Annotated in this window: 58 protein-coding genes, 1 pseudogene and 1 riboswitch; of the genes and pseudogenes, 44 read left to right on the plus strand and 15 right to left on the minus strand. The window is 32.1% G+C overall.

Features of this window, described 5'->3' with window-relative positions; all coding sequences use genetic code 11:
- Positions 1–281: 281 nt before the first annotated feature.
- Together AC1Q7N_RS00005 and AC1Q7N_RS00010 are read right to left on the minus strand one after the other, a co-directional pair.
- Complete coding sequence (locus AC1Q7N_RS00005) at positions 282–677, minus strand: ribonuclease HI family protein (RefSeq protein ID WP_001831152.1); 396 nt, start codon at positions 675–677, stop codon at positions 282–284.
- A gap of 324 nt (positions 678–1,001) precedes the next feature.
- Complete coding sequence (locus tag AC1Q7N_RS00010) at positions 1,002–1,706, minus strand: queuosine precursor transporter (RefSeq protein WP_001831106.1); 705 nt, start codon at positions 1,704–1,706, stop codon at positions 1,002–1,004.
- 250 nt (positions 1,707–1,956) lie between these two features.
- On the opposite strand from AC1Q7N_RS00010, the gene AC1Q7N_RS00015 reads away from it, so the two are divergent.
- From AC1Q7N_RS00015 to sucB, 27 genes are all read left to right on the plus strand, one after another.
- The gene (locus AC1Q7N_RS00015) at positions 1,957–2,151 is read left to right on the plus strand and encodes a zinc-finger domain-containing protein (RefSeq protein ID WP_001831026.1); all 195 of its coding nucleotides are present in this window, start codon (positions 1,957–1,959) and stop codon (positions 2,149–2,151) included.
- 11 nt (positions 2,152–2,162) lie between these two features.
- Positions 2,163–2,423, plus strand: a complete 261-nt coding sequence (locus AC1Q7N_RS00020) for a NifU N-terminal domain-containing protein (protein ID WP_001831110.1) — start codon at positions 2,163–2,165, stop codon at positions 2,421–2,423.
- Positions 2,424–2,474: 51 nt separating this feature from the next.
- The gene (gene brxA, locus AC1Q7N_RS00025; protein WP_002457670.1) at positions 2,475–2,912 is read left to right on the plus strand and encodes a bacilliredoxin BrxA; all 438 of its coding nucleotides are present in this window, start codon (positions 2,475–2,477) and stop codon (positions 2,910–2,912) included.
- Between the two features lie 211 nt (positions 2,913–3,123).
- Positions 3,124–4,173 (plus strand): ABC transporter permease, encoded by a 1,050-nt coding sequence (locus tag AC1Q7N_RS00030; RefSeq protein WP_001831083.1) that lies wholly within the window; start codon positions 3,124–3,126, stop codon positions 4,171–4,173.
- Between the two features lie 15 nt (positions 4,174–4,188).
- A complete protein-coding gene (locus tag AC1Q7N_RS00035) occupies positions 4,189–4,851 on the plus strand; it encodes an ABC transporter ATP-binding protein (RefSeq protein WP_001832777.1) in 663 nt (220 codons plus the stop codon).
- Between the two features lie 313 nt (positions 4,852–5,164).
- Complete coding sequence (locus AC1Q7N_RS00040) at positions 5,165–6,121, plus strand: thymidylate synthase (RefSeq protein ID WP_000282655.1); 957 nt, start codon at positions 5,165–5,167, stop codon at positions 6,119–6,121.
- Positions 6,122–6,162: 41 nt separating this feature from the next.
- Entirely contained in the window at positions 6,163–6,648 is a 486-nt protein-coding gene (gene dfrC / locus AC1Q7N_RS00045) for a trimethoprim-sensitive dihydrofolate reductase DfrC (RefSeq protein WP_001830952.1), read from the plus strand.
- Positions 6,649–6,657: 9 nt separating this feature from the next.
- The gene (gene fakB2, locus AC1Q7N_RS00050; RefSeq protein ID WP_001831247.1) at positions 6,658–7,506 is read left to right on the plus strand and encodes a fatty acid kinase binding subunit FakB2; all 849 of its coding nucleotides are present in this window, start codon (positions 6,658–6,660) and stop codon (positions 7,504–7,506) included.
- A 102-nt stretch (positions 7,507–7,608) separates the two neighbouring features.
- Complete coding sequence (gene msrA / locus AC1Q7N_RS00055) at positions 7,609–8,133, plus strand: peptide-methionine (S)-S-oxide reductase MsrA (RefSeq protein ID WP_001831118.1); 525 nt, start codon at positions 7,609–7,611, stop codon at positions 8,131–8,133.
- Positions 8,130–8,558, plus strand: coding sequence for a peptide-methionine (R)-S-oxide reductase MsrB (msrB, locus tag AC1Q7N_RS00060; protein WP_002439748.1), 429 nt, complete (start codon positions 8,130–8,132; stop codon positions 8,556–8,558). The genes msrA and msrB overlap by 4 nt, the downstream gene beginning before the upstream one ends.
- 12 nt (positions 8,559–8,570) lie before the next feature.
- Positions 8,571–9,071: a PTS sugar transporter subunit IIA gene (locus AC1Q7N_RS00065; RefSeq protein WP_001831133.1), complete on the plus strand. Its 501-nt coding sequence runs from the start codon at positions 8,571–8,573 to the stop codon at positions 9,069–9,071.
- Positions 9,071–9,295 (plus strand): YozE family protein, encoded by a 225-nt coding sequence (locus AC1Q7N_RS00070; protein ID WP_001831241.1) that lies wholly within the window; start codon positions 9,071–9,073, stop codon positions 9,293–9,295. Before AC1Q7N_RS00065 ends, AC1Q7N_RS00070 begins: the two co-directional genes overlap by 1 nt.
- Positions 9,296–9,639: 344 nt before the next feature.
- The gene (locus tag AC1Q7N_RS00075; protein WP_001831212.1) at positions 9,640–11,115 is read left to right on the plus strand and encodes a S41 family peptidase; all 1,476 of its coding nucleotides are present in this window, start codon (positions 9,640–9,642) and stop codon (positions 11,113–11,115) included.
- Positions 11,116–11,450: 335 nt separating this feature from the next.
- Positions 11,451–11,954: a GNAT family N-acetyltransferase gene (locus AC1Q7N_RS00080; protein WP_001831293.1), complete on the plus strand. Its 504-nt coding sequence runs from the start codon at positions 11,451–11,453 to the stop codon at positions 11,952–11,954.
- Positions 11,955–11,971: 17 nt separating this feature from the next.
- Positions 11,972–13,045, plus strand: coding sequence for an undecaprenyldiphospho-muramoylpentapeptide beta-N-acetylglucosaminyltransferase (gene murG, locus AC1Q7N_RS00085; RefSeq protein ID WP_001831309.1), 1,074 nt, complete (start codon positions 11,972–11,974; stop codon positions 13,043–13,045).
- A 12-nt stretch (positions 13,046–13,057) separates the two neighbouring features.
- A complete protein-coding gene (locus AC1Q7N_RS00090) occupies positions 13,058–13,672 on the plus strand; it encodes a phosphatase PAP2 family protein (protein WP_001831017.1) in 615 nt (204 codons plus the stop codon).
- Positions 13,673–14,022: 350 nt separating this feature from the next.
- Positions 14,023–15,114, plus strand: a complete 1,092-nt coding sequence (locus AC1Q7N_RS00095; protein WP_002456515.1) for an ABC transporter ATP-binding protein — start codon at positions 14,023–14,025, stop codon at positions 15,112–15,114.
- Complete coding sequence (locus AC1Q7N_RS00100; protein ID WP_001831280.1) at positions 15,111–16,067, plus strand: ABC transporter permease; 957 nt, start codon at positions 15,111–15,113, stop codon at positions 16,065–16,067. Before AC1Q7N_RS00095 ends, AC1Q7N_RS00100 begins: the two co-directional genes overlap by 4 nt.
- A gap of 11 nt (positions 16,068–16,078) precedes the next feature.
- Positions 16,079–17,767: an extracellular solute-binding protein gene (locus AC1Q7N_RS00105; RefSeq protein ID WP_001831225.1), complete on the plus strand. Its 1,689-nt coding sequence runs from the start codon at positions 16,079–16,081 to the stop codon at positions 17,765–17,767.
- A 15-nt stretch (positions 17,768–17,782) separates the two neighbouring features.
- Positions 17,783–18,679 (plus strand): carbohydrate ABC transporter permease, encoded by an 897-nt coding sequence (locus AC1Q7N_RS00110; protein WP_001830948.1) that lies wholly within the window; start codon positions 17,783–17,785, stop codon positions 18,677–18,679.
- A gap of 13 nt (positions 18,680–18,692) precedes the next feature.
- Complete coding sequence (locus AC1Q7N_RS00115; RefSeq protein ID WP_049387410.1) at positions 18,693–19,535, plus strand: metallophosphoesterase family protein; 843 nt, start codon at positions 18,693–18,695, stop codon at positions 19,533–19,535.
- Complete coding sequence (locus AC1Q7N_RS00120; protein ID WP_001832781.1) at positions 19,522–20,847, plus strand: MATE family efflux transporter; 1,326 nt, start codon at positions 19,522–19,524, stop codon at positions 20,845–20,847. Before AC1Q7N_RS00115 ends, AC1Q7N_RS00120 begins: the two co-directional genes overlap by 14 nt.
- 6 nt (positions 20,848–20,853) lie before the next feature.
- The gene (locus AC1Q7N_RS00125) at positions 20,854–21,621 is read left to right on the plus strand and encodes a DeoR/GlpR family DNA-binding transcription regulator (protein ID WP_001831263.1); all 768 of its coding nucleotides are present in this window, start codon (positions 20,854–20,856) and stop codon (positions 21,619–21,621) included.
- 558 nt (positions 21,622–22,179) lie between these two features.
- The gene (locus AC1Q7N_RS00130) at positions 22,180–22,839 is read left to right on the plus strand and encodes a response regulator transcription factor (RefSeq protein ID WP_001830971.1); all 660 of its coding nucleotides are present in this window, start codon (positions 22,180–22,182) and stop codon (positions 22,837–22,839) included.
- Complete coding sequence (locus AC1Q7N_RS00135; protein WP_049387411.1) at positions 22,836–24,206, plus strand: HAMP domain-containing sensor histidine kinase; 1,371 nt, start codon at positions 22,836–22,838, stop codon at positions 24,204–24,206. Before AC1Q7N_RS00130 ends, AC1Q7N_RS00135 begins: the two co-directional genes overlap by 4 nt.
- 414 nt (positions 24,207–24,620) lie before the next feature.
- Positions 24,621–27,425 (plus strand): 2-oxoglutarate dehydrogenase E1 component, encoded by a 2,805-nt coding sequence (locus AC1Q7N_RS00140; protein ID WP_002456517.1) that lies wholly within the window; start codon positions 24,621–24,623, stop codon positions 27,423–27,425.
- 18 nt (positions 27,426–27,443) lie between these two features.
- A complete protein-coding gene (gene sucB, locus AC1Q7N_RS00145) occupies positions 27,444–28,706 on the plus strand; it encodes a dihydrolipoyllysine-residue succinyltransferase (RefSeq protein ID WP_001832759.1) in 1,263 nt (420 codons plus the stop codon).
- A gap of 156 nt (positions 28,707–28,862) precedes the next feature.
- Here sucB and AC1Q7N_RS00150 read toward each other — a convergent pair whose 3' ends face one another.
- On the minus strand, positions 28,863–29,036 hold the full coding sequence (locus tag AC1Q7N_RS00150; protein ID WP_001831077.1) for a hypothetical protein: 174 nt from the start codon (positions 29,034–29,036) through the stop codon (positions 28,863–28,865).
- Positions 29,037–29,236: 200 nt separating this feature from the next.
- Between AC1Q7N_RS00150 and AC1Q7N_RS00155 the strand changes: the two genes are divergently transcribed.
- The 5 genes from AC1Q7N_RS00155 to brnQ3 all read left to right on the plus strand — a co-directional run bounded on the left by AC1Q7N_RS00155 (position 29,237) and on the right by brnQ3 (position 34,675).
- On the plus strand, positions 29,237–30,046 hold the full coding sequence (locus AC1Q7N_RS00155; RefSeq protein WP_002456519.1) for a VOC family protein: 810 nt from the start codon (positions 29,237–29,239) through the stop codon (positions 30,044–30,046).
- A 24-nt stretch (positions 30,047–30,070) separates the two neighbouring features.
- Positions 30,071–30,274 (plus strand): DUF6501 family protein, encoded by a 204-nt coding sequence (locus tag AC1Q7N_RS00160; protein WP_001831030.1) that lies wholly within the window; start codon positions 30,071–30,073, stop codon positions 30,272–30,274.
- Between the two features lie 177 nt (positions 30,275–30,451).
- Positions 30,452–31,243, plus strand: a complete 792-nt coding sequence (locus AC1Q7N_RS00165; RefSeq protein ID WP_049388440.1) for an ATP-binding protein — start codon at positions 30,452–30,454, stop codon at positions 31,241–31,243.
- Between the two features lie 12 nt (positions 31,244–31,255).
- On the plus strand, positions 31,256–33,145 hold the full coding sequence (locus tag AC1Q7N_RS00170; protein WP_001831071.1) for a vWA domain-containing protein: 1,890 nt from the start codon (positions 31,256–31,258) through the stop codon (positions 33,143–33,145).
- Positions 33,146–33,331: 186 nt separating this feature from the next.
- Positions 33,332–34,675: a branched-chain amino acid-like transporter carrier protein BrnQ3 gene (brnQ3, locus tag AC1Q7N_RS00175; RefSeq protein ID WP_001830938.1), complete on the plus strand. Its 1,344-nt coding sequence runs from the start codon at positions 33,332–33,334 to the stop codon at positions 34,673–34,675.
- Positions 34,676–34,750: 75 nt separating this feature from the next.
- Here the strand turns inward: brnQ3 and AC1Q7N_RS00180 are convergent, their stop codons facing one another.
- Genes AC1Q7N_RS00180 through AC1Q7N_RS00190 form a run of 3 tightly spaced genes read right to left on the minus strand, consistent with a single transcriptional unit; the run spans position 34,751 to position 36,839 of the window.
- The gene (locus tag AC1Q7N_RS00180; protein WP_001831251.1) at positions 34,751–35,881 is read right to left on the minus strand and encodes a toxic anion resistance protein; all 1,131 of its coding nucleotides are present in this window, start codon (positions 35,879–35,881) and stop codon (positions 34,751–34,753) included.
- A 22-nt stretch (positions 35,882–35,903) separates the two neighbouring features.
- Positions 35,904–36,530 (minus strand): 5-bromo-4-chloroindolyl phosphate hydrolysis family protein, encoded by a 627-nt coding sequence (locus tag AC1Q7N_RS00185; protein WP_002476740.1) that lies wholly within the window; start codon positions 36,528–36,530, stop codon positions 35,904–35,906.
- Between the two features lie 39 nt (positions 36,531–36,569).
- Positions 36,570–36,839 carry an acylphosphatase gene (locus tag AC1Q7N_RS00190; protein WP_001831190.1) on the minus strand — a complete coding sequence of 90 codons (270 nt, stop codon included), beginning with the start codon at positions 36,837–36,839 and terminating at the stop codon, positions 36,570–36,572.
- A 158-nt stretch (positions 36,840–36,997) separates the two neighbouring features.
- Between AC1Q7N_RS00190 and msaA the strand changes: the two genes are divergently transcribed.
- The 6 genes and pseudogenes from msaA to AC1Q7N_RS00220 all read left to right on the plus strand — a co-directional run bounded on the left by msaA (position 36,998) and on the right by AC1Q7N_RS00220 (position 40,650).
- Positions 36,998–37,306: a regulatory protein MsaA gene (msaA, locus tag AC1Q7N_RS00195; protein WP_002439708.1), complete on the plus strand. Its 309-nt coding sequence runs from the start codon at positions 36,998–37,000 to the stop codon at positions 37,304–37,306.
- Between the two features lie 180 nt (positions 37,307–37,486).
- Entirely contained in the window at positions 37,487–37,687 is a 201-nt protein-coding gene (gene cspA / locus AC1Q7N_RS00200; RefSeq protein WP_001831260.1) for a cold shock protein CspA, read from the plus strand.
- A 358-nt stretch (positions 37,688–38,045) separates the two neighbouring features.
- A pseudogene (locus tag AC1Q7N_RS00205) lies at positions 38,046–38,626 on the plus strand (CPBP family intramembrane glutamic endopeptidase).
- A gap of 5 nt (positions 38,627–38,631) precedes the next feature.
- Positions 38,632–39,042 carry an Msa family membrane protein gene (locus tag AC1Q7N_RS00210; protein ID WP_001830954.1) on the plus strand — a complete coding sequence of 137 codons (411 nt, stop codon included), beginning with the start codon at positions 38,632–38,634 and terminating at the stop codon, positions 39,040–39,042.
- Entirely contained in the window at positions 39,029–39,892 is an 864-nt protein-coding gene (locus AC1Q7N_RS00215; RefSeq protein ID WP_002456525.1) for an ABC transporter ATP-binding protein, read from the plus strand. Before AC1Q7N_RS00210 ends, AC1Q7N_RS00215 begins: the two co-directional genes overlap by 14 nt.
- A gap of 8 nt (positions 39,893–39,900) precedes the next feature.
- A complete protein-coding gene (locus AC1Q7N_RS00220; protein ID WP_145376274.1) occupies positions 39,901–40,650 on the plus strand; it encodes a hypothetical protein in 750 nt (249 codons plus the stop codon).
- Between the two features lie 131 nt (positions 40,651–40,781).
- Here AC1Q7N_RS00220 and lysA read toward each other — a convergent pair whose 3' ends face one another.
- From lysA to AC1Q7N_RS00265, 9 genes are all read right to left on the minus strand, one after another.
- Complete coding sequence (gene lysA, locus AC1Q7N_RS00225) at positions 40,782–42,047, minus strand: diaminopimelate decarboxylase (RefSeq protein WP_001831198.1); 1,266 nt, start codon at positions 42,045–42,047, stop codon at positions 40,782–40,784.
- A complete protein-coding gene (locus AC1Q7N_RS00230) occupies positions 42,048–43,121 on the minus strand; it encodes an alanine racemase (RefSeq protein ID WP_492712636.1) in 1,074 nt (357 codons plus the stop codon). It lies immediately after the preceding gene.
- A gap of 5 nt (positions 43,122–43,126) precedes the next feature.
- Positions 43,127–44,278 carry an amidohydrolase gene (locus tag AC1Q7N_RS00235; RefSeq protein ID WP_001832789.1) on the minus strand — a complete coding sequence of 384 codons (1,152 nt, stop codon included), beginning with the start codon at positions 44,276–44,278 and terminating at the stop codon, positions 43,127–43,129.
- Positions 44,279–44,435: 157 nt separating this feature from the next.
- Positions 44,436–45,158, minus strand: coding sequence for a 2,3,4,5-tetrahydropyridine-2,6-dicarboxylate N-acetyltransferase (gene dapD, locus AC1Q7N_RS00240; protein WP_001830955.1), 723 nt, complete (start codon positions 45,156–45,158; stop codon positions 44,436–44,438).
- Between the two features lie 21 nt (positions 45,159–45,179).
- The gene (dapB, locus tag AC1Q7N_RS00245) at positions 45,180–45,902 is read right to left on the minus strand and encodes a 4-hydroxy-tetrahydrodipicolinate reductase (protein ID WP_001830951.1); all 723 of its coding nucleotides are present in this window, start codon (positions 45,900–45,902) and stop codon (positions 45,180–45,182) included.
- Positions 45,902–46,786: a 4-hydroxy-tetrahydrodipicolinate synthase gene (dapA, locus tag AC1Q7N_RS00250; protein ID WP_001831141.1), complete on the minus strand. Its 885-nt coding sequence runs from the start codon at positions 46,784–46,786 to the stop codon at positions 45,902–45,904. Before dapA ends, dapB begins: the two co-directional genes overlap by 1 nt.
- Before the next feature lies 1 nt (position 46,787).
- Positions 46,788–47,777: an aspartate-semialdehyde dehydrogenase gene (locus AC1Q7N_RS00255; protein WP_001831123.1), complete on the minus strand. Its 990-nt coding sequence runs from the start codon at positions 47,775–47,777 to the stop codon at positions 46,788–46,790.
- A 70-nt stretch (positions 47,778–47,847) separates the two neighbouring features.
- On the minus strand, positions 47,848–49,080 hold the full coding sequence (locus AC1Q7N_RS00260; protein WP_002456528.1) for an aspartate kinase: 1,233 nt from the start codon (positions 49,078–49,080) through the stop codon (positions 47,848–47,850).
- 53 nt (positions 49,081–49,133) lie between these two features.
- A riboswitch (Lysine riboswitch) is annotated at positions 49,134–49,313 on the minus strand.
- A 343-nt stretch (positions 49,314–49,656) separates the two neighbouring features.
- A complete protein-coding gene (locus AC1Q7N_RS00265) occupies positions 49,657–51,264 on the minus strand; it encodes an ABC-F family ATP-binding cassette domain-containing protein (RefSeq protein ID WP_001830940.1) in 1,608 nt (535 codons plus the stop codon).
- Positions 51,265–51,478: 214 nt separating this feature from the next.
- Here AC1Q7N_RS00265 and cvfB point away from each other — a divergent pair, with 214 nt between their 5' ends.
- From cvfB to phoU, 6 genes are all read left to right on the plus strand, one after another.
- Positions 51,479–52,375 carry an RNA-binding virulence regulatory protein CvfB gene (cvfB, locus tag AC1Q7N_RS00270; protein WP_001831239.1) on the plus strand — a complete coding sequence of 299 codons (897 nt, stop codon included), beginning with the start codon at positions 51,479–51,481 and terminating at the stop codon, positions 52,373–52,375.
- Positions 52,376–52,978: 603 nt separating this feature from the next.
- Positions 52,979–53,956, plus strand: coding sequence for a PstS family phosphate ABC transporter substrate-binding protein (locus AC1Q7N_RS00275; protein ID WP_001831206.1), 978 nt, complete (start codon positions 52,979–52,981; stop codon positions 53,954–53,956).
- Between the two features lie 207 nt (positions 53,957–54,163).
- Positions 54,164–55,090, plus strand: a complete 927-nt coding sequence (gene pstC, locus AC1Q7N_RS00280; protein WP_001830936.1) for a phosphate ABC transporter permease subunit PstC — start codon at positions 54,164–54,166, stop codon at positions 55,088–55,090.
- A gap of 1 nt (position 55,091) precedes the next feature.
- Entirely contained in the window at positions 55,092–55,997 is a 906-nt protein-coding gene (gene pstA / locus AC1Q7N_RS00285; protein WP_001831209.1) for a phosphate ABC transporter permease PstA, read from the plus strand.
- Positions 55,998–56,089: 92 nt separating this feature from the next.
- Positions 56,090–56,965 (plus strand): phosphate ABC transporter ATP-binding protein PstB, encoded by an 876-nt coding sequence (gene pstB, locus AC1Q7N_RS00290; RefSeq protein ID WP_001831097.1) that lies wholly within the window; start codon positions 56,090–56,092, stop codon positions 56,963–56,965.
- A gap of 6 nt (positions 56,966–56,971) precedes the next feature.
- Positions 56,972–57,619 (plus strand): phosphate signaling complex protein PhoU, encoded by a 648-nt coding sequence (phoU, locus tag AC1Q7N_RS00295; protein WP_001830968.1) that lies wholly within the window; start codon positions 56,972–56,974, stop codon positions 57,617–57,619.
- Positions 57,620–57,671 lie beyond the last annotated feature (52 nt).

Here is a 57,671-nt window from a genome sequence, read left to right on the forward strand (position 1 = left end):
GAGAACTAGGATTTGTGCTAATGGCACTTAATATAAGAAAAGTAACAGCTCAACGAGCTGAAAATAATCAAAAAAATTATAAAAAAGACAATTTCTATATTATTTCAATAGAAATTGTCTTTTTTCACTTATCCAGATACTTTATGTCCCGAACTCTTGTTTTTTGTTAACCATCGATAATTCAGTACAAACATATTATAATAAGCTTTTCAAAGCCGAAATCTTATTGGTAAGGTTGAACAAACAATTAAATACGTAACATATCATATTAACACTTTAGATTATTGTGATGTAAGTTTGTATAGTGTTTGTTGAGCAAGTTGATTCGCTTCTTTATTTTGCTTTCGTGGAATCCATCTCACAAACATCAAATCAAAACTTTGCTCTAAGATTTCTATGTTTTCAAAATAAACTTTAAACTTAGCATTTTTAACTTTACCTTGCATCATACTATCTTCAATTAATTTTGAATCAGTATAAAGTAACGCGTTAGATACTTTTAATTCGCGTGCATGTTCCAAAGCGTGTAACATTGCTGCCCATTCTGCACTATGATTATCCATTTTACCTAAATCATGGGTAAATGTATATCTTTGTGAATTTTCTTTAATAATAATCGCACAAGCACTTCGGCCGGGATTTCCTTTAGTCGCAGCATCAAAATATATTTTAGCCATTACTTTTACTCCTCTTCAGAATTGTCTACTCACTAAAATGTATCTATTCTATTGTATCAAACTAAAAAGACAAAGCACTAAAAATTAAATCAAAAACAAACAGAACCTAAGATAACATATATACTTCAGGTTCTGCTAACAAATAGGGCATTGATGTCTAAATTTAGCCCTTTTATTAAGATTTATTTAACTTTGGTCGTAGGTCCTATCATTGAGAATTTCGCTCGAAAATTCTACGGACAAACCAAATTGAATTTCGAAGCTAGTTCAGCACATGGAACTCTGATTCGCTTTTGTATAACTATATTTCTGATACAATAAATATCAATACCCATTATCTAGTTGTTCTATCTTTCCTTTTCGATATAGTGACTTAGCGATATATCCAAATGGTACATTAAAAATAGTTGACACTAGTTTTAACAAGTAAGTGGTAATAAATATTTCAAAAACAGCAGTACCAGGCATAGTACCAATAAAAGCAATTGAAACAAATAAACCGGTATCAATGATAGAACTTAAAATGGTACTACCATATGCTCTAATAAAAAAGGTCTTATCAGAGCTAAATATCTTTTTAATCATACTGAATATAAATACATCAATATGTTGGCCTATGATATAAGCAATAATGGAACCTATAGCAATTCTAGGAACTAAATCAAAAATCATTTTTAATGAGTTTTGCGCATTGTCTACTGGAGCAGGAATAAAATGCAATGACATTTGCATGACTATAATCATTACTAAGGTAGAAGAGAAACCAAGCCACACCGCTCTTTTAGCAACTTTACGACCATAGATGTCATTTAATATATCAGTAGCTAAATATATAGAAGCAAACATGACATTTCCAAGTGTAGCCGTAATACCAAAAATATGAACCGCTTTTATGACCTGTATATTAGCGATAATCGTTCCTATTGCTACCCAAGCAATTAGTCCTTGTTTACCAAAACAGCGATACATCAGTACCATTAAAGCGAATGTAACAATAAATGACGCAATACCAAATATTTCATTATACATATAACTTTCCTCCTAAATTTTGTTAAAGCGGGTGTTTAGAAACCGCCAAAATTAACTATACTATTTTACTTAAAATTCATCTTTAATGCAATGCTAAAAAAGAAGAGTAAATAAATAATAACTTAAACCAACGTCTAAGTTATCAGTTTTCTCAAAACTAAAATTGATTATTTCAAATTCCCAACTTATAAATGCTATAATACAAACATGTGAAATGGGGATAAATATAAATAGTCTATAGCTAAGGGAAGTGAAAGCTATACTCACTAATACAGAACAACAAGCAATTCAACACATCGACCAATTGATGAATATTTATTGTCACCAATGTCCATTAAAAAAGCACAATAGAAAAACTCACGGTAAAACACAAGCACATCATTTTTGTATAAATGAATGTACGGTCGGTAAACAAATTAAACAAATTGGTAATGAGTTACAATAGGAGGATGTCACATGGAGATTATAGCAATTTCAGAAACACCTAATCATAATACAATGAAAGTTTCGTTGAGTGAACCACGTCAAGATAACTCATCTACAACATATACTGCCGCTCAAGAAGGTCAACCTGAATTTATTAATCGATTATTTGAAATAGAAGGTGTTAAATCAATATTCTATGTTTTGGATTTTATATCAATTGATAAAGAAGATAACGCTAACTGGAATGAATTATTACCACAAATTGAAAACACGTTCGCTAAAAGCAATTAATTTTCTATATAGTACAATTAGAAACAATTATTAGTAGAGGAGCATTTTATGATGAATGGATACGAAGCTTATATGAAAGAACTTGCACAACAAATGAGAGCTGAATTAACAGACAATGGATTCACAAGTCTTGAAACGAGTGATGACGTCAATCAGTATATGCAAAATATAGATAATGATGATACAACATTTGTTGTAATCAACTCAACATGCGGTTGTGCTGCAGGATTAGCACGTCCAGCAGCTGTTGCAGTTGCAGAGCAAAATGAAGTAAAACCAGATCATAAAGTAACTGTATTTGCTGGTCAAGATAAAGAAGCAACACAAACAATGAGAGATTACATCCAACAAGTTCCTTCAAGTCCCTCATACGCATTATTTAAAGGTCAACATTTAGTTCATTTTATACCTCGCGAACATATTGAAGGGCGCGACATCAATGATATAGCTATGGATTTAAAAGATGCTTTTGATGATAATTGTCAATAAACTTAATATTGTCTAATAAGATAGCTATGTCAAAGAATCACTAAAAGTAATATCATTCACAAGAGTGGGACAGTCGATTCAACATGAATCCTGTCCTATTTTTTATTTTCAATTACAATCATACTTATATTAAATATAGTTGTTCTTTAACTAATTCTATTTGATTATTTTCTCTACCAACGATTACGTAAAAAATTGAGGTGCATCATTCATGTTTTTAGCTTGGAATGAAATAAAAAGAAATAAAATTAAATTCAGTTTAGTCATTGGCATATTAGTACTTATAAGTTATTTATTATTCCTACTGTCAGGACTTGCAAACGGCCTTATTAAAATGAATACTGAAGGTATAGAAAAGTGGAATGCAGACGCTATCATATTAAAAAAAGAAGCTAATCAAACCGTAGAGCAATCCTTATTCAATATATCCAAAGTACAAAATACTTATGAAAAATCAACCACATTAAAACAACAAGGAGTTATTATCTCAAACCATCATCGGGAAGAAAACGCGTTACTTTTTGGCGTTACACACAAATCATTTTTAATTCCGCCTATAATTAAAGGTCATCAAGTTGAAAGTTCAAATGAAATAGTCATTGATCAAACATTAGCTGATAAGGGGTTCAAAATAGGTGACATCTTATCTTTATCTCAATCAGACGAAAAGCTAAAAGTGGTAGGTATTGTAGAAAGTGCTAAATATAATGCTTCACCCGTGCTATTCTCTAATAATCAAACCATTGAGAAACTTAATCCCAAATTATCAAAAGATAAAACAAATGCTATAGTAATCAAAGACTCAAATTGGAAAAATCATAAACTTAACAAAGATTTAGAAAGCATTTCAATATCGCAGTTTATTAAAAATCTTCCTGGCTATAAAGCTCAAAATTTAACTTTGAACTTTATGATCGTTTTCTTATTTATAATTTCAGCAACAGTAATTGGCGTATTCTTATATGTTATAACACTCCAAAAAACACACTTATTTGGTGTACTTAAAGCACAAGGCTTTACCAACTGCTATTTAGCAAAAATGGTTTTTGCTCAAACTTTCATATTATCTTTAATTGGAACAATCATAGGATTTCTCTTAACACTATTAACAGGTACATTTTTACCGCCTGTCGTTCCAATTCATTTTAATTTATTAACGATGTTGATATATGGAATTGTTCTTATCATTATTTCTTTATTAGGCAGTCTATTTTCTGTGTTGTCTATAATAAAAATAAATCCACTTAAAGCAATTGGATAGAAAGGAATCATAAACATGTTAGAGTTCAAACAAGTGAGCAAATCTTTCAGAGATGGCAATCAAATGATTCAGGCAGTAAAACCTACCGATTTAAAAATAATTCAGGGGGAACTGATTGCTATCGTGGGACCCTCAGGTTCAGGGAAAAGTACATTTTTAACTATGGCTGGCGCCTTACAAAGACCTACGTCAGGAAATATTTACATCAATAACAAAAATATATCAATATTATCTGAAAAACAGTTATCTCAAATAAGAATTAACGAAATAGGTTTTATATTACAATCGACGAATCTCGTGCCTTTTTTAACAATCGAACAACAATTCAAACTTCTTGGTAAATATAAAAAAGATACATTAAGTGAAGATGAATACCAAAAGTTGGTTAAACAGCTAAATTTATCGGATATTACCAATCAATTACCAAATCAAATATCTGGCGGTCAAAAACAGCGCGTGGCAATAGCTAAAGCTATTTACACAAATCCATCAATCATACTAGCAGATGAACCTACCGCTTCACTAGATACGAATAATGCAATGGCTGTAATGAAAATACTTCAAAAACAAACGAAAGAAAGAAATAAAACATGTGTGATTGTTACTCATGATGAACGTTTAACTCATTTTTGTGATAAAACATATTTCATGGAGGATGGAGTTCTTTCACTCCAATAGAAATAAAACATTCACAATTACTTGCATTTCATATTTGAAAATCCCGAGTCAACATTTGTTGTGACTCGGTTTTTTTATAAAACAACAGTCCATTGAATCTTTAAAAATATTATGTAAGAAAAACTCAAATTCATATTGTCAAGATTGAACAATCAATTCAACACCTTCCTGTTTATTAACTTGTTTTATATGAGATATTTTACATAAAAGGTTTAAAATTTTATAAACTCAAAACCCTCTCTCTTCTATCGATACATCTTTTCTAGTATAATGTTTATTAATATAATACATATTTTTATAAGGAGTTGTACGCATGTATAATCCATTCGACGAAGCTTATCATGGCTTATGCGAAGAGATATTAGAAATAGGGAATAGACGCGATGATCGCACACATACCGGGACAATTTCCAAATTTGGGCATCAATTGCGTTTCGATTTAACCAAAGGGTTTCCTTTACTTACAACCAAAAAGGTTTCTTTTAAATTAGTAGCAACTGAATTATTATGGTTTATTAAAGGAGATACAAACATTCAATACCTACTTAAATATAATAACAATATATGGAATGAATGGGCATTTGAAAATTATGTTCAGTCTGATGATTATCATGGACCAGACATGACAGATTTTGGACATCGTTCCCAGCAAGACCCTGAATTTAACGAGCAGTATAAAGAAGAAATGAAAAAATTTAAAGAACGTATTCTAAACGATGATGCATTTGCTAAAAAATATGGCAACTTAGGGAATGTTTATGGTAAACAATGGAGAGATTGGGAAGATAAAAATGGGAATCATTACGATCAATTAAAATCAGTTATACAACAAATTAAAACCAATCCAAACTCTCGACGTCACATTGTTTCAGCATGGAATCCTACTGAAATCGATTCAATGGCATTACCACCTTGCCACACAATGTTTCAATTTTACGTACAAGAGGGTAAATTAAATTGTCAATTATATCAAAGAAGTGCTGATATATTTTTAGGTGTTCCTTTCAATATTGCAAGTTATGCTTTACTGACACATCTTGTTGCAAAAGAATGTGGACTTGAGGTGGGTGAATTCATTCATACATTTGGAGATGCACATATTTATTCCAATCATATGGATGCAATACATACACAATTATCAAGAGATAGTTATCTACCACCTCAATTAAAAATTAATACAGATAAATCAATTTTTGATATTAATTATGAAGATTTAGAATTGATAAATTATGAATCACACCCTGCTATTAAAGCACCTATTGCGGTATAAAAAGATGCATTAATATTTCGCATACAGAAAGGAGGTATACCATGACATTATCAATAATTGTCGCTCACGATAAACAAAGAGTCATTGGGTACCAAAATCAATTACCTTGGCACTTACCAAATGATTTAAAGCATGTTAAACAACTGACCACTGGGAATACACTTGTAATGGGACGGAAAACTTTTAATTCTATAGGGAAACCATTGCCAAATAGACGTAACGTCGTACTCACTAACCAAGCTTCATTTCACCATGAAGGGGTAGATGTTATAAACTCTCTTGATGAAATTAAAGAGTTATCTGGTCATGTTTTTATATTTGGAGGACAAACGTTATTCGAGGCAATGATTGACCAGGTAGATGATATGTATATCACAGTAATAGATGGAAAGTTTCAAGGAGACACATTCTTTCCACCATACACATTCGAAAACTGGGAAGTCGAATCTTCAGTAGAAGGTCAACTAGATGAAAAAAATACTATACCGCATACATTCTTACATTTAGTGCGTAGAAAAGGGAAATAGGAGGCAATTATGGCTAAACAAATTATCGTCACAGATTCAACCTCTGATTTATCACATGAATATTTAAAACAACATAACATTCATGTTATACCATTAAGCCTGACAATCGACGGGAAATCTTACACTGATCAAGTTGATATCTCTTCAAGTGAGTATATCGATCATATTGAAAATGATGCAGACGTCAAAACAAGTCAACCACCTATTGGTCGATTTATTGAAACATATGAGCAATTAGCTCAAGATGACGTTGAAATTATAAGTATTCATCTTTCGTCAGGCTTAAGTGGTACTTATAATACTGCTGTTCAAGCGAGCCATATGGTAGATGGCAATATCACAGTGATTGATTCTAAATCTATTTCGTTTGGGTTAGGTTATCAAATTAAGCAAATTGTTGAATTAATAAGTCAAGGTACATCAACAGAAGAAATAGTGAAGGAAATGACACAGTTACGTGATAACTTGCAACTGTTTGTGGTTATCGGTCAGCTTAATCAACTCATTAAAGGTGGAAGGATAAGTAAAACAAAAGGTTTAATTGGAAACATTATGAAAATTAAGCCAATCGGAACTTTAAGAGATGGTAAACTTGAACTAGTGCATAATTCTAGAACTCAAAACTCTAGTGTGCAATATTTAAAAAAAGAAATTACAGATTTTGTTAAAGATCATAAAATTAAATCAATAGGTATTGCTCACGCCAACGTTAAAGATTTCGTTGATAAAATCATAAAATCATTTACAGAGTCATTTGATTTTAGCCAATTTGATATTAATGTAACAACTCCAGTGATTTCTACACACACTGGACAAGGTGCAATTGGACTTGTGGTATTGAGAGATACGTTGAACTAAGTTGTCACAAAATCACATGAATGATTCTGAGTTAAATACTTTAAATTCCCGACAATATAGCGTAAATTTAAACAAACAGATAACTTAAGGAGGGAATATAACATGGCATATGCGACACTAGCTGGAGGTTGTTTTTGGTGCATGGTTAAACCCTTCACCTCATATCCTGGAATAAAATCAGTCGTTTCCGGATATAGTGGAGGACATGTAGAAAATCCAACATACGAACAGGTATGCACAAATCAAACAGGACATGTGGAAGCTGTACAAATTGAATATGACCCTAATATTACAACATTTGAAAATATCTTAGACGTTTACTTTAAAACATTTGACCCAACTGATGACGGAGGGCAGTTCTTTGATAGAGGTGAAAGCTATCAACCTGTCATTTTTTATCATGATGAGAATCAACTCAAAGCTGCCGAGTTAAAGAAACAACAAATTGACGAAGAGGGTATCTTTAAAAAACCTGTTATCACACCGATAAAACCATATAAAAATTTCTATCCTGCAGAAGAATATCATCAAGATTACTACAAAAAGAATCCTACGCATTATGAACAATACCAACGTGGATCTGGTAGAAAAGCATTTATCGAATCACACTGGGGAGGCTCAAAATGATTAAAAAAAACAAAGAAGAACTGAATGACATGGAGTATCTAGTCACTCAAGAAAATGGTACTGAACCTCCGTTTCAAAACGAGTATTGGAATCACTTTGAAAAAGGAATTTACGTTGATAAATTGTCCGGCAAACCATTATTTACTTCAGAGGATAAATTTGAATCTAATTGCGGTTGGCCAAGTTTCTCCAAAGCATTAAATGATGATGAAATCGTAGAACTTGTTGATAAATCATTTGGTATGATTAGAACTGAAGTTCGATCAGAAAAAGCAAATAGTCACTTGGGGCATGTTTTTAATGACGGACCTAAAGAAAAAGGTGGTTTAAGATACTGTATTAACTCTGCTGCGATTCAGTTTATACCTTATGATAAACTAGAAGAGTTAGGATATGGAGATTTAATTAAACATTTTAAAAAATAGGAGTGCATTTACATGTTTAAAAAGTTATTTGGAAAAGCTAAAGAAGTTGACAAAAACATTAAAATCTACGCACCTTTGACAGGTGAGTATGTCAAAATTGAAGATATTCCTGATCCAGTGTTTGCGCAAAAAATGATGGGAGAAGGCTTTGGTATTAATCCTACAGAGGGTGAAGTTGTTTCACCGATTGAAGGCAAAGTCGATAATGTTTTTCCAACGAAACATGCCGTAGGGTTAAAAGCCGAAAATGGATTAGAGTTATTAGTTCATATCGGATTAGATACCGTTCAATTGGATGGAAAAGGGTTTGAAGTACTTGTTGAAAGTGGAGATGACATTAAAATAGGTGACCCACTTATACGTTTTGACTTAGAATATATTAATAATAATGCAAAATCTATTATTTCTCCTATTATTATTACAAACTCTGATCAAACTGAATCAATTCATATTGAAGACGTACAAGCAGTAGTTAAAGGGGAAACACAAGTTATTGATGTGACAGTAAGCTAATGGTTAAGAATTATTCATTTTATCAATTTATTATGACCGTGCGCGGAAGAAAAGACGATAAAGGTGTTTTTGCTGAGCAAATTTTTGAAGACCTTGCCTTTCCAAAACACGAAGATGATTTTAATACATTATCTGAATATATTGAGACACATAGCGAATTCACCCTACCAATGTCTGTATTTGATGACTTATATGATGACTATACAGAATGGTTGAAGTTTTAAATTCTTTTCATTAATAAATATTGATAGAGCCTGGGACACGACTCAATGTCTCAGGTGTTTTAATGTAAAGGGATTCAAACTGTACACTTTTTAATTATAACTTCTGCTAGATGCACACAAAATAATTACGCTGTTTTCTCAATGAAACATTCGTTTAATATATTAATTTTTTGCATGTACTACTCAAGCCTCATGCGATTTTCACTTACATACATCATAATTAAAAATACTCGAATACATACAGAATGAACATTCCTAAATAACTTGTTAATGATTAAGTTTGAATATAATCTATGAATTTATATTTTGTATAACTCAATATGAACGTATAAGGATGTGATACCATGAATGATCATCAAAAAAATCATGCAACATCTCAAGATGATAACACAAAGTCAACACCATCTAAGAATAGCAAGCATATAAAAATTAAATTATGGCATTTCATACTCGTTATTTTGGGTATTATTCTTTTAACATCCATCATTACTGTAGTATCAACAATTTTAATTAGCCATCAAAAAAGTGGTTTAAATAAAGAACAACGTGCAAATTTAAAAAAAATTGAATATGTCTATCAAACACTTAATAAAGATTATTACAAAAAGCAAAGTTCTGATAAATTAACTCAATCTGCCATAGATGGTATGGTTAAAGAACTTAAAGATCCATATTCAGAATATATGACTGCTGAAGAAACAAAACAATTTAATGAAGGTGTATCAGGTGATTTCGTTGGCATAGGTGCTGAAATGCAAAAGAAAAATGAACAGATAAGTGTTACTAGTCCAATGAAGGATTCACCAGCAGAAAAAGCTGGTATTCAACCTAAAGATATCGTCACACAAGTGAATCATCATTCGGTAGTCGGTAAACCACTTGATCAAGTTGTTAAAATGGTCCGCGGTAAAAAAGGAACATATGTTACTTTAACTATAAAACGTGGTTCGCAAGAAAAGGATATTAAGATTAAACGCGATACCATTCACGTTAAGAGTGTAGAGTATGAGAAGAAAGGCAATGTAGGCGTACTAACAATCAATAAATTCCAAAGCAATACTTCTGGTGAACTCAAATCTGCAATCATCAAAGCGCATAAGCAAGGCATCCGTCATATCATTTTAGATTTGAGAAATAATCCGGGGGGGTTATTAGATGAGGCAGTCAAGATGGCTAACATCTTTATTGATAAGGGAAATACTGTCGTTCAATTAGAAAAAGGTAAGGATAAGGAAGAATTAAAAACTTCTAATCAAGCACTAAAACAAGCAAAAGATATGAAAGTATCCATCTTAGTTAATGAGGGATCAGCTAGTGCTTCAGAAGTGTTTACAGGTGCTATGAAAGACTATCATAAAGCTAAAGTTTACGGTTCTAAAACATTTGGTAAAGGTATCGTTCAGACCACTCGTGAATTTAGTGATGGTTCATTAATTAAATATACAGAGATGAAATGGCTAACGCCTGATGGCCATTATATTCATGGTAAAGGAATTAGACCAGATGTTAGTATCTCAACACCAAAATACCAATCACTCAATGTCATTCCAGATAACAAAACTTATCATCAAGGTGAAAAAGATAAAAATGTTAAAACGATGAAAATAGGTCTAAAAGCTTTAGGTTATCCAATTGATAACGAAACAAACATATTTGACGAACAATTAGAATCTGCTATTAAAACATTTCAACAAGACAATAATTTAAAAGTTAATGGCAATTTTGATAAAAAAACAAATGATAAATTTACTGAAAAACTAGTTGAAAAAGCGAATAAAAAAGATACTGTTTTAAACGATTTACTAAACAAACTAAAATAAACTTGCGAGTAAATCGTTAAACAAAAATAATGTATTCAACCCTTTAAGTGTAATTTCATACTTAAAGGGTTGGATTCCTTAAATTTAATAACCATTCACGTTTGAATTAAGAGCCTGAGACATATAGTATATGTACAGGCTCTTAATCATATCTGATAATTCTGATTAGTTAGAAATACAACTTTAATAAAAAGTTATTCCTATTAAGGTATAATCCCAATCATTTCTTAACTTTTTCAGATTTTCGTTAATTGATTGAGTCTTAAAAGTATCAATATGATTTAAATTTATTGTTACCACTCGTTAAAATTCTAAAAAAGAGGTGTTTTAGTAAGATGATTAGATTAGCAACTAAAAATGATTTACTTAGTATTACTCAATTAGTCAAAGAGGCTAAACAGATTATGGAAGAATTCAACAACAACCAATGGGATGATGAATATCCCGCGAAAGAGCATTTTGAAGAAGACATCGAAAATAAAACACTATATGTTTTAGACGTTGATCATACAATTTATGGTTTTATTGTTATCGACCAAAATCAATCGGAGTGGTATGATGACATTGATTGGCCTGTTAATCGAAATGGGGCATACGTTATTCACAGATTAGCTGGATCAAAACAATATAAAGGTGCTGCGACTGAACTTTTCCAATTTGCCATTGACTTAGCAAATGAACATGATATTCATGTCATTTTAACAGATACATTTGCCCTCAATAAACCTGCTCAAGGATTATTTGAAAAGTTTGGTTTTACTAAAGTTGATGAGATAGAGATAGATTATCATCCTTTTGATAGAGGGGCACCTTTTTATGCATATTATAAAAACATATAAGAATAGAGGTTGTAATTATGACAAAAATTGCATATACAGGTGGAGGAACAGTAGGACACGTTTCAGTGAATTTAAGTTTAATTCCTACTTCGATTGAAAAAGGACACGAAGCATTTTATATTGGTTCAAAACATGGTATTGAAAGGGAAATGATAGAGTCACAACTCCCTGATATTCAATATTATCCAATATCAAGCGGTAAATTACGTCGTTATCTATCTTTTGAAAATGCAAAAGATGTCTTTAAAGTTTTGAAAGGAATTTTAGATGCACGTAAAATACTTAAAAAACAAAAACCAGACTTACTTTTTTCAAAAGGTGGTTTTGTTAGTGTTCCGGTAGTTATAGCCGCACGTTCTTTAAAAATTCCAACTATCATACACGAATCAGATTTAACTCCTGGATTAGCTAATAAAATTTCTTTAAAATTTGCTAAGAAAATATACACAACCTTTGAAGATACACTTACATATCTTCCAAAAGATAAAGCTGATTTTGTTGGGGCTACTGTACGTGAGGACTTAAAACAAGGGAATAAAGAAAGAGGATATCAACTCACTGATTTTGATAAAAATAAAAAAGTGTTATTAGTCATGGGAGGAAGTTTAGGTAGTAAAAAACTTAATAATATCATTCGTCAAAATATTGAGGCACTTCTCCATGATTATCAAATTATACACTTAACTGGAAAAGGACTTGTTGATGACTCAATCAATAAAAAAGGGTATGTTCAATTTGAATTTGTTAAAGACGACTTAACTGATTTATTAGCAATCACTGATACTGTTGTAAGTCGTGCAGGTTCTAACGCAATTTATGAATTTTTATCGCTACGTATACCGATGTTACTCATCCCCTTAGGACTTGATCAATCAAGAGGAGATCAAATTGATAATGCTAAAAACTTTGAATCTAAGGGTTATGGTCGTCATATTCCTGAAGATCAACTTACAGAAGTTAACTTATTGCAAGAATTAAATGATATTGAATTACATCGTGAATCTATTATTAAACAAATGGAAACATATCAAGAGAGTTACACGAAAGAAGATTTATTTGATAAAATTATTCATGATGCATTAAACAAGTAGGGGGCACCTATAATGAATCGATGGAAACGCATTTCATTGCTTATTGTTTTTACACTTATTTTTGGTATAATAGCTTTTTTTCATGAATCAAGGCTTGGAAAATGGATAGATAACGAAGTATATGAATTTATTTATTCATCTGAAAGTTTCATTACCACATCTATTATGTTAGGTGTAACAAAAATTGGTGAAGTTTGGGCAATGGTTGCGCTATCCTTATTATTAGTTGCTTACCTTATGCTAAAACGTTTCAAGATTGAGACATTATTCTTTGTAATAGTAATGAGCTTATCTAGTACACTCAATCCACTATTAAAGAATATCTTTGATAGGGAACGTCCAACATTATTGCGTTTAATTGACATTTCAGGCTTTAGTTTTCCAAGCGGTCATGCTATGGGCTCAACTTCATTCTTTGGAAGCGCTATATATGTAATAAACCGTCATGATTCGGGTATCTCTAAAGGCGTGTTAATCGGTTTATGCGCACTTTTCATTTTATTAATATCAACTTCTAGAGTGTATCTAGGCGTTCATTACCCTACAGATATTATTGCCGGCATTATTGGTGGTGTATTCTGCATTGTTTTATCAACGTTAATATTGAAAAAACAACTCGCTGTATAAAGAAGCGCGGTTGGAATTTTAAATTAAATAGGTATTGACCAAACCACTGAAATGATTGTGAGTAAACAATGATTTTAGTGGTTTATTTAGTATATTCAAATCGGCGTTTTTAAATAAATATTGTTTGTAAGCTCAATGTTAATAATATTTATCTTATATTAATTTCTTTGTTTTCATTTTTGTTAATAAAAGACTTAAAATGTTGTCTTATAAATGTTTTAAGTCTTTTGTTTTTTGAAAAATTACAAACAAAAAATTTTGATTTACGAAAACTTAAATTTGAAAAAAGTTTACTTTAATAGCGATTACTTATACTGAACTTGTGATTAAATCTTCAAAGGAGCAAAGACATGATACAAATCAAGGATTTAAACAAAGTTTACGACAATGGTAGTTACGCAGTTAAAGATTTCAATTTAGATATTGAGGACAATGAATTTGTAGTATTTGTAGGACCTTCGGGATGTGGGAAATCAACAACGTTACGTATGATTGCAGGACTTGAAGATGTGAGCAAAGGGACAATTAGTATCAACGATAAAGTAATCAACGATTTACAACCTAAAGATCGTAAGATTGCTATGGTCTTTCAAAACTATGCATTATATCCACATATGACAGTTTATAAAAATTTAGCTTTCGGCTTAAAAATGCGAGGAATCAAGAAGAAAATTTATGACGAAAAAATTCAACATGCAGCTCAAATATTAGAAATTGAAAACCTCCTCGACCGTAAACCTAAAGCCTTATCTGGAGGACAACGTCAACGTGTGGCACTTGGTCGAGCTATCGTTAGAGAAGCTCAAATCTTTCTCATGGATGAACCACTTTCTAATTTAGATGCTAAATTACGAAGTAACATGAGAAGCGAAATTATAAAAATACATAAACAAATGAAAGCAACAACGATTTACGTGACACACGACCAAACTGAAGCTATGACAATGGCATCACGTATCGTCATATTAAAACAAGGCGAAATACAACAAATTGGTACGCCTGAAGAAATTTATCGTCATCCTGTCAATGAATTTGTTGCCACTTTCATTGGTAGCCCATCAATGAATATGGTTCCAATGACCTACAACATGGATGCTTGGTACTTCGATGGACAAAAAGTGGCTGATGCTACATTACTTCAACTTGCATCGCATGCACAATACAGACTTGGTATACGACCTGAAGACTTACATCTTGTTAATGATAACGAAATAAGTAATTATCCAATCCAACTTTCTCAATTCACTGTAGACTTAGTTGAGTTAACTGGTTCATACAAATTACTTCACTGTCATCACAATGAGCATAAAATCATAGCAGCTGTAGATAGTAATTTGGATTTTGAATTAGGACAAACAGTTTCCTTCGGTATAAAAACGGAAGATGCACACTTTTTCGATTCTGATTCAGGCGAAAGAGTACAAGAGGAGGTTTTATCATGAGTAAAAACAAAAAACAAAGCCTTCAATCCGCTCATCAAAAACCTTTGTTAAAAAGAATGTGGGAACACAAAGTACTTTACTTAATGATTTTACCTTGTTTACTCTTTTTCTTGATTTTCAACTATATTCCAATGACAAGTCTTGTTCTGGCATTCAAAGATTTCCGCTTCGATACTGGTATCATCGGCGGTGATTGGAAAGGGCTATACTATTTTAAACGCTTTTTCTCTGACCCTCGATGTATTCAAATTATTATGAATACGCTAATTATAAGTGGCATGAAATTGATTTTAGCTCTACCATTTCCAATTATTTTAGCCATTATGTTTAACGAAATTAAAGATTCTAAATTAGGTAAGATCAGAGGTTTATTTCAAGGCGTACTTTACATCCCTCATTTTTTATCTTGGGTTGTAGTTATCAGTATTTTCAAGAAATTACTCGCTCCAGATGATGGACTTATGAATCAACTGATCCATCAATTTGGTGGCGACGGGTCGACTTACTTTATGATGAACCCTGAGTATTTCCACACCATCATGTTTTCTAGTTATATATGGAAGAATGTAGGGTGGGATTCCATTATTTATTTTGCAGCAATTATGAGTATTAATCCTGAAATTTATGAATCAGCTGCGATTGATGGCGCGAATCGTTTCAAACAAATTATACATATTACCTTACCTATGTTAACACCAACAATTGTTATTTTATTCATCATTTCTCTAGGCGATATTTTAAAAGCAGGGTTCGATCAAATTTACCTACTCAAAACACCAGGTAACGCTAACGTTTCAGAAATACTGGATACATTTGTGATTCGTACTGGTATTGAGCAAGGCGATTTCAGTTACGCAATTGCGATTAGTCTATTACAGGGTGTGATAGGACTTATCGCTGTCGTCATTATTAATAAATTCGCAGATAAGAAACTGGATACATCACTATATTAAGGAGAATGTACATGTTTAGAAAGTCTATGCTCATCTTAATGATTGCTGTCATTTTGTTCGTAACAGCATGTAGCAAAGATAAAACGCAAGATGAAGCGAAAAGAAAAGCAGATGCTAAAGGTAAACCAGATACATGGATTGCAGATAGAAAGCTTAAAGGACTTGTGTTTCAAAGTGATAACGATGCCTCCCCTAAAATGAATAAAGAAGTCGCTCAAGAACTTAAGAAAAAGACTGGCATCACGTTAGAACTTCAAACCGTTTCTAATGAAGATTCCACAGAAGCATTAACTTCAGGACTCGCTTCAGGAGATTTACCCGACTTCATCGTTTATTACTTAGACGATAGTGGAAGACCTGAAATGAAAGTACTAAATAAAGCAGCGAAACAAGGTCGACTCACAGACTTAACGAAAATGCTTAAAAACACAAAAATTTATAGTAAGTATTTCAAAAAAGGATATTTACCAAAAGATACGAAAGATAACATCATGTTTAATAAAGAACAAGATGGAACGTACCTTGTACATATGGGGATTAACCGTCATCCAGGACAAGAAGAACGTCGCACTGTAGGTGGTCCTTACGTCAGAAAAGATATCATGGATAAACTTCATATCGACCCTACTTCTATCAAGACGTCCAAAGATGTAGAAAAACTTGCTGAAAAGATGAAAGAACACCACTTCAAAGATGATAATGGTAAAGAAATCACACCTATTGGCCCAACAGCGTGGGGCGGTGACGATCGTACTAAATTCTATAATGACCTTGTGTGGACTGGTCAGTCTGATGAGAAATTTTTAAATAAAGGTAAGAAAATTATACATGAATCACAAACCGAATATCCACTTAAACGTGTACATTACGTTAAAGACCTTATGAAGAAAGGCTTAATGACAAAAGAGTTCTATACAATGGAAGAAAATAAAGCAAAAGAAGGACTCGTTAATGGCTCATGGGGCATTGTTTCAGATTTACATAACTATGTTACTGAAAATCAAAGTATGAAATACGTTCCTCTTGGGCCACTCAATACAGTCAAAGGTAAATTTAGAGTTGAAAAGCCATATAAATCAGGCGCAAACGGTTGGGCTGTACCAAGTACGACTGAACATCCTGAAGACGTCGTTAAACTCGCTGATTTCCTTGCAAGTCGCAGAGGTAAATTACTCGGTCAGTACGGTATTAAAGGACGTGACTATACGTTAGATAAGAAAGGTAACCCTCATGTTAAACCTGAAGTGTTAAAAGAAGTTGAAAATAATCCAGACGAAGCTAAAAAACGTGGTTTTAGAGGTGCGGGTTCTTATTGGGCAGATCATCTTGGTTATACTGATATAGATAATAAAGCTGATTTCGGTGAAACTGAATACGGAGATAATACAAAAACGAAAAAGACGACTCCTGAAAAGATTGCTGATATGTGGCATTATGATCAAAGACAGAAACACGCCAAAATCGTAAACGGACTCACAGTAAAGTCATTCTTATCTAAATATGAATATGGCGAAGATTTAGAAGTTGCACTCGATGATTATAGTGACGCTATTAAACGTGCTTATTATTCTCAATCAGACAAGGAAACGAAACAAATTATTGATAGTGCTAAGCAACGTTTAGAAGAGGCAGGCTTAAATCAATTTGAAAGATACGTTGAAAATCAAAGAGATAAAAAAGGAACTCAAATTATTTATTAAGAGGTGGCAGAGACAATGAAAGTTTCACAAGATAAAAGTGCGCTTGTCATTCGTATTATCTCATTAATCATTATTATTGGCTTAGTAATCACAATTATCCTCCCGATGATTAATATCTTTGCCTTAGCATTTAACTCTGGGGTAGATGCTCAAAAAGGTGGCATCACTTTCTACCCGCGTAAATTTTCACTAGATAATTTTAAGGAGATATTTAAACAAGGCACGTTATTAAATGCATTATTTATTAGTATCGCAAAGACAGTCATAGGAACGATACTAAGCGTCATATTAACAGCTATGGCTGCATACGTTCTAACAATCAAAAGTTTACCGTTTCGAAGAATCATCTCATTCTTCCTAGTCTTTACGATGTTATTCAGTGTCGGTGTTGTACCACTTTATATCCTATTAAATCAACTTCATTTAACTGATACATTCTGGGTATACATTTTACCGTCACTTTATAGCGTTTATAACATTTTAATTATGCGTACATTCTTCAATCAATTACCTAGTAGTGTGATTGAAGCCGCTAGAGTAGATGGTTGTAATGACTTTCAAATCTTTTGGAAAATTGTCTTACCCATGAGTAAACCCGTGGTGGCATCAATTACATTATTTAACGCCGTGAGTCAGTGGAATGATTGGTTTACAGGTGCATTCTTCGTACGTAATCCAAACCTCAAACCGTTAGCTACTGTTTTACAAGATATGTTAACGAAACAAGCTGCCATTGCAGATGCTTTAAAACAAAAGTCAGGTTCATATGCGATGTTAGACAAGTTGACAATTACAGGGGACTCAATGCAGATGGCAATGATTGTACTATTAACAATTCCAGTATTATTCCTCTTCCCATTTGTTCAGAAGCATTTTGTAAAAGGTATAACTATCGGTTCGACAAAAGAGTAAAGGAGACGAAACAATGACTACAATTCTACAATTAAGCGATTTACATATTGGGCCACACAATGATGAAAAAGATCAAAAAACTTACGATTTAATTCATCATATGATGACACACTATCAACCTGACATCACAGTATTAACAGGTGACCAAATTTGGTCTGAAGGCGTCATTGATTCAGGTCGCGTTTATAAAAAATTAATGGAGTATTTAAATCGATATGATACGCAAATTGCAACGACATTTGGTAATCACGATACAGAGGGGCATCTCAAACGTTCAGACTTACGCGCTATTGAGGACCAATATTCTACCAACTATGTACAGAAAAATCATAGCCTCATTGTTGATGATAAAGAAGCTTATACAATAGAAGTTGTAAACAACGATACAGTCACACATGTGCTTTATGTTATTGATGGAGGAGATTATAATCCATTTGGCATAGGTGATTATGATTTTATAAGACCTGAACATGTGAATTGGCTTAGGGAAACACATCAAGCATATCAAACTCAATTTCAACATAACTTATTATTTACACATATTCCATTACAAGAATATAGAGAAGTTGAGAATATTGGTGAATATCATGGCATTTTCAATGAACCTATTGCGTGCTCAAAAATTAATTCCGGATTATTTAGTCAGATGTTACTAAACGGTGATATTGAAGGTATGTTCTGCGGTCATGACCATGACAATGATTTTACGATTAATTTATATGGGATTCGCCTTAGCTTTGGTCGTATTGGTGGTTACAATACTTATGGTGATTTACAACGTGGGGCTAGATTAATTGAGTTGCAACCTGACGCTATATATAAATCGAAAGTGTTAGAATTTGATGATCGTTTCTAAAAGAACGTTTCGGTCATTATACATTCCTATTTTGATAGAACAACTTTTCATACTCATCATGGGTCAAGCTGATACATTGATGTTAAACAGCTATAGCACTGATGCCGTTGCTGCTTCGGGAATGATAAGCCAAATACTCATGCTCATCACGTTTCTGATTACAATCATTCATGTGGGTACAAATATACGTATTGTTCATTTGAAGGAACATCAACCTTCAAGTATTTCACAAGAGATTTATCATAATTTGTTATTCAATAGCATAGTATCTATCGTATTTACGATTGTGATTGGGATCGCATTCGAACTTATCTTACGACTTTTTCAGGTACCTCAAGATATATTCAAACTGACCTATCAATTTGGAATGATTATATTGAGTGTACTCACTTTAACGACCTGTCACATGTATATTGGTACTGTATTACGTGTCATGAATCATGCATCATCAGCTACACGCATTACTATCATTAGTAATGTGACTAATATCATTTTGAACGGTATCGTACTCTTTATTATTCCACAATATGTAGGTAACCCTGTATTAGGTGTCGCGGTGGTAACAGCGTTCAGTCGTTTATTGGGATGTACTTTAGCTTTAATTGCGCTGATACAAATTTTCCGTCCATTCAAGCATTACTTCAAGCTGAGCTGGAAGAAAATATATCAGGTTTCGACATTAGGTATCCCAACAGCAGGTGAACAAATTTCTTATAATTTTGCACAGACATTTACAACTGCATTTATTGCGATGTTAGGCACTCAAGTCATCGCTGCGAAATCTGTTTCTACTGTTTTAAGCGGCCTGTCTTTTAGTTGTGCTATGGCATTTAGTGCTGCTAGCCAAATTTATTTAGGAAAATTTATATCCCGTCGACGTTACCGTACTTTAAAGAAAGTTGTTATAAAAAGTATTTGGTTTAATATCACACAATCTTTCATGATTATGACGTGTGTATTTATAGGATTTATAGTGTGTGGACGTTGGATAACACACGACATACAAACCTATCATTTAATCATTTACTATCTTGTTATACTTTTTGGATTAGAACCGATACGTGCAATTAATAATCTAATTGTAGATTTATTAAACGTGACAGGGGATGTACGTTATCCAGTCACCGTGAGTGTTGTGACCACATGGTTGTTATTATTACCTGGAAGTTATCTATTAGGGATTCATTGGAGATTAGGTTATACAGGAATTATTTTAGTGAGTATTGCTGATGAAGCGCTGAGATTTATCATTATGTATCTTAGATGGCGAAATGATCGTTGGCAAGCACGAATGAAGCAGATTGGAGTATAGATAATTATGTATAAAAGAAATGAACGTTTGAATCTTATTCGTAAACGTGTTGATCAGTACGGACAGGTGGCAGTAAAAGATTTAGCTATATTCTTACAAGTTACGCCTGAAACCGTGAGAAAAGATTTAGAAACCTTAGAAAACGATAAACTGATTACACGTACACATGGAGGTGCGATACAATACAATCATATTAATAAAGAGAAATCATATGCGAATAAGTGGCAGAAACAATCACAAGTAAAAGAGCGTATTGCTAAGAAAGCTGCTTTGCAAATAAAGTCTGGAGAAATTATTGTCATCGATGGTGGAACCACAACAGGGCGAATTCCTCAATATCTCAATGATATTACTCAGACCACGATTGTGACGAATTCTCTGAAGATTGCGGATGAATTGAATCGTGCTATAGAGGAGCAACGAATTCAAGCAGAAGTGATTATGCTTGCTGGAAAGACGAATACTGAACAAGATGTTGTGCGCGGGCATATGACGAATGAGTTATTACAACGTTTTAAATTTGATAAAGCTTTTATTTCATGTGGTTCGTTTGATACGAGTGATTGTTATGAATTTGATCTGGAAGAAGCGCATGCAAGTCACATTATGATTCAAAAAAGTCAACTGAGTTATCTCTTAGCGGATAGTAGTAAGCGAGATGCGCATGCGTCGTATCGTATTGATGGTTTTAGCGAAATTGATTATATGATTTCTGATTATGCTAAACCTCAGAATATAGAATATTTTAATCAGAAGCATTGGTTACAGATTTAACTTATAGAAAATGAAGCCTGAGACTTCGTCTTTTTTAAATAAAAGAAGACGCCTCAGGCTTTATTTAATTTTACGAATGGTAACACCTGAGGCTTTGCCCAAGTATAAGTGCCACTAGCAATGAATATTTTTTCGTTGCAGTGGCACTAAAAAACAGCAGACCTCAAGTGTCAAAGGTCTACTGCTTTTATTGAAACGTCATTTCTTAACGTTAGTCTTTTACGGGCATATAAAAGGGGATAGTTGAAAATGACCAATCCAAAAGAACAACTTGTATGTGGGGGGAATGTTTTTCAATTGGTATTGATAATCATTTTCAATTATCATTATACATGATTGATAATGATTGTCAATTAGAAATATATATTTTATTCCATTTAACTTAAATACAATGATAATACTAGAGTGACTTTTTCTAAATACAGACTACTTATTCGACTATCTATTATCGTGGTTCATGGTAAAATGATACTAGTTTCATAACAAATCATTTACAATTTTGAATTACATCTTTAGAAATACGAGTTAATTGTTTAAGATGTAGCGTGAGGTGCAAATATGACAAATATTTTAATTGTAGAAGATGAGCAAAATCTTGCTAGATTTATAGAGCTTGAGTTAACTCATGAAAATTATACTGTTGATATAGAGAATGATGGAAAGGTGGGTTTGGATAAAGCATTATCTAAGCCCTATGATTTATATATATTAGACTTAATGCTTCCAAACATAAATGGTCTAGAAATTTGTAGACAAATTCGTCAAAAAACAACTACTCCAATTATCATCATTACTGCGAAAAGCGAGACATATGATAAAGTAGCTGGATTGGACTATGGGGCAGATGACTACATTGTAAAACCCTTTGATATAGAAGAATTGCTTGCAAGAATAAGAGCGGTATTGCGCAGACAGCCAGATAAAGATGTTTTAGATATCAATGGTATTATCATTGATAAAGATGCCTTTAAAGTTACTGTTAATGGCCATCAATTAGAATTAACTAAAACAGAATACGATTTACTATATGTTTTAGCTGAAAATCGTAACCACGTCATGCAACGTGAACAAATTCTCGATCACGTATGGGGGTATAATAGTGAAGTAGAAACGAATGTCGTTGATGTTTATATTCGTTATTTACGTAATAAACTCAAACCTTTTAATAAAGAAAAATCCATAGAAACAGTACGTGGCGTAGGGTATGTGATTCGATGATTAAGCGCCAAAAATTAAAATATAAATGGATGCTTATTACGACGCTCATTACCTTCACGACAATATTACTTTTCTGCTTAATTATTATTTTCTTTTTAAAAGATACTTTACGAAGTAGTGAAATTGACGAAGCTGAAAGAAGTTCAAATGATATCGCCAATCTGTTCCATTCTAAATCTTTAAGTGATATATCTGCATTGGATTTAAATGCATCCTTAGAAAATTTTCAAGAAATATTGATTTATGATGATAAGGGTAGGAAGTTAATTCAAACATCAAATGATAATACACTTGCTTATGATAACAAAATTGATTTCAAACATCCTGAACGTATACATATTCAAAGAAGCCACGGTATTAATTACTTAGTAATAACTGAACCTATACGTTCGAAAGATTTTTCTGGATACAGTGTATTAGTCCATTCTCTTCAAAATTATGATAATCTCGTTAAATCACTTTATATAGTTGCACTTGCTTTTGGATTAATTGCAACCATTATTACTGCCGGCGTGAGTTATATCTTTTCTTCACAAATTACTAAACCGATAGTTACAATGTCCAATAAAATGAATCAAATTAGAAGAGATGGTTTTCAAAATAAACTTGAATTAACTACAAATTATGAAGAAACAGATAATTTAATTGATACTTTTAATGAAATGATGTATCAAATAGAAGAATCTTTTAATCAGCAACGTCAATTTGTCGAGGATGCTTCACACGAATTAAGAACGCCACTGCAGATTATTCAAGGTCATCTAAATTTAATCCAACGTTGGGGGAAAAAAGATCCAGCAGTTTTGGAAGAATCTTTGAATATTTCAATTGAAGAAGTGAATCGAATAACAAAACTTGTCGAAGAACTACTTTTACTTACCAAAGATAGAGTCAATCATAATGTTTTGGAATGTGAAAATGTAGACGTAAATAGCGAGATTCAATCACGTGTGAAGTCATTGCAACACCTACATCCAGATTATACTTTTGAAACACATCTTGCTACTAAGCCTATCCAATTAAAAATTAACCGTCATCAGTTTGAACAACTCTTACTCATATTTATTGATAATGCAATGAAATACGACACTGAACATAAGCACATTAAAATTGTTACTCAACTAAAAAATAAAATGATTATGATTGATATTACTGATCATGGTATGGGTATACCAAAAGCTGACTTAGAATTTATCTTTGATAGATTTTATCGTGTAGATAAATCACGTGCTCGTAGTCAAGGAGGCAATGGATTAGGACTATCAATAGCGGAAAAAATTGTGCAACTTAACGGTGGTATGATTCAGTTAGAAAGTGAACTACAAAAGTACACGACTTTCAAAATCAGTTTTCCAGTACTAAACTAAATGAATAGTATTTTTTAAGTAACGAATGATTACGATTAAACAAGTTACAAATAAATTATTACAGGACTTAAATATTAACAATCCTTAAACTAGTACTATAAATAATCAAATCCATCGACATCTATCATTATAAATAAAGATTCCAGTCACTACACTAAGATGCTGACTAGAATAGCTATATCATGTCATACTAATGAGAGGACATCTTCTTCACAAAGATTCTCTTACTATAGAATCGACGAGCTAAACTTGATAGACGGAGATAGCAATTATACGGGAGCGAGACTATGAATTTGGAGTAAATTCTGTCTTGCTCCTATTTTGTATAATAATAGGTAAATGTACTTTAACAATATATGAAATAATGCTATGATAACCATGTAAGCGTTTCATCATTTTTGTGGAGGGTGTTAAATGACTAAGAACAAGAAAGAATTTACAGAGGCTCCTGTAAACTTCGGCGCAAATCTTGGCCTTATGCTAGATTTGTATGATGATTATCTACAAGATCCATCATCCGTACCTGAAGATTTACAAGTCTTGTTCAGTACAATTAAAACAGGTGAAGCTCATATCGAAGCTAAACCTACCACTGATGGGGGTGGTTCACAAGCGGGAGATAGCACAATTAAACGTGTTATGCGCTTAATCGATAATATTCGTCAATACGGACATTTAAAAGCAGATATTTATCCAGTAAATCCTCCAGAGCGTCAAAATGTTCCTAAATTGGAAATCGAAGATTTTGATTTAGATAAAGAAACTTTGGAAAAAATATCATCTGGAATTGTCTCTGAACATTTTAAAGACATTTATGACAATGCCTATGATGCAATTGTTCGTATGGAAAGACGTTACAAAGGACCGATAGCTTTTGAATACACTCACATTAATAATAATAAAGAACGTGTGTGGTTAAAAAGAAGAATTGAAACGCCTTATAAAGCAAGTTTAAACGATAATCAAAAAAAAGAACTTTTCAAAAAACTCGCACACGTAGAAGGTTTTGAAAAATATTTGCACAAAAATTTTGTTGGGGCTAAACGTTTTTCAATTGAAGGCGTCGACACATTAGTTCCAATGCTTCAACACACAATCACATTAGCAGGTAACGAGGGGATTAAAAACATTCAAATCGGTATGGCTCACCGTGGACGTTTAAATGTATTAACGCATGTCTTGGAAAAACCTTATGAGATGATGATTTCAGAATTTATGCATACAGATCCAATGAAGTTTTTACCTGAAGATGGTAGTTTAGAATTAACCTCAGGTTGGACTTCAGATGTGAAGTATCACCTAGGTGGCGTTAAAACGACTAACTCATACGGAATAGAACAGCGTATTTCTTTAGCGAATAATCCAAGTCATTTAGAAATCGTTGCACCCGTTGTTGCTGGTAAAACAAGAGCAGCCCAAGATAATACACATCAAGTAGGAGCTCCATCTACCGACTTCCATAAAGCAATGCCGATTATTATACATGGTGATGCGGCATATCCAGGTCAAGGTATTAATTTTGAAACGATGAACTTAGGTAGTTTAAAAGGATATTCTACAGGTGGTTCACTTCATATTATTACAAATAATAGAATCGGTTTTACAACTGAACCTATTGATGGACGTTCAACAACGTACTCTTCCGACGTAGCTAAAGGTTACGATGTTCCAATACTACATGTAAATGCCGATGATGTAGAAGCAACAATTGAAGCTATTGAAATTGCAATGGAATTCCGTAAAGAATTTCATAAAGATGTCGTTATTGACTTAGTAGGTTATCGTCGCTATGGGCACAATGAAATGGATGAACCTTCTATTACTAATCCAGTTCCATACCAAAACATTAGAAAACATGATTCAGTTGAAATTTTATATGGTAAAAAGTTAGTTGATGAAGGAATTATTTCCGAAGACGAAATGAATGAAGTCATTGACGGTGTTCAAAAAGAAATGCGAACAGCACATGATAAAATTGATAAAAATGACAAAATGAATAATCCAGATATGGAAAAACCAGAATCACTTCAACTACCTTTACAAAGTGATACGAAAGATTTCTCATTTGATCATTTAAAAGAAATCAATGATGCAATGCTTGATTACCCAAAAGATTTTCATGTGCTAAAAAAGCTCAATAAAGTACTAGAAAAACGTAGAGAACCTTTTGAAAAAGAGGAGGGGCTCGTCGATTGGGCTCAAGCAGAGCAACTTGCATTTGCAACCATATTACAAGATGGAACTTCAATTCGTTTAACAGGTCAAGATAGTGAAAGGGGAACATTTAGCCATAGACATGCTGTGCTTCATGATGAAGAAAATGGTAATACATTCACACCATTGCATCATGTACCTCAACAACAGGCTACTTTTGATATTCATAATTCGCCATTATCTGAAGCAGCTGTAGTTGGATTTGAGTATGGTTATAACGTCGAAAATAAAGGTAACTTTAACATATGGGAAGCTCAATATGGCGACTTTTCGAATATGTCCCAAATGATGTTTGACAATTTCCTCTCAAGTTCTCGCGCAAAATGGGGTGAGCGTTCAGGTTTAACACTTTTCTTACCACATGCTTTTGAAGGACAGGGACCAGAGCATTCATCGGCACGCTTAGAAAGATTTCTACAATTAGCCGCTGAAAATAATTCAACTGTAGTTAATCTATCTAGTGCAAGTAATTACTTCCATTTACTACGTGCACAAGCCGCTAGTTTAGATACCTTAGAAATGAGACCATTAATTGTCATGTCACCTAAGAGTCTTTTAAGAAATAAAACAGTAGCTAAACCTATTGATGAGTTTACATCTGGCGGTTTTAAACCTATCATCACAGAAGATATCGATGAACAAAAAGTCAAAAAAGTGATTTTAGCATCAGGAAAGATGTATATTGACCTAAAAGAATATTTAGCTAAAAATCCTAACGATTCTATTCTTCTCATAGCAGTAGAAAGATTATATCCGTTCCCAGAAGAAGAAATTAAAGAAGTATTAAAATCGTTACCTCATCTTGAAAATGTGTCATGGGTTCAAGAAGAACCTAAAAATCAAGGTGCATGGTTATTCGTGTATCCTTATCTAAAAGCACTTGTTGCTAATAAATATGATTTAACTTATCACGGTAGAATACAAAGAGCTGCACCTGCTGAAGGCGATGGAGAAATTCATAAACTTGTACAAACTAAAATTATTGAAAGTAGCATTAACAATTAACTAGGGGGAAAAATAAGTATGGCAGAGGTAAAAGTTCCAGAATTAGCAGAATCAATCACAGAGGGTACCATTGCAGAATGGTTAAAAAATGTAGGCGATAATGTAGATAAAGGTGAAGCTATCTTAGAACTAGAAACAGATAAAGTTAACGTCGAAGTAGTTTCTGAAGAAGCTGGGGTATTATCAGAACAATTAGCCGAGGAAGGCGATACAGTTGAAGTAGGTCAAGCTGTAGCTGTAGTAGGAGAAGGACAAGTAAACACATCTAACGATAGTTCTAACGAATCTTCACAAAAAGATGAAGCTAAAGAGAAAGAAACGCCAAAACAATCTAATCCGAATTCTAGTGAAAGTGAAAATACACAAGATAATAGCCAGCAACGTATCAATGCAACACCATCTGCACGTCGACATGCGCGTAAAAATGGCGTTGATTTAAGCGAAGTATCCGGAAAAGGCAATGATGTTCTAAGAAAAGATGATGTTGAAAATAGTCAAAAATCTTCAAGTCAAACAGCTAAAAGTGAAAGCAAATCACAAAACAGTGGTTCTAAACAATCTAATAACAATCCATCAAAACCTGTTATTCGTGAAAAAATGTCTCGACGCAAAAAAACTGCTGCAAAAAAATTATTAGAAGTATCAAATCAAACAGCTATGCTTACTACATTTAATGAAGTTGATATGACAAACGTTATGGATTTACGTAAACGTAAAAAAGAACAATTTATCAAAGATCATGATGGTACTAAATTAGGATTTATGTCCTTCTTTACTAAAGCTGCCGTTGCAGCTCTCAAAAAATATCCTGAAGTAAATGCTGAGATAGATGGCGATGATATGATTACTAAACAATTTTACGATATTGGCATTGCAGTATCCACTGACGATGGATTACTCGTACCATTTGTTAGAGATTGTGATAAGAAAAATTTTGCAGAAATTGAACAAGAAATCGCTAATTTAGCCGTAAAAGCTCGTGATAAAAAATTAGGCCTTGATGACATGGTTAACGGTTCGTTTACCATCACTAATGGCGGTATCTTTGGCTCAATGATGAGTACACCGATTATAAATGGTAATCAAGCAGCTATCTTAGGTATGCATTCAATTATTACACGCCCAATTGCAGTTGATAAAGATACAATTGAAAATCGTCCAATGATGTATATCGCATTAAGCTATGATCATAGAATCATCGATGGGAAAGAGGCTGTAGGATTCTTAAAAACAATCAAAGAACTCATTGAAAACCCTGAAGATTTATTACTTGAATCATAATTTGGAACCTAACATACTTAAAAAACAACGACGTAAATCGTCGTTGTTTTTTTGTTCAATATGTCTAAAGTGTAATGATAATCTTATATATATAAATATCTGTAAAGAAATCAAAATAACACGATGTCTTTACAGATATACTTTAGTATTAACCTATCATTGAGCAAGAAATATAACTTCTATAATCGCTAAGATAATAAACACAACAAATGCGATAGTAAAATATTTAAATCTTGGTTGTTGTTTATGATTTAAATTTGTAAATACTTCAATTGCGGAATAAACTGCTATTAGTACAGTAACTGCAAATATAATCCATAAATTAGACATACTCATGCCTCCTTGATTACTTCTTTAATTACATTTTAATACATACAAAATATTTAGCCAATCTGTATGTTTTATTTTTCTAATAAATAATAAATCAACAACAAATAAATATCTATCTTTATATGAGTGTTCATCATATTCAAGTGTTACAAAATACGTTATAATGTTATCTGTAAAGATAAATAGAGGAGTGTCAGTTAATGAGTGGACTTAGAAGTGTCACTTTAGGAACAAACGATTTATCTAAAACGAAAGAATTATTTAACCACATCATTGGTTTACAACATTCAACTAAAAATGAACATGCCATAAGATTTGGTGACGCTAATTTAAGTCCTGGAACGCGTGTTCACTTTGTTGAAGTTCCAGAGGAAGATTATAAAAATCTACACATAGATAGCGTTGGACTTAGAACACCTTCTGATTCTGGATTAGTAGAATATCAAAATATTTTTGACAAGTTTAATATATCCTATAGTTCAATCACTGAACTTAATGGTCTTAAACATTTTACTTTTGAAGATCATAATCAACAAAAATTTGATATTTATTCTAACGAGTTAAATACGGGTATAGGATTAGGTATGCCTGCTTTTGATAGTCCTGTTAACCCTTTACATCAAGTTCAAGGCTTAGGTCCAGTCATTATTAAGGTGAACGAGTTATCTGTCACCACTTCAATTCTCACACAAGTATTTCAATTAGATTTATTTGCTGAGTATCTTCCACATGAAGATGCCCAACAACCTATTCAAGTGTTTCGTATAGGTGAGGGTGGTCTTGGTGGTGAAATCCACTTATTTGAAAGCGATGAAGATATTCAAATGAATACACACGGGCCAATTGAGCAAGTGGAATTCTCTACAAATGATACCCAATTGTATCTTCAAGCAAAAAATCGTTTAGATGAGATTGGTGTTCCATATCAAACTCTCGAACAGGATACTTCAGAATCTCTTAGAATCACTGAAAATAGTGGCATTTCATTTATTTATACACTTGAAAAGTAAATATGATTTAAGGATGGTTATTACATGTTACATGAAACTTGGAAAGAACGTACACCAATTAAAAAAGTAGAAGTGACAAATACTGATGCCAAAAAATTTACAGTTGCAGATATGCTAACTATCGGCAAACAGTATGATGTTATTAACGAAACTGAAGAATATTATCAAATTATAGATAATTCTGGTTTAGTAGGTGGCTATTACAAAGACTACTTTAAAGAGATATAATTTAATCTTTTTCAACCAAATGCGTTATCATTGCATTGGAAATATTTTTCAATCATCAGTTTACATTAACTCGATAATGACTAAATAAGTCATTTATTTTAATCATTTTAAATAAGACTAAGACTATGCACCAAAAACTAATGTCTTAGTCTTTTTTAACATTAAAGGATGGAAATTATGGTACAAACAGTTTACAAAAATTCAGATCAAACAGTTTTTGAAGATGCTAAAGCTTTATTTCAATTAAATAAGAATATACTACTAAAAGGGCCAACAGGCTCAGGAAAAACCAAGCTTGCCGAAACGTTAAGTCATGTTATGAAATTGCCTATGCACCAAGTTAATTGTTCAGTAGATCTAGATACTGAAAGCTTATTAGGTTTTAAAACAATTCAAACTAATGAAGAAGGTCACCAAGAAATTGTCTTCATAGACGGTCCTGTAATAAAAGCAATGAAAGAAGGTCACATTTTATATATAGATGAAATTAATATGGCAAAACCGGAAACATTACCTATACTTAACGGTGTATTAGATTATCGACGTCAATTGACAAATCCTTATACTGGTGAAGTGATTAAAGCAGCACCTGGATTTAATGTAATTGCTGCTATAAACGAAGGTTATGTAGGAACATTACCAATGAACGAGGCTTTAAAAAATAGATTTATCGTCATAGAAGTAGATTATATCGATGGTGACATTCTTAAAACAGTCATTAAAGAGCAAAGTAAATTACAAGATGAACAATTGATTCAAGATATTGTTAAATTTAATGAAGATTTACGTACTATGAACAAACAAGGTCAAATTTCTGAAGAGGCTGCAAGTATTCGAGCTTTAATCGACCTTAGTGATTTAGCAACTGTCATGCCTATTGAACGTGCTGTACAACGTACAATTATTGATAAATTAGAGGATGAGCGAGAACAACAAGCGATACTTAACGCTATCGAGCTCAATTTTTAAAGAGGGATAAAAATGAGTGATCGTTTTATAAAATTCAACGATGAACAATTAGATGCAAAACAAGTAATGATGTTACAAGACTTAGCACGTTTACTTTTAAAAAATGAGCAAACGCAAGTTAAAATACAAAAATTCCCTTACTATAATCCTTATAGTAATACACTCATTGCGAGTTGGTTTTGGTCTCATAGACCGAAACATATTGAACAAGCTGGACTAAAAACAGATGTCTTACTCGCAACGTATGGATATCTGAATATGGATCTTTCAATCATCAATCAAGTTTTACACAACAACGATTTTGAACACCCTAAGTTCTTTCATCAATTATTTAAACTTTTAGAGGACGTACGTATATTTGAACATATTAGACAACAAAGACCTAGTACTACAAAAATGATTGATTTACGCATAGAAACACGATTATCTTTTACAGAATCTCAAATTAATTTCTACAAAACTAAAACTGTATATACTGATTTACTTTTTCTTTATTTAGAACATGCATTTTTAAGTCAAAACTTTTTTAATATTCCATCCATACATCCAGCATTTGATGATATTTTAGTTCATATGTATCAGTACTTACCAAATATTTTTCAGAATCAAACATCAGAAGATAATATGTATTTAGCAGAACGTATTATGTATCAAGTGGATGATTTATTAAAGGAAGATATGCTAAATGAATATTACTACTTACCTCAAAAATTATATGAAGATATTTATGCAGATAGTTTTGAAGACTTAAAGCGTACAGATGCGAGCAATACTGATGGTAAAGATAATCAACAGACAGACGAAGATGTAGAAACAGCTGAAGCTGAAACAAAAGCCGCAGACAGTGAGTCTAAAGGCGGGGCATATTTAGAAATGGAGCTACATGAGGGTGAAAACAGTGAAGTTATGGCTGATAATGATACGGCTCGAGAAGGCGACAGCACTGATGATATGACTGATATGATGACCAAAAAAGGAAAAGGGTCAGAAAATACACTTGATCATGATGAAGGTGGATTTATAGGACAAAACCAAGCTTTTGCTTTAAAAGGCATTAATAAAGACGTAAGTATTGAATGGAATATCCCTGATATTACACCTCAAAATGTGATAGATTATCAATATTCAAAAAATGATGTACAGTTTGAAATTAAAGATTTAATACAAATTATCAAAAAGACCATCGACAGAGAACATGAAGATGAAAGACATAATTTAACAAAGGGCCGTTTACAAAAAGACCTTATTAATTGGTTTATTGATGATCAATTTAAGTTATTTTACAAAAAACAGGATTTAAGTAAGACATTCGATGCAACATTTACCTTACTCATTGATGCATCAGCGAGTATGCACGATAAAATGGATGAAACGATTAAAGGTGTCGTCTTGTTCCATGAAACATTAAAATCTTTGAATATTAAACATGAAATACTAGCATTTAATGAAGATGCTTTTGAAGCTGACCAACGTCAACAACCAAATATCATTGATGAAATCATTAATTATAATTACTCTATCTTTGAAAAAGAAGGCCCACGTATCATGACATTAGAACCTCAAGATGATAATCGTGACGGCGTAGCTATCAGAATTGCGAGCGAGCGTTTATTACAAAGAAGTCATGAACAACGCTTTTTAATCGTATTCTCAGATGGTGAACCGTCTGCATTTAATTACAGTCAAGATGGTATTTTAGATACGTATGAAGCTGTTGAACGTGCGCGTAAATTTGGTATAGAAGTATTTAATGTCTTTCTTAGCCAAGAGCCAATTACTGAAGACATTGAACAAACCATTCATAACATATATGGCCAATTTGCTTTATTTGTAGAAGGTGTGGAACATTTACCGAGTCACTTATCACCATTACTAAAAAAATTGTTACTTAAATCTTTATAAAAGTTAGTTTATCAATTCAAAATCTCTAACTTGTAACTTCATAGATATAAATCATTACGTATTTTTGACGAATTAATTACATCAATTGTACAATGTTTTAATTTTCTGAAATTTTATATAGACTAATATTTCTTTATTATGATAGAATATTGAATGTTGCATTATTAGATAAAAAGGAGCAGCATTATGAATAAAAATACGTGGATTATAGGCTTTACTTTATTCGCTATGTTCTTTGGCGCAGGTAACCTTATATTTCCAACACAACTTGGACTCGAAAGTGGTCATTTCTTTTGGCCAGCCATACTAGCCTTTGCACTTACGGGTATTGGATTACCGCTTCTTGGCGTTGTGGTAGGCGCACTTGATAAACATGGTTATATTGGGTCTTTTAATAAAATATCACCACGATTTTCGTTAATCTTTTTAATTATCATATATCTCACTATAGGACCATTATTTGCGATACCACGTACAGCTTCAACTTCATTTGAAATGACTGTGACTCCTATTGCACATAATAGTGGGAATTTAGCATTATTTATTTTTACAGTAATCTATTTTTTAATCGTTCTTTATTTATGCTTGAATCCTAATAAGATGATAGATCGAATTGGTTCATTACTTACACCTTTATTACTTATTACCATTGTCGCTATGATTATTAAAGGTTTTGTAGATTTTAGTGGACATTCTTCAAATTACGGAATGACAAATGCTTATCATTCCAATTTAAGTGGATTTTCACAAGGATTTACACAAGGTTACCTTACAATGGATGCTATCGCTTCAATTGCATTTTCAATGATTGTTGTTAATGCGATTAAAACAACAGGAATACAGCATGCTGATAAAATCTTTAAACAGACCATTATTGCTGGTCTCATCGCTGCAATCGCATTAGTATTTATATATATTTCGCTAGGGTACATAGGCAATCATATTAATATTCCTTCAGACACTCTAAAGGAATTGAAAGCTAAAGATCAAAATATAGGGACGTATTTACTCACAACAATGGCAACGAAGGGCTTTGGAACTTTCGGAAAATACTTACTTGGTATTATCGTATCATTAGCATGTTTAACTACTGCTTGTGGATTAATTGTATCAGTAAGTGAATATTTCCACAGAATACTACCTAAGATACCTTATAAAGTATTTGTGATATTTTTCATTTTAGTTAGTTTCATTCTAGCTAACCAAGGACTTAATTCCGTAATTAAAATGTCAGTCCCTGTACTCAGTGTAATCTATCCAGTGGCTATTACAGTTATTTTGTTAATACTCATTGCTCGCTTCATACCTACAAAACGTATTGCACAACAAATACCGCTAATTATTGTAGCAATTGAATCAATCTTAAGCTTAATAACGACACAAGGGTGGATACGTATTTCATTTATAGATGGTTTACCTTTAAAAGAATATTCACTTGAATGGTTCCCAATTGCTGTTGTAGCAACTCTTGTTGGTTATATGATTAGTTATTTTGTTAAACAATCTAACATTGTATATCAAAAAGAATAAGTAAATTTAAAATAAAAAGCACTCGTCAAATAAGTGATTGACTAAATCTAAATCACATGTGACGAGTGTTTTTTATTATTTACGCATAGCTAATAGATGCTGTTTCAAATCTTGTTCTAACTCATTAAGTTCTTTCTCTGCAACTTGACGTTTCTGTCTACCATCTTCTTGAATTTGAAGTGTTTGTTCAATTGTTTCAATAATGTCATTTTGTGTTGTCTTTAACGTTTCGATGTCCACGATGCCACGCTCATTCTCAGCTGCCGTTTCAATAGCATTTTCCTTTAACATTGATGCATTTTGAGTAAGTAACTCATTCGTAGTATCGGTAACCGAACGTTGTGCTGAAACAGCATTTCTTTGTCTCATCAAAGTTAGGGCAATAGCCATTTGATTTTTCCATAAAGGAATACTTGTTAAAATTGAACTTTGAATTTTTTCGGCTAAAGCTTGGTTGACATTTTGTATCATACGGATTTGAGGTGCAGTTTGAATAGCAATTTGCCTAGATAATTGTAAATCATAAATGCGCTTATCTAAACGATCCACAAACTGTTCCATATCAGCAGTTGCCTGAATATCCATTTGATTACCAGTTTGATGCGCCTTTTCACGTAACTGTGGTATGGTTTCTGTCAATATCTCTTTTTTCTTTTTTTGAGCCGCTAAGATATATAAAGTAACGTTATCAAAATAAGTTTTATTTTGCTGATATAATTGATCAAGAAATTCAACATCTTTAGTTAACTGATCTTTATGTTTTTCTAATTGAATAGTAATACGATCAATTTGAGAACTTACAGATTGCATTCTAGAAAACACTTCATTAATAGAAGCTTTAGTACGTTTAAATAAACGCTTTAATCTAGATTGTTTTTCTGGATTTATGTCATTTGGATTTACAGATTTTAATTTTCCCATTAATTGACTTAAAGTTTCCCCAACTGGTCCCATATCTTTTGATTGAACATCATCTAAAATTTGATGCGAAAAATGAGACATCTTTTGTTGAAGATTAGCACCATATTTTAACAATCCTTCATGATTAAGTGGCTCAATTTGCTCACTTATTGATTTAATTCTTTGTTTATCATTTTCAGTTAATTGGATTTCAAGATCTTCAGCGATTGTATGATGATCAGTTGATTGATTATTCATATAGTAATCAAGTGGATGTGACTGATTACTACTTCGTTCACTTACCATCTCACTCATCTCTCCATTTCTATTAATTATTATGTCGACGTTGCTGTTCTAATTTATTTAATTCTATTTCAACATCTAGTCGCTCATAATCTTCCTCATTAAGCCTTTTAAGGTCAGCAATGAGCGTTCTCTTTATTTCATCTAGAGTAATACGTGTTTGTTCTAATTTTAGCTTTTCATCTTGCGACTTACGTGGCATTCTTGCAAGACGTGTATACGAGTCTACTAAGTTAAGTGCATTATCCAAATGAGAATAGAAAAAGCTTTCAACTTTAAAAAACATCGCGGGTCTTTGCTTAATGCTTGTATGAATAGAACGAGAAATTCGATATATATCATTTACTTGTCTAAAATCTTTGATTGAACGAATATTAATAAATGACTTTAAGATATTTCTAATTTTAGTATGTGCATGATGAAGCTGTGATTGAACATATCTGTAATCTCTTCTTGATAAACCAATTTCATTAAGATACTTTCGTGAAGTGAGCCTTTGCGTAGGGAAGTATGATGCAATGAAACTACCAAAACTGATAAGCATGTCTATAATGAATGATAAATCCAACGCAAAAACAGTAATAAGCCAAACAATAAAGGCCACTGGTATACCCACTAACACTCCAAATATACGTGAAATGTTATATCTCAAGTGTCATCTTCCTTTATATTAAAGTCTTATATTATAAACCTAAATTGTCTTAAACTCTGATAAAGATTCATCAAGGTCTAATTCTTCAATATTGTAATTAGACACTTGTGAAGCCGGTGAAGCACCTTGGATTACAGAATCAATAAACTGTTCTAATTCTGTATCGTCGCCCTGAGCATATATATCTACGTAGTCCTCAACATTTTGGACTGTACCTTTAATATTAAATTGATGAGCAATACGTTGCGTGTAAAATCTAAATCCTACACCTTGTACTGTACCAAAAACTTGAATATGTTTACGTTGCATAAAATCACCTCTTGTCTTTATTATACGTATTTTAATTGTAAAAAACTAATATTTGCTATTCAAAAAATTGTTTATATCACAAGGCTTGAAACTTGATTTTAAAACATGAAAAGTTAAAATTATTGATGTAGCTTTATAGTAGGGAAGGGGAAATTAATATGTGGACAGTAGTCAAGATCAGGGCTGACTACGAAGGTTGGTGGCTATTTGAGGATTGGCCACAAAAAATTGTGGAACAATCAGAATTTACTACATACGACCAAATGTTGGATTATTACATAAATGTATTAAACCATAGTAAGAAATGTTACGACAATTATGTAGTAGGCAAGTATAATATACATGCTTTTTACAACAATTGTGATTTAAACTTTTGTGAAGACTGTGAGGAAGATTTACAAATATTTTATAGTTTTATTATTTTAAAAAATAATGAGGTTTATTTTAATCTTCCAAAAATAGATTGAATGATAATTTTCTATAATTGTATTGCAATTTAGCTATGACTAAACTATAATGATTATTAAGCAATTGTTTTATTCCATATTGCAAAGAATATTTGATTTATATTAAATTTTAGACATGTATTTTTTGTAATATGCGAATAATGCATATTGAAAGAATTTAGTCTTGGAGGTTTCAGAATTATGAAACAAGGTACAGTTAAATGGTTTAATGCCGAAAAAGGTTTTGGTTTCATCGAAGTTGAAGGAGAAAACGACGTATTCGTACACTTCTCAGCAATTAACCAAGAAGGATACAAATCATTAGAAGAAGGTCAATCAGTTGAATTTGAAGTAGTTGAAGGCGATCGCGGTCCTCAAGCTGCAAACGTTGTTAAACTATAATAAATAGATTGTAATCATTGACTTTAACTAACACCTTACCAAGCAGTAAGGTGTTTTTTATATCAATACATACCGTATCACAGAAGGAAATTGATTTTAATTTCTTTCTGTTTTTTTATCCCCAAAATAAGAATTATGAGTATCTCATTATTTTTGCATGTCTGTGTCTAAAGACAAGCAAAACTTTCGTTAAATAATATAGCCTGCAATATATTTTTTATTGATTTATTAATGTAAACTCTTTATAATTTAAAAAGATAAGTAGGGGGGAAGGAGACATTGTTATGCCAAATCCTTTTAAATTATTGCAGGTTTCAATTGGTCGTTTTTATTTTGGTTACCGTGGTCGTTTCATTAAATGGTAAATTTTAAAATTGAAAAATTAAGACTAAATAATTTATTCATATCACTAAGTATTGTTATTATTACTACTATTGTACTAAATATAAGCATTGGAATAATAGCATACCTTAAATTATCTGAATATTGTGAATTTTTATCGATGATTCTTTCTCTTATAATAAGTTTTATAATAATACCTACTTTTCTCTCTTCAATATTTAATTATAAAACTAATCCATTTAAATTGTTAACTATAAAAATTTACTTTAATATTTTATAATCTTATTAATTTTAATAGTTTATGTTGATGATTATAAGTTAATCATATTTTATTTCTTTATAGCTTTAGGGGAAGAAATTTTATTTAGGGAAGTAGTATTTAACATTTTGCTAAATAACTTCAGTTTATTAACTTCTATTTCTATTGGTTCTTTACTATTTGCTTTAATCTTACATCTCAATGAGTCATTAGAATCTAATCTATTAATAAGATTTCCCTCAAGTATAATTTTGTATGTTATAAGATATAAATTCAAACTTAGTTTTTCAATTATAACTCATTGGATATATAATATTTTTATTGTAGTAATGAGATGATTTTCATGAAATCAATATTATTATCCCTATTTTTAAACTGTTTATTTTTCTCAATTTTAACTCTTTTAGAATTACGCATTGATGTTTACTTGGCAAATTTATTAATTATTTTAGTCCCATCTATTACATCAGCTATCTTAATTATTTTCACTTCAAAAATGAAATTATATTTATGGTTAAATGTAATTTCAAACCTAATTTTTTACATTATTTATAGTAAATATATCATGCATCTAGATGGTTATCTATCCTATATCGAGAGGGCGCAAATCAATAATAGTGATATAGAAATTAAAATATCTCCAAATATGCTTGAATTATCTCAGATTATCTTTTTATTTTTTGTTTATTTAATACCTCAAATGATTGTAGTTTTTATTAAACATAAAAGAGGTGAAATCAATGCTAGAATTTAGAAATGTGTATAAATCTTTTAAGAAGAAAGAAGTATTATGTGATGTTAATTACAAATTATCTGCTGGAGAAAAGGTTGGTCTTATAGGTTCTAATGGGTCTGGAAAATCAACATTAATGAAACTTATAGCTAAAACTCAATTACCATCTAAAGGAAATGTTTATTTTAACAATATAGATATACATAAATCTCACAATATGATAAAAGATTTTTCTTTCATGATAGGACAAATATATTATCCTGAGTTAAATGCAAGACAAAATATTGAAAATTACCTAAAAATTAATAATAAGATTAGCTATATAAGTGAAATTCAAAAGATGCTAAACATTGTAGGTTTAGAAGATATTGAAAAGAAGGTTAAAAATTATTCGTATGGAATGAAACAAAGACTTTGTTTAGCTATTTGTTTAATTACCAAACCAAAAGTAGCTGTATTAGACGAGCCATTCTTAGGTTTAGATCCGCTTGGGGTAAGGGAATTAAATAATATCACTGAGAAATATTCAAAAGAAAAAAACACTTTATTTTTAATATCTAGTCACCAGTTAAAAGAATTAGAAGATCTTTGTGATAGATTTCTATTACTCGAAAACCATCAAATTAGAGAAATTGACTTACATAATAGAATATTCACTCAAAAGTTAATATTCAAAAATACTTTAAACAATGCTCCAGAACTAAAGGCTAATTTCAATTTCATTAAAAAAATTGATAGCAATTCAATAACAATTATAAATAAAGATGAAGAAGTAGATCTTACAAATTTACTTAATTTAGTAGGTAAAAATCCCTTAATAAAAATTGAAAGTAATGATAATCTATTATCTTCATATTTCTATAAAGAGTAGGTAATATTATGTTTAAATTTAACTTCTTTTATATTTCAAAGATTCGTGCAACTTGGATGCTTTACCTCATTGGGATTTATCCTCTCTTGATATTCCTAGCTGAATTACTTAATAGTAATTTTCTTTCATTATCAGCAACTCATAAGAATAGTGTAAGCTTTTTAGAATTATTTATCGCAATATATGATACTCAACAAAAAGTAATGCTATCACTTATAATTATTGGATATTTATCTTCTTTATTATTTTATAGCGAAATTAGCACAGGAAGACTATTGTTTTATAAGAATCAAAGTCGCTACAAAATTTTTAATTCTAAATTAACATCTATTATTTCTAGTTACTTTATATTCTTATTCATTTTATTATTATCAACGTTAGTAGTTTATTTGTTTTATGTTAACAACCATGAATATTCATCTCATTCTTTTATGTTAAATAACTCAGAATTAAATCATACTCTAATCTTAAATCTTCTTGGAATCTTTTTAACTGATTTATTCTTAATTTTCTATGTTGTTATTTTTTCTGTGAAATTTAATTCTGGGATAACTATTATTAGTATGATTTTATGTTACGTGGTCATAAAGATTACAGACAATATTAATAAAATCAAGTTTTCCCCTTCAAATTTCACAAATTTAGATACCGATAAAAGTTTTATTTTCAACTTATCAATAATGAGCTCTATTACTATTGTTTATATATTCATTATTTACCTCTTAGCAATTACGATTTTCAGAAAAATTCAATTTTAAATTTCATTTAATTTAATGTAAGTATAAACGCCTCGGATAGATATACTGTACCTATCCAAGGCGTTTTCAAATAGTTTTTAATCGAAATCATATTGATAGTAGTTGAGCTTTTACTCGCTCACTTTTTAGAATTATTTCGTATCATTAATAATTAACTGTCTCAATGATTGACGTTTAATCACTTCACGTGCTTTTCCATCTTTCAAGAAAAATACTGGAGGTTTTTGCATTTGATTATAATTTGAAGCCATTGAATAATGATACGCACCAGTAGAAAGTATTGCTAGGTAATCACCTCTATGAACAGAAGAGGGTAATGGGGCATCTCGTACGATAATATCACCAGATTCACAGAGTTTACCTGCAATTGTTACAGATTCATTAGCTTTTTCATTTCTGTTAACTAACAACGCCTCATACTGTGCACCATAAAGTGCAGTTCGTATGTGATCACTCATTCCGCCATCAACTGATACATATTTATTAACTCCAGGGATATCTTTAATTGTACCAACCTCATATAAAGTGATACCTGCTTCTCCAACAATTGAACGGCCAGGTTCTATCCCAATTTCAGGAATATTGTACTGCAATGCTTGCGCAGTTTCTTTAATAGCTTCAGTAATTTCAGATATTCCTTGCTCAATAGGGAAACTTTCATCTCCTTCGACATATTTAATTCCGAAACCACCGCCTATGTTTAGTAAACTCACTTCAATTCGTTCACTTGCTAACCAATTAAGCACAATTTTAGCTGTCTTAATCATCGGCTCAGTGCCTTCGATTTGAGAGCCAATATGGAAATGTATACCTTTAAGTTGCAAATGTTTCGTTGCTTTTACTTTATTAACTGCATTTAATGCTAGACCGTGTTTGATTGATAATCCAAATTTACTATCTTCCTGTCCAGTTTGAATAAATTCATGTGTATGGGCTTCAACCCCAGGATTTACACGTAATACAACATCTACATTACTATCAGCATATTTATCAATAAGCTCTATTTCCTCGAGCGTATCCACTACAAAATAACCAATCTGATTATCTAATGCATATTGAATCTCGCGTTTCGTCTTGTTGTTCCCATGGAAGTGAATACGTTTCGAATCAAATCCTGCTTCAAGAGCAGTATAAAGTTCACCTTCAGAAACAACATCTAATTGTAAATTTTCTTCATCAATTAATTTAACCATCTGAATACAAGTGAAAGCTTTTGAGGCATAAGATATATTGTAGCTTAAACCACTTGCTTCAAATGCTTTATGATATCTTCTTATCTGATTACGAATTTGGTCTTCATCGTAAACAATCGAAGGTGTACCAAAACTTTGTGCAATAGTTTTTAAGCTTGTACCTCCCATTGTCAGTTCGCCATTATCATTATAATTAACTACCATTTATAAATACTCCTTCATAAGAGAATCGTGATTCATTGCGCTTAATTGTTCTGAATTTGCGCCAACACCTTTAAATGTAAATTCATCTATACGTATATCCTTATTATATAATATGACTTCGTCTTGTGCATGAACTTCGTCATCAACTTCAATAAACATATGACTCATCATTAGTGCTCTAATTGGATATCGCTTGCCATTAATTATAGCTTCGTGTTTTGCTCTTGATTTTAGAATACCATCGCCATAACCTATATCAACAACAGCTAATTGAGTGTGGTCATTCTTTACTTCAAAGGCGAAACTATATCCACAATAATCACCTTTATTTACATCACGAACTTGTATAACATTACCTTTAACAGTCAAAGATTGAGTAATGCGTTCTTCATTTATAAGACTATATGGTCTTGAACCATAAAGGGCAATTCCAACTCTAGCATGAGTGTGATGAGGAAGTAACATTTGATTCTCACGAAAATAACTTGCACTATTTTGTGAATGTATCATATCAAAATGATAATTTTCATTTAAAAGTGTATTTATCAAGTTTAACCAAGCATCACGTTCCATTTTATATTCATCTACGTCAAATTCGTCTGCATACCCAAAATGCGTCCATATTCCTGAAATAATCATTTTATCTTGATTATTTTGATCATGATCTTTTAAAACTTCACGTATTTCTTCGATATTTCTAAAACCGGAACGATGTAATAAATTTTCATATTCTAAATGTACATGAATGCCTTTTAAATCTTGTTTATATTTATAATAATAGTTTAAAGAGGGGAGTGTCATATGAATATCATAACGTTTTACTAAATCAAAATCATAAACAGGATTCATTAAAAATATAGTTGCTTCAGGTGCTATTTTTCTAACTCGTATAGCTTCATTTAATGAAGTTGTGCTAAATGTATTAATTTCCAATTTTAAAAATGTTTTCACTGCAAACTCAAGTCCATAATGATATGCATTGTTTTTTACAACTGCCATTATTGGTTCGTTATTTTTTACTTTTACTGCATTCTGATAAAATGCTTCTGTGTCTAATGACCAAATTGCTGTCAATTGCTTTACACCTCTTTATAATTTCTTAACAAATGCTCGTAATAATTTACAACGTCAATTAATATTTTCTCATCAAAATTAAGATGGGCAGTATGAAGACCAGTCACAAAACCTTTTTCATTGTTTTGTGTACCAACAAATACAAAATATGAAGGGGCAAGTTGTTGACCATAAAAACTAAAATCTTCACCGAACAGGAAGGGTAGTTTTTTTTCAACTATTTCTAAATTTGCACCTTTTATAGCGTTCTCAACGGCTTGACGTAATTGTGGATGATTCATTGTTGGTGGATATCCTTCTTCAAATTTAACCTCACATTCAACATTAAATAATAATTGAACACTTTTCGCAATTTTATGCATTTGGTGTTTTACAATAGCTAAATCTTCTGTGTCATATGTACGAATTGTACCTTCAAGATAACCATGACTCGGTACTGTATTAATAGCTTCACCAGCTTCAAAATGACCCATATGAATAATGTTACGTTTCAATCCATTCAAATGAAATTGTTGGATTTGGCCGATTTGACTTAAGACATGCTGTAACCCCTCACCACATGAATGACCTTGCTCCTTATCAGCAACATGACTAGATAATCCTTTTAAAAAGAAGCGATATTCAGTGGCACTTGCAGTGATTTCTTCATCTCGAATTACAATTTTACCTTCTTTTTCAAACGGATTAACGTGAAAACCAAACACCGCTTCAATAGGGTACTTGTCAAAAGCGCCAGCTTTGATTAAACGATTAGCTCCTCCACCGGTTTCTTCGGCAGGTTGAAATATAAACACTACATTATGAGGTAATTCAGATTTGTCATACAATGCTTTACACCTTTTAACAAAAAGCATAAGTGCTGTCGTATGACCATCATGACCACACGCGTGCATGACATTATCATTCTTACTTTTAAAATCAATATCATTTTCTTCATAAATTGGTAACGCGTCTATATCTGCTCTGAATGCAATAGTGTGGTGACTATTACCTTCCAAATAAGCAATAACACCAGTTTTAAGTGGTCGGTCGTAAGGTACGCCTAAATCCTCTAAAAATGATGTTATATACGATGTCGTTTCAAATTCATGTAAACTTAATTCTGGATACTGATGTAAATGTCTTCTGTGCAATGTAACGAATTCTAACTCGTTCATAAAATTATCCATCCCTTATATAACTATTTCTTTAATATTTCAATGTGTATCATTCTATAATAAAAAGGCGAAATTAATGATTAATGCATCATATATAAATTAATCATTGGATTCCACCTTGAACATATTTTTTTATCTACACAATTATTCTATGTCGTTATTCATTATTTAATTTACGCAGTGCAGACACAATCTCACGTTTTGAGTCTTGAACTTCTGAAGTTTGTTTAATTACTTTAGCAGGCGTACCAGCAACTACAGCTCCAGCTGGCACATCTTGAGTTACAATAGCTCCAGCTGCTACAATAGCACCTGCACCAACGCGTACACCTTCAAGAATAACAGCATTTGCTCCAATTAAAACATTGTCTTCAATGACAACTGGGGAAGCACTTGGAGGTTCAATGACACCAGCTAAAACAGCACCTGCACCAACATGAACATTTTTTCCTGTTGTAGCTCGTCCACCAAGTGTTGCGTTCATGTCTATCATTGTTCCTTCTCCTACAATAGCTCCAATATTAATCGTAGCACCCATCATAACCACAGCACCATCTTCAATGATTGCTTGCTCACGAATAAACGCACCTGGCTCAATACGAGCATTTGTGTTTGTTAAATCTTTAAGCGGTATAGCTGAATTACGACGATCCATCTCAATTTCTAATTCAGTGATTAATGAATGATTTTGTTGATAAAATTGTTTCCATTCATCTGCTTCACAGAAAATTACTTTTGAATGTTCAGAGCCAAAAACTTTAAAAGATTCTGGGAATGTGACATTTTCAAAATGACCATTTACATAAACTTTGAGTGGTGTTGATTTCTTAGCATCACTAATATATTGAATGATTTCTTGAGCTGATAAATGTTGTACCATAAGTTGAATAACTCCTTTGATTTATAGATTATTAAAAGTATAAAAACCTGGGTTTTTGTGAATTAATTTTTCTGCAGCGCCAATGGCACCATTTGCAAAGATATCTTTTGATTGTGCTTTATGTGAGATAGTAATTGTTTCATCAGTACCTGCAAATAATATGTCATGTTCCCCGACAATCGTACCACCACGAACAGCATGTATACCTATCTCATCATGAGTTCTCTTCTCAGTTTTTTCGTGTCTATCATAAACAGGTGAGACATTGTCACGTAATTCTTTAATGACATCATACAATTTAACTAATGTGCCACTAGGAGCATCGACTTTTTTATTATGATGCGCTTCTGTTAGTTCGATATCGAAATCTTGTAGTAGGGGAACTGCAGTTTCTAATATTTTAGTTAATGCATGGACACCGTAACTCATATTTGCACTAAAAAATACAGGTGTTCTTTGACTTAGCGTTTCCAATTTTTGTATTAACGTTTCTTTTTCACCTGTAGTTGCTATGACAAGAGGCAAATTGAATTGTTCTTCTAATAGAGGAAAGAGCAATTCAGGATTTGAAAAGTCAATAGCAACATCAGCTTCTTTACATTCACTAATGTGTTGATATTGTGAATAAGGTGTCGACGCTTTTGAAGTTCTATCTATAACTCCAACAATTTCATGACCTTTATCTTCAGCTAATCGTGCAACTCTTTGATTCATTGCACCATATCCAATTAATAGTATGTTCATTATTGTTCACCTGCTTTAAATTGTTCAAATGCTCGTTCAACTTGTTTACATTGTGCTTCTTCTAAAGGCACTAATGGTAATCTCACTTCGTAGTGACCATAACCCAAATATGCGGTAAGAACTTTAATAGGTATTGGGTTAACGTCAAGTGACAACGCTTCTAACAATTTCTCGATAGGTTTAAAGTAATTAGTAATATCGGTTTCATTTTGTCTTTGGTCATATAAATATTGAAATTCTTGTGGAATTACATTCGCAATTACAGAGATGACACCATTACCTCCACGTTGATAGAACTTCACAACATTGTCGTCATTCCCACTATATAATGCAAATTCATTTGTATTAATACGTTGTTTTACTTGATCAAAATAATCAAAATCATTTGTCGCATCTTTTAAAGCAACGATATATGGATTATGACTGAGAATTCCAACTGTTTCTGGTTCTATCGTCATATTTGTTCGTGATGGCACATTGTAAAGAATTACTGGTAATTTCACTTCATTTGCGATTGTCTCAAAATGTTGAATTAAACCACGTTGATTCGTTTTGTTGTAGTAGGGCGTAATCAACATGACTGCATCTGCACCAATTTCTTTAGCACGTATTGAAGCTTGAATTGATTTATACGTATTATTAGTGCCAGTACCCGCAATAACAGGAACGCTATGATTCACGAGTTTAACTACTGTCGCCAATACTTTCTCTTTTTCTTCGTCACTTAATGTAGGACTTTCTGCTGTAGTGCCATTCACTATAATTGCTTGAATATTGTTATTTAAAAGAAATTGAACATGTCTTTCTAATGCGTTGAAATCAACCTCATTATTGGTAAAGGGAGTCGCTAATGCTACACCAACGCCTTCAAACATGTGTGTCATATTATCTTGCTCCTTTCAAAGTTAAAATTTGTTCTAACACTTGAACTGCATTTAATGCTGCGCCCTTGAGCAAATTATCAGAGGTACACCATACATGGAACGTATTTTCAAGAGAGTCATCTCGGCGGATACGTCCTACAAATACTTCATCTTTGCCAGTAGAATGAATGGCTAATGGATATTCATTTTTACTTGGATTATCTACAAGAACAACACGTTGATCTTGTGCAAATAATTCTTGTATCTCTTTAACTGTAGTGTCTTGATTTAAAGTCACATCGATTTCAATACTGTGACTATCTTGTACTGGTACACGTACACATGTGGCAGTCACTTTTAAGTCTTGGTCGTTGAGAATTTTTTTCGTTTCATCAATCATTTTTTGTTCTTCTTTTGTATACCCATTTTCAAGAAAAACATCTATATGTGGTAATACATTATTGTAAATTGGATACGGATATGCTTCAGGTTCTTTTCCATTAGCACCTTCAGCTAAATCTCTTTTACCTTTAACACCAGAACCTGATACGGCTTGATAAGTCGTATAAGCGACACGTTTTAAACCATATGCATCTTGTAAAATTTTAAGAGGTACAACTGATTGAATTGTAGAGCAATTTGGATTAGCAATAATACCACGTGTAAATTGAGGCTCATTCACTTCTGGAACAATTAAATCGACATCTTCAGCCATTCTCCATTGGCTAGAATTATCAATAACAATGGCTCCAGCCGCTTCAAATAGTGGAGCAAAGTGCTCACTTGTGCTACCTCCTGCACTCATTAAAACATAATCAAAATGTTCACTTGCTGCTTCATCAGTTAATTCTTGAACAGTATACAATTGTCCTTGAAATTCAACTTTTTTTCCTGCTGAGCGAGCAGAAGAAAATAATACTAATTCATCAAAAGGTATTTGTTTTCGATCTAGTGTCTCTAACATTTTTGTTCCAACTAATCCGGTTGCTCCGGCTACTGCTAATCTTGTCATAATAAATAGTCACTCCATTCTTAATATTGGTAATTTTTAGAAAATTTATAATAAATATATCATATGAATACTAAATTTCGAAGGCATGATACAATTCTTCTACTGCTTTTTCACCATTTTCTTCGTCTATTACATAAGAAATGCTAATTTCCGATGTCGTCGTTTGATAAAATGGAATATCTGAATTGATAAGTGTCGTAAAAGCTTTTGATGCTACTCCTGACATATCTCTCATACCTGATCCAATTAAAGATATTTTGACATATGCTTCATTAATTTTATAATCAAGTGCTGAAAAGTGTGTTGATAAATTTTCCAGAATTGAAGAAATTTGATGTGCATCACTATCTTTAATTGAAAAAGATAATTGTAAACCTTCTAAATTTACAATTTGAGAAATCATATCAACATTTACAGATTCTTCTTCCAATGCGGTAAACAATTGTGTCAGTAACTGATTATCCGGTAGGGGATAACTTATCGTGACGTGCATCATGTGTGTATCCAATGCGACACCAGTTACTGCTTTTTTCTCTAATAAATCACTTTTAGACATAATCCATGTTCCTTTCACATTTGATAACGTTCTTCCTAAGTAAAGTGGAATATCATAATTCTTAGCTAATTCAACACTTCTCGTTTCAAGTACACCTGCACCAAGCGCGCTCATTTCCATCATTTCCTCATAAGAGACATATTCTAAACGCTTCGCTTCATTATGTATTCTAGGATCTGTTGCATACACACCATCAACGTCAGTGTAAATTTCACAAGGTGTCTGATTACTTGCTGCTAAAGCTACAGCTGTTGTATCAGAACCACCTCGTCCAAGTGTAGTAAGTTCGAAATCTTCATTTATACCTTGAAACCCAGCTACAACTAAAATGTCATGATTTTTAAAAGCCTCATTAAAAATATTAGGATTAATTTCTGCTATTTTACTTTTTAAGTGATGTCCTACAGTCTTAATGCCAGCTTGATAACCTGTCATCGCTTTAGCATTTACACCTATATCATTGAGTACCATAGAAAGGTAAGAAACCGTTTGTTGTTCACCCGTTGTTAATAGCAATGCAAGTTCTTGATCTTTAGGGGTAGAAGTAAGACTTGATACATTATTCATCAATTGATCAGTTGTCTTACCCATAGCACTGACAACAACGATTAATTCTTCACCATCTTCAATGCGTGTTTTAAGCATTTCAGCGATATTTTTTATTTTTTTAAAATCACTGACGGAAGAACCGCCAAATTTTAAAACACTTCTATTCAATTTCAGTCCTCCTATAATTAGAGGAGACATACACAGTATAAAAAAGAACAAGTTCGGAATGCCGAACTTGTTCTACATTTATGTACAAGTGATGCACTCCATTATTTAATAATAATGACAAACTTATAGCTCTTAACCATTAAGTCCAACGATTCATAACTGCTATTATGAATCATTTCGGCATCTCACCCTTTTAACTCTATAATTGTTAGCAGACAAATTATCTAAAGTTTACTCATGATTGATGCGCCTCATCAAAATCTTATTCAATTGATATGTTTTCATTATACATAGACAATATATCTATGTAAACCAATATTTTAGATTTTTTAAAATATACTGAAAATTTAAGGGTGAATTCACACGATAAGTCATTTTTATAAATTTAATACGCTTATTACAAATTAAATAGCTTATCTAGATTTTCTAAGTATTAGTATTTCAAAGTATATATTTTTAATTTTTTCAATGTTAAAAGCTTATAGCTGAGACGATAACAATAATTAATCTAATATTCATACCGAATAAAGATTAAACTTTATATAAACAAAGAGCCCGGGACATTGATAAATATCCCAGACTCTTGTGTAAATGTTAAAACAATTATTAATTATTTTGTAATACACCAATTTCTTGTAAGTATTCCTCATAAGGTACTTCTTTAGAAAGGGCACCAGCTTGATTCAAGTCAATCACTCGATTTGCGATTGTATTAATAAATTCAAAATCATAAGAAGTGAAGATGATAGAACCTTTAAATGATTTTAATCCGTCATTTACAGCAGTGATACTTTCCAAATCTAAATGGTTTGTTGGCTCATCAAGTAAAAGTACGTTAGCACTTGATAACATCATTTTACTTAACATGCAACGTACTTTTTCTCCACCTGAAAGCACGCTTGCTTTTTTCTTAACTTCCTCACCACTAAATAACATGCGACCTAAGAAACCACGTAAAAATGTTTCAGTTTGTTCATCTTCTGGAGCGTATTGACGTAACCATTCAACTAAATTCATATCGACACCATCAAAGAACTCAGAGTTATCTTTAGGGAAGTAACTTAAAGATGTCGTTACACCCCATTTAAATGTACCTTCATCTGGTTCCATTTCTCCAGCTAAAATTTTTAACAATGTTGTTTTAGCAATTTCGCTATCACCAACTAAAATAGCTTTATCATTAGGATTCATAGTGAATGAAACATTGTCTAGTACTTTTTCGCCGTCAATTGTTTTAGAAAGATTTTCTACTGTAAGTAAATCATTTCCAATTTCACGTTCAGGAGTAAATTTCACGTAAGGGTATCTACGAGATGATGGCTGGATATCATCTAATTCAATTTTTTCTAATTGTTTCTTACGACTTGTTGCCTGTTTAGATTTAGAAGCATTTGCTGAGAAGCGTGCGATGAAATCCTGTAACTCTTTCATTTTTTCTTCTTTTTTCTTATTTTGTTCTTGTGCCATTTTTTGTGCTAATTGACTTGATTGATACCAAAAATCATAGTTACCAACATAAAGTTTAATTTTGCCAAAGTCTAAATCAGCAATATGAGTACAAACATTATTTAAGAAGTGACGGTCATGCGAAACGACAATGACAGTATTTTCAAAATTAATTAAAAAGTCTTCTAACCAACTTATTGCTGGTATATCTAAACCATTGGTAGGCTCATCTAGTAAAAGAACGTCAGGATCACCAAATAAACTTTGAGCTAACAATACCTTAACTTTTTGATTATTTTCAAGTTCAGACATATTTTTATCATGTAAGTCAGGTTCTATGCCTAATCCTGATAATAAGTTAGCAGCATCAGCTTCAGCATTCCAACCGTTCATTTCTGCAAATTCTCCTTCAAGTTCTGCAGCGCGAATACCGTCCTCATCGCTGAAATCAGGTTTCATATAAATTTCATCTTTCTCTTTCATCACTTGATACAAACGTTCATGTCCTTTAATCACAACATCTAAAACACGTTCATCTTCATAAGCAAAATGATCTTGTTTTAACACAGCCAAACGCTCATCTTTACCTAGAGATACATGACCAGTCTGTGAATCAATTTCGCCTGATAAAATCTTCAAGAATGTAGATTTCCCAGCACCATTTGCACCAATTAATCCATAACAATTACCCTCTGTAAATTTTATATTTACATCTTCAAATAGTTTACGATCACCAAAACGTAAACTTACATCAGTTACTTGTAACATTCATCTGCTCCTTTTTGGTTATTCTAACGGAAAAATTATATCATATAATAAGTAGAGTTTCGACCTGACAGTTAAGCTAATGATAGAATACGTAACTCGTGTTATAATTAATAAGAATTTTATAGATACGAATAAAGTTTATTAAATTAAATCTAACTATTTAATATAGAAGAAAGTAAATGAAATTGAATAATAATAGATTAAGGAGAATAGAATGGCACTAGATAAAGATATAGTAGGTTCAATAGAATTTTTAGAAGTCGTAGGATTACAAGGGTCAACATATTTACTTAAAGGGCCAAATGGTGAAAGTGTCAAACTCAATCAGTCAGAAGTTGCTGATGAAGATAATTTTGAATTAGGTGAGGAATATAGTTTTTTCGTTTATCCAAACCGTTCAGGAGATTTATTTGCGACGCAAAACATGCCTGATATTACAAAAGATAAATATGATTTTGCTAAAGTTATAAAAACCGATAGAGACGGTGCACATATTGACGTAGGACTTCCTCGTGAAGTCTTAGTTCCATGGGAAGATTTACCGAAACTTAAAGAACTTTGGCCTAAAGCAGGTGATTACTTGCTAGTTACTTTGAGAATAGACAGTACGAATCAAATGTTTGGACGATTAGCTAGCGAAACGATTGTTGAGTCAATGTTCACCCCAGTAAATGACGATAGCAAACAAAACGAATATATTTCTGCACGCGCTTATAGATTACTCAGAGTAGGTAGCTTCTTATTAAGTAATGAGGGTTATAAAATCTTTGTTCACGAATCTGAACGTAAACATGAGCCTCGGTTAGGTGAGGCAGTAGAGGTCCGAATTATAGGTCATAATGAAAAAGGTGAATTAAATGGTTCGTTTTTACCATTAGCTCATGAACGCCTTGATGATGATGGACAGGTCATATTTGATTTACTTGTTGAGTATGATGGTGAATTACCTTTTTGGGATAAATCTAGTCCTGATGCAATCAAAGAAGTCTTTAATATGAGTAAAGGCTCGTTTAAACGTGCAATCGGACATTTATATAAGAAAAAGATAATCAATATAGAAACAGGAAAAATCACTCTTACCAAAAAAGGGTGGAGCCGTGTAGATGATTAAAGATAATGAAATTAATTAATATACTTAATTAATGTAGATTCTTATAGAATTCGTTGACTCATCATGAAAAAAATTCTAAATTACAGTATTTATAGCATTCTATATTTTGGGAAACTTGTCTGACACAAAAAAACTTAATATAAGCGTACTTTTAATTAATTTAATCATAAGATTACCTATACGTCATACACACTTGAGATATCAACTGATAACTCAAGTGTTTTTTTATGTTTAACACTTATTTAAAAAACTAAATGATATATATTTTAAAGTGCTTCATTTAAAAGAACTAAATTACTCATAAACGTACGTATTTAAATATTTAATATGACCTTAAAGGACCAGTTTAGATACTATTTATTATAATTCTCTTTCCATTTTAATGATTCCCAATTTATCTTCTATTCATTCAATCAAGTATTTTTATTCTTTATAAAACTATGTTAGCAAATTAAATTTTAATACACGTTTCATTAATTCAAATCCCATTCTTAACAAAAAATTTACAATAACTCTATTTTGATTTAATAAAAGATATGTAACATGAGAACTGTAAGAAATACATATACCATTATAGGTTATTTACATTAGGAGGATGTTTCAATGAAAAAGTGGCAATTAGTCGGTACTACTGTATTAGGAGCTTCGGTTTTACTTGGCGCTTGTGGCGGAAATGATGGAGGTTCAGGAGACGGCAAAGATCTTAAAGGTTCTGCTAAAGGTGAAGGTTCGTCCACAGTAGCTCCTATCGTTGAAAAATTAAACGAAAAATGGGCTAAAGATCATAAAGACGCCAAAATTTCTTCAGGTCAAGCCGGTACAGGTGCTGGTTTCCAAAAATTCATTGCTGGCGAAACTGATTTCTCAGACGCTTCAAGACCTATTAAAGACGAAGAAAAGAAAAAATTAGAAGATAAAGGGATTAAATATCACGAATTCAAAATCGCACAAGATGGTGTAACAATTGCGGTTAATAAAGATAACGACTTTGTTAAAGAATTAACTAAATCACAATTAAAAGATATTTACTCTGGTAAAGCTAAAACATGGAAAGACGTTAACTCTAGTTGGCCAGATAAAAAAATCAATGCTGTTTCACCTAACTCAAGTCATGGTACTTACGACTTCTTTGAAGAAGAAGTTATGGACAAACAAGATATCAAAGCTGAGAAGAACGCTGATACTAACGCGATCGTATCTTCAGTAACTAAAAACAAAGAAGGTATCGGTTACTTCGGTTATAATTTCTACGAACAAAATAAAGATAAATTAAAAGAAGTTAAAATCAAAGATGACAATGGCAAAGTTACAGAACCAACTAAGAAAACAATTCAGAACGGTTCATACGCACTAAGCAGACCATTATTTATCTACGCTAAAGACAAATCATTAAAAGACAATAAAGTAATGTCAGAATTCATGAAATTTGTACTTGAAGATGAAGGTAAAGCAGCTGAAGACGCTGGTTATGTAGCTTCACCTAAGAAAACTTATAAATCTCAATTAGATGACTTAAAAGATTTTTTAGATAAACATCAAAAATCTGATAAGAAAGACGACAAAAAATCAGAAGATAAATAATGAATATTAAGGTAATAAACACCTAGGGTTGGGAATTTTTGAAAGGGTATCAGACAAAGTGGTCAATGTGCCACTTTGTCGAACCCTTTTCAGCTTTGCAGATAATGAGTAAATATTCTATTAAATATGAATGAACTCATTTTCTCATAAAAGCAATTCCCACTCTTTTTTTTAAATTATTTTGGGAGATAAGAGAGAGGGTTTTACATGGCTTCACAAACAAAGGTGAGAGAAATGATAGCTAAGAATAATGCTAAAAAGGGCGGGCTAAGTGATAAAATTGTCCCAATTATTTTAGCCATTATTTCAGCTATATCTATATTAACTACAATTGCTATTTTATTTACACTTTTAACCGAGACGATTACGTTTTTCACACGAGTGCCATTATCTAAATTCTTTTTATCTGGTACTTGGAACCCAACTGGTTCATCACCAGAATTTGGAATTTGGGCACTCATCATCGGCACATTGAAAATTACTGTTATTGCTACAATCGTAGCAGTTCCGATTGGTTTAGGAGCAGCTATCTACCTTAATGAATATGCATCTGATCGTTCACGTAGAATCATTAAACCAATATTAGAAATTTTGGCTGGGATTCCTACAATTGTATTTGGCTTCTTTGCTTTGACATTTGTTACACCTATATTGAGAAATCTAATTCCTAACTTGGGAGAGTTTAATTCAATCAGTCCCGGTATTGTTGTGGGTATAATGATTGTCCCTATGATTACAAGTATGAGTGAAGATGCAATGTCATCTGTACCTGATAAAATTCGTGAAGGTGCATTTGGATTAGGCGCAACTAAATTTGAAGTCGCTACAAAAGTTGTATTACCAGCTGCGACTTCTGGCGTTGTTGCTTCAATTGTATTAGGTATATCAAGAGCAATAGGTGAAACAATGATCGTTTCTTTAGCTGCTGGTAGTTCACCAACATCATCTCTAAGTTTAACTAGTTCAATTCAAACGATGACAGGATATATTGTTGAAATTGCTACAGGTGATGCAGCATTTGGTTCTGATATTTACTACAGTATTTACGCTGTAGGTTTTACACTTTTCATTTTCACTTTAATTATGAATTTATTATCACAATGGATCTCTAAACGATTCAGAGAGGAGTATTAATATGTCTACACATTCAAATACTGCTAACAAAACATTGATTGATAAAGATGCCGTAGAAAAAAATATTTCTTCTCGTGATAGGAAAAACTCGGTAAACAAATGGTTATTTTTATTATGTACATTAATTGGGCTCATTGTTTTAGTAGCACTATTAATTCAAACTTTCGTTAAAGGGGCGGGACATCTAACTCCCGAATTTTTCACTAATTTTTCATCTTCAACACCAGCAGATGCTGGTATTAAAGGGGCTTTAGTAGGTTCTATTTGGTTAATCTTAAGTATTATTCCAATTAGTATCATTTTAGGAATAGGTACAGCAATTTATTTAGAAGAATACGCAAGAGACAATATTTTTACACAAATCGTAAAGGTGAGTATATCTAATTTAGCTGGTGTTCCTTCAATTGTTTTCGGTTTACTAGGTTATACATTATTTGTAGGCGCGGCAGGTTTAGGTAATAGCGTGCTAGCCGCTGCGCTTACAATGTCACTACTAATCTTGCCTGTTATTATCGTTGCTAGTCAGGAAGCTATCAGAGCAGTTCCTAGTTCAGTCAGAGAAGCATCATATGGTCTTGGTGCTAATAAATGGCAAACAATTAGAAGAGTTGTTTTACCTGCAGCATTACCTGGTATTTTAACAGGTTTCATTTTATCTTTATCACGCGCATTAGGAGAAACAGCACCACTTGTAATGATAGGTATACCTACGATACTTTTAGCAACACCAAGTGGATTACTCGACCAATTCTCTGCGTTACCAACTCAAATTTATACATGGGCAAAAATGCCTCAAGCAGAATTCCAAAACGTTGCATCAGCAGGTATTATCGTTCTACTCGTTATCTTATTATTGATGAACACTGTAGCGATACTTCTTCGTAATAAATTTAGTAAAAAATTCTAATCAAAATTATAAGGGAAATGCATTTTTATAAATAAACGTTATTGACCTATAACATCACATCTAGGTCTCAATATATAAAGGAGTTTTTAATTATGGCTAATTCACAAGTAGCAGAAAAAGAGAAACTAGACGCACAAACAAATAATCAAGACTCAGTTGCCACAATAGTAACTACTGAAAACAATAAGAAAAATACAATTCCAGACAGTGAAAAGAAGATTGTTTATTCAACTCAAAATCTAGATTTATGGTATGGAGAAAATCATGCGTTACAAAACATTAATTTAGATATATTGGAAAATAATGTAACTGCAATAATCGGACCTTCTGGATGTGGTAAATCTACATACATCAAAGCTTTAAATAGAATGGTCGAATTAGTTCCATCTGTGAAAACTGCAGGTAAAATTTTGTATCGTGACCAAAATATATTTGATGCAAAGTATTCTAAAGAAAAGCTACGTACTAACGTTGGAATGGTCTTTCAACAACCTAACCCATTCCCTAAGTCAATTTATGATAATATTACTTATGGCCCTAAGACTCACGGTATTAAAAACAAAAAAATTCTAGATGAAATCGTAGAAAAATCATTACGTGGCGCTGCAATATGGGATGAATTAAAAGATAGATTGCATACAAATGCTTATGGATTATCAGGTGGACAACAACAACGTGTTTGTATAGCTAGATGTTTAGCAATTGAACCAGATGTCATTTTAATGGATGAACCTACATCAGCATTAGATCCTATTTCTACGTTAAGAGTTGAAGAACTTGTACAAGAATTAAAAGAAAATTACTCAATTATCATGGTTACGCACAACATGCAACAAGCTGCGCGTGTTTCAGATAAAACTGCTTTCTTCTTAAATGGATATGTCAATGAATATGATGATACTGATAAAATCTTTTCAAATCCTGCCGACAAACAAACTGAAGATTATATATCTGGTCGTTTTGGATAAGATGCAATGGCAATTATTAGACAAAAATATGAAGGTCAGCTAGATGGATTAATTAAAGATTTACGGCGTCTTGGTCTTCGTGTATATTTTAATATTAACAATGCACTAGTATCTTTAGGGGAAGAAAAGAAATCATTCGCAAGACAAACCATTGAGAAAGACAAAGAAATTAACCATTTAGATCATGAAATTAACGAGAAGGTAATCATGCTAATTACGAGACAACAACCTATTGCCAAAGATTTACGTATGATGATGGCAGCACTCAAAATCTCTACTGACTTTGAACGAATGGGGGATAATGCTGCTAGTATCGCTCATATACGTTTAAGAGTTAAAATAAATGATAACTATGTGTTTACACGTTTAAAAACCATGGGTAAATTAGCGATGCTCATGTTAGAAGATTTAAATAACGCTATTAGAAATAAAGATTTACCACTGATAAAAGAAGTCATTGAGAGAGATGAAGATATTGATGATTTATACGTTAACATCGTCAATACCAGTTACTTAATTGATAATGACCCATTCGTAGCTGGTCAAGCACACTTAGCAGCTAGACACTTAGAACGAATAGGTGATCATATAAGCAATATTGCTGAAAGTGTTTATTATTATTTAACAGGCCAACATTTTGAAACTTTTGATTAAATTATCAAATCCTATTGTATATCTATAATGAGCAACCCCACCTGAATTTTAT

This window comes from Staphylococcus sp. GW823-FHT05F06 (assembly GCF_058795495.1).

Bases quoted from the DNA above. Each gene is read 5' to 3' on its own strand.
- AC1Q7N_RS00005 (WP_001831152.1), bottom strand. From the start codon at position 677: ATGGCTAAAATATATTTTGATGCTGCGACTAAAGGAAATCCCGGCCGA.
- AC1Q7N_RS00010 (WP_001831106.1), bottom strand. From the start codon at position 1,706: ATGTATAATGAAATATTTGGTATTGCGTCATTTATTGTTACATTCGCT.
- AC1Q7N_RS00020 (WP_001831110.1), top strand. From the start codon at position 2,163: ATGGAGATTATAGCAATTTCAGAAACACCTAATCATAATACAATGAAA.
- brxA (WP_002457670.1), top strand. From the start codon at position 2,475: ATGAATGGATACGAAGCTTATATGAAAGAACTTGCACAACAAATGAGA.
- AC1Q7N_RS00030 (WP_001831083.1), top strand. From the start codon at position 3,124: ATGTTTTTAGCTTGGAATGAAATAAAAAGAAATAAAATTAAATTCAGT.
- AC1Q7N_RS00035 (WP_001832777.1), top strand. From the start codon at position 4,189: ATGTTAGAGTTCAAACAAGTGAGCAAATCTTTCAGAGATGGCAATCAA.
- AC1Q7N_RS00040 (WP_000282655.1), top strand. From the start codon at position 5,165: ATGTATAATCCATTCGACGAAGCTTATCATGGCTTATGCGAAGAGATA.
- dfrC (WP_001830952.1), top strand. From the start codon at position 6,163: ATGACATTATCAATAATTGTCGCTCACGATAAACAAAGAGTCATTGGG.
- fakB2 (WP_001831247.1), top strand. From the start codon at position 6,658: ATGGCTAAACAAATTATCGTCACAGATTCAACCTCTGATTTATCACAT.
- msrA (WP_001831118.1), top strand. From the start codon at position 7,609: ATGGCATATGCGACACTAGCTGGAGGTTGTTTTTGGTGCATGGTTAAA.
- msrB (WP_002439748.1), top strand. From the start codon at position 8,130: ATGATTAAAAAAAACAAAGAAGAACTGAATGACATGGAGTATCTAGTC.
- AC1Q7N_RS00065 (WP_001831133.1), top strand. From the start codon at position 8,571: ATGTTTAAAAAGTTATTTGGAAAAGCTAAAGAAGTTGACAAAAACATT.
- AC1Q7N_RS00070 (WP_001831241.1), top strand. From the start codon at position 9,071: ATGGTTAAGAATTATTCATTTTATCAATTTATTATGACCGTGCGCGGA.
- AC1Q7N_RS00075 (WP_001831212.1), top strand. From the start codon at position 9,640: ATGAATGATCATCAAAAAAATCATGCAACATCTCAAGATGATAACACA.
- AC1Q7N_RS00080 (WP_001831293.1), top strand. From the start codon at position 11,451: ATGATTAGATTAGCAACTAAAAATGATTTACTTAGTATTACTCAATTA.
- murG (WP_001831309.1), top strand. From the start codon at position 11,972: ATGACAAAAATTGCATATACAGGTGGAGGAACAGTAGGACACGTTTCA.
- AC1Q7N_RS00090 (WP_001831017.1), top strand. From the start codon at position 13,058: ATGAATCGATGGAAACGCATTTCATTGCTTATTGTTTTTACACTTATT.
- AC1Q7N_RS00095 (WP_002456515.1), top strand. From the start codon at position 14,023: ATGATACAAATCAAGGATTTAAACAAAGTTTACGACAATGGTAGTTAC.
- AC1Q7N_RS00100 (WP_001831280.1), top strand. From the start codon at position 15,111: ATGAGTAAAAACAAAAAACAAAGCCTTCAATCCGCTCATCAAAAACCT.
- AC1Q7N_RS00105 (WP_001831225.1), top strand. From the start codon at position 16,079: ATGTTTAGAAAGTCTATGCTCATCTTAATGATTGCTGTCATTTTGTTC.
- AC1Q7N_RS00110 (WP_001830948.1), top strand. From the start codon at position 17,783: ATGAAAGTTTCACAAGATAAAAGTGCGCTTGTCATTCGTATTATCTCA.
- AC1Q7N_RS00115 (WP_049387410.1), top strand. From the start codon at position 18,693: ATGACTACAATTCTACAATTAAGCGATTTACATATTGGGCCACACAAT.
- AC1Q7N_RS00120 (WP_001832781.1), top strand. From the start codon at position 19,522: ATGATCGTTTCTAAAAGAACGTTTCGGTCATTATACATTCCTATTTTG.
- AC1Q7N_RS00125 (WP_001831263.1), top strand. From the start codon at position 20,854: ATGTATAAAAGAAATGAACGTTTGAATCTTATTCGTAAACGTGTTGAT.
- AC1Q7N_RS00130 (WP_001830971.1), top strand. From the start codon at position 22,180: ATGACAAATATTTTAATTGTAGAAGATGAGCAAAATCTTGCTAGATTT.
- AC1Q7N_RS00135 (WP_049387411.1), top strand. From the start codon at position 22,836: ATGATTAAGCGCCAAAAATTAAAATATAAATGGATGCTTATTACGACG.
- AC1Q7N_RS00140 (WP_002456517.1), top strand. From the start codon at position 24,621: ATGACTAAGAACAAGAAAGAATTTACAGAGGCTCCTGTAAACTTCGGC.
- sucB (WP_001832759.1), top strand. From the start codon at position 27,444: ATGGCAGAGGTAAAAGTTCCAGAATTAGCAGAATCAATCACAGAGGGT.
- AC1Q7N_RS00150 (WP_001831077.1), bottom strand. From the start codon at position 29,036: ATGTCTAATTTATGGATTATATTTGCAGTTACTGTACTAATAGCAGTT.
- AC1Q7N_RS00155 (WP_002456519.1), top strand. From the start codon at position 29,237: ATGAGTGGACTTAGAAGTGTCACTTTAGGAACAAACGATTTATCTAAA.
- AC1Q7N_RS00160 (WP_001831030.1), top strand. From the start codon at position 30,071: ATGTTACATGAAACTTGGAAAGAACGTACACCAATTAAAAAAGTAGAA.
- AC1Q7N_RS00165 (WP_049388440.1), top strand. From the start codon at position 30,452: ATGGTACAAACAGTTTACAAAAATTCAGATCAAACAGTTTTTGAAGAT.
- AC1Q7N_RS00170 (WP_001831071.1), top strand. From the start codon at position 31,256: ATGAGTGATCGTTTTATAAAATTCAACGATGAACAATTAGATGCAAAA.
- brnQ3 (WP_001830938.1), top strand. From the start codon at position 33,332: ATGAATAAAAATACGTGGATTATAGGCTTTACTTTATTCGCTATGTTC.
- AC1Q7N_RS00180 (WP_001831251.1), bottom strand. From the start codon at position 35,881: ATGGTAAGTGAACGAAGTAGTAATCAGTCACATCCACTTGATTACTAT.
- AC1Q7N_RS00190 (WP_001831190.1), bottom strand. From the start codon at position 36,839: ATGCAACGTAAACATATTCAAGTTTTTGGTACAGTACAAGGTGTAGGA.
- msaA (WP_002439708.1), top strand. From the start codon at position 36,998: ATGTGGACAGTAGTCAAGATCAGGGCTGACTACGAAGGTTGGTGGCTA.
- cspA (WP_001831260.1), top strand. From the start codon at position 37,487: ATGAAACAAGGTACAGTTAAATGGTTTAATGCCGAAAAAGGTTTTGGT.
- AC1Q7N_RS00210 (WP_001830954.1), top strand. From the start codon at position 38,632: ATGAAATCAATATTATTATCCCTATTTTTAAACTGTTTATTTTTCTCA.
- AC1Q7N_RS00215 (WP_002456525.1), top strand. From the start codon at position 39,029: ATGCTAGAATTTAGAAATGTGTATAAATCTTTTAAGAAGAAAGAAGTA.
- AC1Q7N_RS00220 (WP_145376274.1), top strand. From the start codon at position 39,901: ATGTTTAAATTTAACTTCTTTTATATTTCAAAGATTCGTGCAACTTGG.
- lysA (WP_001831198.1), bottom strand. From the start codon at position 42,047: ATGGTAGTTAATTATAATGATAATGGCGAACTGACAATGGGAGGTACA.
- AC1Q7N_RS00235 (WP_001832789.1), bottom strand. From the start codon at position 44,278: ATGAACGAGTTAGAATTCGTTACATTGCACAGAAGACATTTACATCAG.
- dapD (WP_001830955.1), bottom strand. From the start codon at position 45,158: ATGGTACAACATTTATCAGCTCAAGAAATCATTCAATATATTAGTGAT.
- dapB (WP_001830951.1), bottom strand. From the start codon at position 45,902: ATGAACATACTATTAATTGGATATGGTGCAATGAATCAAAGAGTTGCA.
- dapA (WP_001831141.1), bottom strand. From the start codon at position 46,786: ATGACACACATGTTTGAAGGCGTTGGTGTAGCATTAGCGACTCCCTTT.
- AC1Q7N_RS00255 (WP_001831123.1), bottom strand. From the start codon at position 47,777: ATGACAAGATTAGCAGTAGCCGGAGCAACCGGATTAGTTGGAACAAAA.
- AC1Q7N_RS00260 (WP_002456528.1), bottom strand. From the start codon at position 49,080: ATGTCTCCTCTAATTATAGGAGGACTGAAATTGAATAGAAGTGTTTTA.
- AC1Q7N_RS00265 (WP_001830940.1), bottom strand. From the start codon at position 51,264: ATGTTACAAGTAACTGATGTAAGTTTACGTTTTGGTGATCGTAAACTA.
- cvfB (WP_001831239.1), top strand. From the start codon at position 51,479: ATGGCACTAGATAAAGATATAGTAGGTTCAATAGAATTTTTAGAAGTC.
- AC1Q7N_RS00275 (WP_001831206.1), top strand. From the start codon at position 52,979: ATGAAAAAGTGGCAATTAGTCGGTACTACTGTATTAGGAGCTTCGGTT.
- pstC (WP_001830936.1), top strand. From the start codon at position 54,164: ATGGCTTCACAAACAAAGGTGAGAGAAATGATAGCTAAGAATAATGCT.
- pstA (WP_001831209.1), top strand. From the start codon at position 55,092: ATGTCTACACATTCAAATACTGCTAACAAAACATTGATTGATAAAGAT.
- pstB (WP_001831097.1), top strand. From the start codon at position 56,090: ATGGCTAATTCACAAGTAGCAGAAAAAGAGAAACTAGACGCACAAACA.
- phoU (WP_001830968.1), top strand. From the start codon at position 56,972: ATGGCAATTATTAGACAAAAATATGAAGGTCAGCTAGATGGATTAATT.